Origin of the sequence: Arthrobacter sp. C9C5 (assembly GCF_013359735.1) — a bacterium.
GTDB lineage: Bacteria > Actinomycetota > Actinomycetes > Actinomycetales > Micrococcaceae > Arthrobacter.
Genome location: NZ_JABFMX010000012.1, coordinates 1 through 57671 on the forward strand (window position 1 = coordinate 1; position 57671 = coordinate 57671).

The window sequence follows — 57671 nt, forward strand, 5'->3', positions numbered from 1 at the left end:
CGCGATCGCCCGCCCCACTAAAGGTCCCGGCGTCGGGGGCGAGTTCCTCGTCCACGGCGGCCCGGTCCGCGGCGGACAGGCAGGCGGTCTCGCGGACCAGGAGGGTGGCGCGCCATTCGTTGAGCTGTCCGGTTTCCAGGGCGGCGAGGCTGTGCGGCATTTCGGTGACCAGGGCCTTGGCGAGGCCGAGGAGCCGTCCGCCCTTGGCGGGGGATTCGCGGCGGGCGAGGGCGATCTGCGCGCCGACCCCGGTGCCGAGCTGGTCGGCGGGAGCGCCGGCAAGGGATTGTTCGCGGCGCTGGGAGAGGTCGAAGGCGACGGCGTCCCGGGCCTGGCGGGCGGCCAGGGCTGACTTCAGATCCTCCAGCTCGCGTGTTTCGTCGATGAGTGCCTCTGCACTGGCCGGGGCCGGGATTCCGGCCAGGATCCGCGCAAGGTCCGCGACCGTTACGCCTTCCGTCAGAGCCACGTCGGGCCCTTGCTTGCCGTCCATGGAACCACGCTATCGGGCACCTGTGACAATTAAGGCGGCCACACCAGATCGGCGGCCTGCGGCGGTCGCTCCAGGGTGGGCCGCTCCGACCTGGCCGCCACGACCTGGCCGACCGCCCCGGTAACCGTTCGCCGTCCTTCCCGAGCCTCTCGGGCGCCTATCGGCCGCCGACCAGCACGTTTTGATGGATTTTCCGCCACCCCTGAGCAACAAGTTCCTTCGTCTCGAAGCCGTCCGTGACCAAGGTGGCCGACTTACCGACCTGCCCAGAGATGGAGACGATCTGGCCGGTCGCCCTTGAGCTGCCGCAGCCGCCGATGAAATTGCCCGGCCTGGCGTCGGAAACCGCGACCAAACAGGTCAGCGTGCGGTTCTCGCCCTGCGCGGCGTAATAGCGCACTCCGTCTGCCTCTACGAGCAGTCGGCTATTTTCCAGCTTGGGGATCTCCGTGCTGGCGGCCTCTGCGGGCAGCTGGTCCCTGGCCACCGCATCGCGCTGGAACACCGCGAGTCCTGCCGGGGCTGAGCACCCGCCAAGCATCAACGCGATGCCGATGGCCCCCAACATGGGAAGTACTAGACGATTCATTGCGCTGCCCCCTCAGGCTGTCACTCGTTTGCCCCGAGGCTACCGCAGCGCGGCCGAAGCGCTTGCCAAGCAATGCGCCTCACACCGCCAGGCGTAGGATCTGCCGATGGACATTCGACCAATCGGCCCGGACGCGGCCATCGGCGAATACGACCGACCCGCGGAGTACCGGGTGCGCATTTGGACCCGGCCGGCGGCCGAAGGCTACTCGTGGATGGTCGACGAATGGGATGTCCGCGATGCTCCAAACGTCGTGGCAGCCATTGACTGGGCCGAAGCGGAGGCAGCCGGGCGCCCGATCGAAGTTTTCGTGAAGTGGTCTGAGCATGCCACGCCACGCCACGGCGGCCTAGAGACCGTGCCACGGATGACGCGCGTCTATGGGGCCCCGGGAGACGACAACCCGACTACGGAAACGATCCTTTTCACGCGGTATAGCCGCGTCCAAGCAGGTCCCGCTCAACCCCCAAGTGGCACGGAATCCACTCCCGGGGGTAGCGTCGGACCATGACTCCAGGACGCCCCGTACCGCCGCCCCTCGCCAAGCCGCTTCCCGACCTCAACGTAGCCAACGACGGCGCGGCCAACGACGCCGGCACCAACCGTCCCACGCTCGCCGCCGCCTACGGCGCCACGGCCAGCGACAGCGGCCTCGTCCCGCTGACCGTGGCCCGGCGCGCGCCCAAGGCGGACGACGTCGAGATCGCCGTCGAGTTCTGCGGCCTCTGCCACTCGGACGTGCATGCCACCCGCGGCGAATGGGGAACCCAGAACTACCCCCTTGTTCCGGGGCACGAAATCGTCGGCCGCGTCACCCGCGTGGGCTCCGCCGTCGACGATTTCACCGTCGGTGAGCGCGTCGGCGTTGGCTGTATGGTCGATTCCTGCCGCGAATGCGACAGCTGCCTTGACGGCCTCGAGCAGTACTGCGAGAACGGCATGACCGGAACCTACGGCGCCAAGGATGCCCGCAACGGCGGCGCCATCACCCAGGGCGGCTACTCCACCTCGATCGTCGTGGACCGCAACTATGTCCTGCGGGTCCCGGAGGGCATGGACCCGGCCGCCGCCGCGCCGCTGCTCTGCGCCGGCATCACCACCTACTCCCCGCTGAACCACTTCGAGGTGGAGGAGGGCGACGTCGTCGGCGTCGTCGGGCTCGGCGGCCTCGGCCACATGGCCGTCAAGATCGCGAAGGCCATGGGTGCGGAGGTGACGGTCTTCACGACGTCGGAGCAGAAGTTCGCGGCGGCCCGCGAACTGGGCGCCGATCACGTCATCCTCTCCACGGACCCGGCCGCGATGGAAGCAGCGGACCGCAGCATCGACGTCATCATCGACACCGTCGCCGCGCCGCACGACCTCAACCCGTACTTCCGCACCCTTCGCGTGGACGGGGCGCTCTTCCAGCTGGGCCTGCCCTCGGAAGCCATGCCGCCGGTTAGCCCCGGCGCGCTGATCCGGCGCCGGATCGCCTATGCCGGCTCGCTGATCGGCGGAATCGCCGAGACGCAGGAGATGCTGGACTTCTGCGCCGAGCACGGTGTGGTGTCCGACGTCGAGGTGGTCCGTGCGGACCAGTTGAACGAGGCTTACGACCGCATGGTGGCAGGCGACGTGAAGTACCGATTTGTCCTGGATGCCAGCACCCTGGGGTCCCCGGCGGAAAAGGCTGATGTATGAGCACCCTGTTCACCAAGATCATCGACGGCGAGATCCCGGGCCGCTTCGTCTGGCGCGAGCCGGACGTCGTCGCGTTCCTGACCGTGGGCCCGCTGGCCGACGGGCACACGCTCGTGGTTCCCACCGAGGAAGTGGACCGCTGGACGGATGCCTCGCCGGAGGTGCTGGGCCGCGTGATGGAAGTTGCCCGCAAGATCGGCGCGGTCCAGGTAGACGTGTTCGATGCGGCCCGGGCCGGCCTGATCGTGGCCGGCTACGAAATCAACCACCTGCACGTGCACGTGTGGCCGTCCAACTCCATGGCGGACTTTGATTTCGGTTCGGTGGACCAGCACCCGGACCCGGCCCGGCTGGATGCCAACGCGGAGACGCTGCGCGAGGGTTTGCGGAAGGCCGGCCACGCGGAGCACGTCCCGGAGGCCTAGCGGCCATGAACTGGCGCCGGCGCAGCACTCCCCGGGGGTCTACGCCGGCGCCAGCGCTTTGTTCAGCACGGTCCGGATCCGCTTTTCGGACACCGAATAGGCGGTGCCGAGTTCGACGGCGAAGAGGCTCACCCGCAGTTCCTCGATCATCCAGCGGACCTGGGTTAACTCCGTGCCGATGCGCCGCCCGGGCAGCAGCGCGGAGACGGCGTCGTCGTAGTCGTCCTCGAGGCCCTGGATGACCGCCATGTGCTGCGCGTCGCGCTGGACGTTCCCGGGAAGCTTTTCGAGGCGCTTCTCGATGGCCGCGAGGTAGCGGGGCAGCTGGCTCAGCTGGGCGTAGCCCGTGCGTGCCACGAAACCGGGGAAGACGAGCTGCTCCAACTGGGCCTTGACGTCGTTGAGGGCGCTGATCAGGGCCAGGCTGGTGGTTCCCTTGAGCTGCTTCTCGATTCGCCGTGTGCTGGCGAGGATGCGCTCGACGACGGCGGTCACCGTGAAGACCGTGTCGATCAGTTCGGCCCGGACCTGCTCATACAACGCCTTGAAGGATGCCTCATCCCACGGCAGCGCGGCCGGGGTGAGCTTGTCGATCGCGGCCAGGGCGCAGTCAGCGATCAGGGCCGAAACGGAACCGTGCGGGTTTTGGCTGAAGGTCAGCTTCTCGGTGTTGTTCAGGTGCTCCAGGACATAGCGGTCCGGCGGCGGGACTTTCAGGGCGAGCAGCCGGATGACCCCGCCGCGCATGGCCTGTTCCTGCTCGCCGGAGGTCTGGAAGAGCCGCAGGGCCACGGAGGCGCCCTCGTCGACCAGGGCCGGGTAGCCGGTGACGGTGTGGCCCTTCACGGTGCCCTGGACCTGGCGCTGCACGGTGCCGAAAGTCCATTCCTTCAGCCCGGACAGCTCGGTGAAGCCGGCCGGAGTCGGGTCAAGCTGCGCTTGTGCGGCGGGGGACCCTGAGGATTTGCCGTTCGCCCTGCCGCCGACGGTGGCTGCCATTGTGGCTTTGGGTGCCGTCGTGGATGGCGTGGCCCCGAGGGACTCGGCGATCGCCCGACGGGTGGCCGGTGCTAGCTTTTCCTGGAGCGCCGCGAGGTCCTTGCCCTCGTCCAGCACCTTGCCGCGGGAGTCGACCACGCGGAAGCTGACCCGCAGGTGCGGCGGGACGGCCTCCCAGTTCCACGACCCCGGCGGGATGACCTGGCCGCGGAGCCGGCGCAACACGAGTTCGAGTGAGGGTTCCAGCTCATCCGTCGCGGGATCGAAATCGGTCTCGAGCGCGGCCACGGCCTGGCGGGCGACGTCCGGCGCGGGAACGAAGTTCTTGCGCACCTGCTTGGGCAGGGACTTGATCAGGGCCGTGACCAGCTCCACCCGCTGGCCGGGAATCAGCCAGCGGAACGCGGCGTCGTCCAGCTGGTTCAGGAACAATACGGGGACCTCGGCGGTGACGCCGTCGGACGGGTTCGGCGGGGAGCCGGGAGCCACCGGATGGAACTCGTAGCTCAGCGGCAGTTCGAAGCCCTTGTGCAGCCAGGTCTTCGGGTAGGCAGAGTCGTCGAGCGCGTCGGCGTCCTCGCTGATCAGCAGCGACTGGTCGAAGTCCAGCAGCGTGGGGTCCTGCTGCCGGGCTTCCTTCCACCACTTGTCGAAATGACGTTCGGAAACCACGCCCTTGCCGATCCGCGCGTCATAGAACTCAAACAGGGTCTCGTCGTCGACCAGGATGTCGCGGCGCCGCATCCGTGCCTCAAGCTCTTCGACCTCCTGGAGCAGGGCGCGGTTGCGGTGGAAGAACTTGTGGTGGGTCTGCCAGTCGCCCTCCACCAGGGCGTGCCGGATGAACAGCTCGCGGGACACCTCCGGATCCACCCGCCCGTAGTTGACCCGCCGGTTGGGGATGATCGGCACGCCGTACAGCGTGACCTTCTCATGCGCCATCACCGAACCCATCTTCTTGGACCAGTGCGGTTCGCTGTAGCTGCGCTTGACCAGGTCCGGCGCCACCTGCTCAGCCCAGAGCGGATCGAACTTCGCGGCCACCCGCGCCCAGAGCCGGCTGGTCTCGACCAACTCGGCGGCCATCACAAAGGTGGGGGACTTCTTGAACAGCGCCGAGCCGGGGAAGATCGCAAAGCGGCTGCCGCGCGCGCCGGCGTACTCGCGCTTTCGTTCGTCAAGGATGCCGATGTGGCTCAGCAGCCCCGAGAGGAGGCTGATATGGATGCCCTCGTGGTTGCCCACCGGATCGGTAAGCCGCTTGTTGTCCAGGCTGATGCCCAGCGGCCGGGCCAGCTGGCGCAGCTGGGCGAAGAGGTCCTGCCATTCCCGGACGCGCAGATAGTTGATGAACTCGTTGCGGCACAGCCGGCGGAACGCGGTCGAGGAGAGCTCCTGCTGCTTCTCCTGCAGGTAGTTCCAGAGGTTCAGGAAGCCGGTGAAGTCCGAGTTCTCGTCCCGGAACCGGGCGTGCTTCTCCGCGGCAAGCTGCTGCTTGTCTGTCGGCCGCTCGCGCGGGTCCTGGATGGTCAGCGCGGCGGCCAGGATCATGACCTCGCGGACGCAGCCGCGCTTGCCGGACTCGACAATCATCCGGCCCAGGCGGGGGTCCACCGGCAGCTGGGCAAGCTGCTGCCCGACGGCGGTGAGGCCGCCGCCGCGGCCGCCGCCGTTCCTCCCGGACGCCTGCCGGCGACCGGACCGGCTCCCGGCGTCGTCCGCTGCTTCCGGCTGACGGGCCGTGCTCAGCGCGCCGAGCTCGCGGAGCAGCGTCACGCCGTCGTTGATGGCTCGGGAGTCCGGCGGCTCCACGAACGGGAAGTTCTCCACGTCCTTCGGCCCGCGGGCCACACCCATGGCCGTCATCTGCAGGATGACGGCGGCGAGGTTGGTGCGCAGGATCTCCGGGTCGGTGAACAGCGGCCGGGACTCGAAGTCCTCCTCCGAGTACAGCCGGATGGCGATGCCGTCGGAGACGCGGCCGCAGCGGCCGGAGCGCTGGTTGGCCGAGGCCTGCGAGACCCGCTCGATCGGCAGGCGCTGGACCTTGGTGCGGTGCGAGTAGCGCGAGATGCGTGCGGTTCCGGTGTCGATGACGTACTTGATGCCGGGCACCGTAAGCGAGGTTTCGGCAACGTTGGTGGCCAGCACGATCCGGCGCTTGCTGCCGGGGTGGAACACCTTGTGCTGCTCCTGCAGGCTCAACCGGGCGAAGAGGGGAAGGACCTCGGTGCCGGCCAGCCGCCGGTTCGTCTGGATCCGCGCGTTGAGCGCCTCGGCGGCGTCGCGGATTTCGCGTTCGCCGGAGAAGAAGATCAGGATGTCGCCCGGGGCCTCCAGAGCGAGTTCGTCGACGGCGTCGCACACCGCGTCCAGCGGGTCGCGGTCCTCCTCGAGCTCGTCGTCGGAGGAATTGTCCGCATCATCACCAACTGCGCCGGGGCCGCCGGCGGGCGCCGAAAGCGGCCGGTAGCGGATTTCCACCGGGTAGGTGCGGCCGGACACCTCGATGATGGGGGAGGGCTCCTCCTCGCTGCCGAAGTGCTTGGCGAAGCGCTCCGGATCGATGGTGGCCGAGGTGATGATGATCTTCAGGTCCGGGCGCTGGGGAAGGATCCGCTTGAGGTAGCCGAGGATGAAGTCGATGTTGAGGCTGCGTTCATGTGCCTCGTCGATGATGATCGCGTTGTACTTGCGCAGCAGTTTGTCGCGCTGGATCTCGGCCAGCAGGATGCCGTCGGTCATCAGCTTGACCTTGGTGGAGCGGCTGACCTCGCCAGTGAAGCGGACCTGGAAGCCGACTTCCTGGCCGATCTCGACGCCGAGTTCCTCGGCGATGCGCTCCGCGACCGTGCGGGCGGCGAGCCGGCGCGGCTGGGTGTGGCCGATCAGACCGTTTTCGCCCAGGCCAAGCTCGAGGCACATCTTGGGGATCTGGGTGGTCTTACCGGAACCGGTCTCGCCGGCGATGATGGTCACCTGGTTCGCGGCGATGGCGGCCATCAGGTCCTCGCGGCGCTCGGAGACCGGCAGCTCGGCGGGGTAGGAAATATGCAGTGTCATGGCTGAAAACAGTCTACTGGCCTAGCAGCCGGACATAGGTTTGCCCGGTCCCTGGGCGGGGCCGGGCAGCGGTTGGAGGGGAGCGGGCTAGAAGAACCGCAGCGTGTAGCTGGTGCTGGGGAGGTCGTGGGCCATCCAGTATTCTTCCGAGCGGACGGGCGGGTTGTGGCCCAGGCCGTCTTTGCGCAGAGCCCGGAGGGTGGCGGCGACGGCGGCGAGGATCAGGACGATGAGGGCGATTCCGATGAGTTCCATACCTCCATGGTTCTCCGGTGGGGGGTGCAAAAAAAGTGGCAGAAATGCCCAAAAGACTATAATTTCTGCCACACTAGAGACATGATCAACTCAGTGGCGATGATCGTGGTTCCCAACTTCTCGGTCTTCGAGTTCGGCACCGCCTTCGAGGTGTTCGGCGTCGACAGATCGGACCGCGGCACCGGTGTGCCGGCCTTCGACTTCCGGGTCTGCACGCCGGAGCCCGGCGACGTTCCCATGAAGTCCGGCCTGTCGATGCACGTGCCGCTCGGGCTGGAGGCCGCCGCGGACGCGGACCTGGTCATCATGACCCCGTTCGGCAAGGATGCCGATGTTCCCGAGTCGGTGCTGGAGGCGCTGCGGGCGGCGCACGCGCGGGGAGCCTGGGTCATGTCGATCTGCTCCGGCGCCTTCGCCCTGGCCCGGGCCGGGCTGCTGGACGGGCGCCGCTGCACCACGCACTGGCACTACTCGCAGGAGCTCGCCAGCCGCTACCCGGCCGCGCTGGTTGATGAAAACGTGCTCTATGTCCAGGACGGGCGGATCATCACGAGCGCCGGCACCGCCGCCGGCATCGATGCCAGCCTGCACCTGGTCCGGGTGGAGCTGGGCGCCAACGTGGCCGCGAGCATCGCCCGGGACATGGTGGTTCCGCCGCACCGCGACGGCGGCCAGGCCCAGTTCATCGACCGGCCGATGCCGCGGTGCGGCTCGCAGCCGATGGAGGAGTTGCTGCGGTGGATGGTCCGGAACCTGGACGAGGAGCACTCCGTCAACGAGCTGGCCGCCCGCGTGCACATGTCGCCGCGGACCTTTGCGCGCCGGTTCCGGGCCGAGACCGGCGCGACCCCCGCGGCCTGGCTGAATTCGCAGCGGGTGCTGCGGGCACAGGAGCTGCTCGAGACCACGGATCTGAACATCGACGAGATCGCCCGGGAGGCCGGGTTCGGCCACTCGGTGCTGCTGCGGCACCACTTCGCCAAGGTGCTGGACACCAGCCCGCAGTCCTACCGTCGGACGTTCCGCGGACACCTGGCGGCGGTCTAACCAGGCTGCCCGTCCGGGCGGTCCCGGGTGTCGGCACCGCCCGACGCCGGTTCCGGCTGAGCCGGCGACTCGGCGGCGGCGCGCATGCTGTCCACCAGGGTCCGCCAGGGCCCGACGAGGTCCCGCTCGGGCAGGGTGGCGCGGCGCTGGCCGGCCCGGATCCGGTAGACGAAGCGGTCCGGCTGGGGAATGCCGCCGGCCCCGGCCGCCGCCGGGCCGGGCAGGTCGTCCCAGGGGCAGGCCTCGATCAGTGGCTGCCACTGGTCCCGGTCATCCGGCGTTACCGCCTGCACGCTCCAGACGCGCTCCATCCCGGCAACGCCACCGCTGCGCTGGACGGTTATCTTCACTGGCTTGACTCCACTGGGTGATCCTTAGGCAGGCGCCGGTTACAGCCTCACTTTGACAGTTTCCCATGCACGCCGGACGGCGTCATGCTCGGCCGACTCGGTACCGTACAGCTCCTTGGCGGATGCCGCGGTGGCCTTGGCGAAAGCCCCGAAGGTAGCGGCCGCGGGCAGGGAACCTCCGGTCAGGGTGTCGTACCAGATGCGTCCGGGAGTCTCCCAGGCATTACCGCCCAGGGCCGTCGCGACCAGGTAGAAGGCACGGTTGGGGATGCCCGAGTTCAGGTGCACTCCGCCGTTGTCCGCGCTGGTGTGGACATAGGAGTCCATCGAGTCCGGCTGCGGATCCTTGCCCAGCACATCGTCGTCGTAGGCGGTGCCCGGGGCCTTTATGGAGCGCAGCGCCGTTCCCTGCACCTGGTCGGTGAAGAGCCCCTCGCCGATCAGCCAGCTTGCCTCGGTTGCGGACTGCTGCTTCACGTACTGCTCCACGAGCGCGCCGAAAACGTCCGAGAGCGATTCGTTGAGGGCGCCCGCCTGGTTCCGGTAGGCGAGTCCGGCGGAGTACTGGGTGACGCCGTGCGCGAGCTCGTGGCCGATCACGCTCAGGGAGGCCGTGAAGCGGTTGAAGACCTGGCCGTCGCCGTCGCCGAAGACCATCTGCTTGCCGTCCCAGAACGCGTTGTCGTAGCGCTGGCCGAAGTGCACTGTGGCATCCAGGGGCAGACCGTTGCCGTCAATCGAGTTGCGGCCGAATGCCTCGGCATAGAGCCGGTGCGTGTGGCCCAGGCCGTCGTACGCCTCGTCCGTCGCCGGGTCCCCGGTGACGGGTTCGCCCTCCTTGCGCACCAGCACGCCCGGCAGGTTCTCCGAGGCTTTCGCATCGTACACGGTCCGCTGCGGCGGCCCGGGCGTGAGCTGCCGCAACCCCGGTGGCGCCGCGGGCACCGGCGCCGCGCGGGATGCCTGGAAGCTCTTGACGTGCTGCAGGGCTTCTTTGGCGGCACGGGCTGCGATCAGCAGCCGTGGTTCATGGTGCTGCGCGGCCAGCCGGCGCAACAGGTAGGGAGGGATGATGGAGCAGTACATGTGAGACCCCTTTGCTTCTGCCGATGCGACCAGCCTACGAGGGGCCACCGACATTTGGCAGGGCGGGACGCGTCGCTCTTCGCCCTCGGGGTCCGCTGGATGGTCCGCGTCCGGCTGCCTGTTGGATACGGTAGGCCAATGGCGCAAACGGAGAAGAAAAAGAAGCCCGGTTCGACCCTGCTAACGGTCATCATCGCCTTCGTGGCAAATGTCCTCGTGGCCGCGGCGAAGTCGGTGGCCGCCGTCCTCACCGGATCGGCCTCCATGACCGCCGAGGCGGCCCACTCCTGGGCGGATACCGGAAACCAGGTGTTCCTGTTCTTCGCGGAACGGCGCTCGGCCAGGCCGCGGGACAAGAGCCACCCCATGGGTTACGGACGGGAAGCCTACGTCTGGTCGATGTTTGCGGCGTTCGGGCTGTTCACTGCGGGTGCCGTGGTGTCCATCATGCACGGCATCCAGCAGATCATTGCGCCGGAGCCGGCAGCCGACTTCGCAGTGGCCTACGTGGTCCTGGCCGTCGCTTTCGTCTTCGAGGGAATCTCCTTCATCCAGGCGTTCCGGCAGACCCGGAAGGCGGCGCACGAGCTGGACCGTCACACCCTCGAGCAGGTCCTGATCAGCTCCGATCCCACCCTGCGTGCCGTCTTCGCGGAGGACGCCGCAGCACTCATCGGCCTGGTCGTGGCCTTTGCCGGCGTGTTCCTGCACCAGGTCACGGGCTCGCCGCTGCCGGATGCGATAGGTTCGATCATCGTCGGCGTGCTGCTGGCCGTCGTCGCCGTCGTGCTGATCGACCGCAACCGGCGTTTTCTGGTGGGCCAGGGCGTTACCCCGGACATCGAACAGTCCATGGCCCGCCGGGTGCTGGAGCACCGGGACATCGCCCGGCTCACGTACCTGCACCTGGAGTTTGTCGGCCCGCGCCGGCTGTACCTGGTCGCGGCCGTGGACCTGCAGGGCGACCACCCGGAACACGAAGTGGCGGTGGCCCTGCGCCGGATAGAGCGCGAGCTGGAGGACCACGAAACGGTGGAGGAAGCCGTGCTCACCCTGTCCACTCCGGACGAAGCCGCCCTGAACTTCGACGCCGGGCAAAGCCGAACCGGCGCCTGACCTGCGGCGAAAGCCGGAACCGACTGCTCTTGTCCTGCGCGGGGCCGGCGGCTAGTGTGACCTCGACCGCCGGCAGCGCCGCGGGCGGTCCACCGCCGATCAGGAGGATGCCTTGAAGCTTGATCCGAACACCACCGCCCTTGTGCTCATCGAATACCAGAACGACTTCACCTCCGACGGCGGCGGGCTGCATGACGCCGTCCGGCCGGTCATGGAAAAGACGGACATGCTCGCCAACACGGCCCGTGCCGTAGAGGCAGCCCGCGCGGCCGGCGTCACGGTCATGCACGCGCCCATCACGTTTGCCGAGGGCTACAACGAACTCGGCAAGCATCCGTACGGGATCCTCAAGGGGGTCGTGGACGGCGGCGTCTTCGTGAAGGGAACCTGGGGTGCGGCCATCATCGACGAGCTGGCGCCCGCAGAGGGTGACATCGTGATTGAAGGCAAGCGGGGCCTGGACACCTTTGCCAGCACCAACCTGGACTTCATCCTGCGCAGCAAGGGCATCAGCACCATCGTCCTGGGCGGGTTCCTGACCAACTGCTGTGTCGAATCAACCATGCGCAGCGGCTACGAGAACGGGTACCAGGTCGTGACGCTGAGCGACTGCGTGGCTGCAACATCCGTTGAGGAACATGACAACGCGATCGCGTACGACTACCCGATGTTCTCCACCCCGATGACGGCCGAGGAATTCTCCAGCCGGCTGTCCTGAGCTTCGCCGGTGAACGCAAAAACCCCGCCGTTTCGCTGAAACGGCGGGGTTTTGTTTGGTGCCCTCGATAGGATTCGAACCTACGACCTTCTGCTCCGGAGGCAGACGCTCTATCCCCTGAGCTACGAGGGCAATCAGGGATCCTGCCGTTACCGGCGGGACGTCCTAGAGCTTAGCAGGAAGGTGGGCTCCAAAGGAAAATCGCCCGTCCGGAGCCGCCGGGGGTCATCCCGGGAGCAGGAACGCCCAAGATGACGGCGGCAAAATTCCGCGGGACCGCGGGCCCCCGGTAGGCTGGAACTGTGACCCCAGAAGAACTCTCCCTCGCCATATCCGCCTGCCTGAAGGACGTCGTCGCCGCCGGTGAAATCGCCCTTGCCGCCGCCGACATTCCGGAGTCGGTGCGCGTGGAGCGGCCCAAGAACAGGGACCATGGCGACTGGGCCACCAACATCGCCCTCCAGCTGGCAAAGCCGGCCGGCACCAACCCGCGCCAGCTCGCCGGGCTGCTGAGCGCGCGGCTCGCCTCGATCGAGGGAGTCTCCGCCGTCGACATCGCCGGACCGGGGTTCCTGAACATCACCGTCGACGCTGCCGCCGCCGGTGCCCTCGCCAAGGCCATTGTCGAGGCGGGCCCCGCCTACGGCACCAACACGGCGCTCGCGGGCCGCACGGTCAACATGGAGTTCGTCTCGGCCAACCCCACCGGCCCGCTGCACATCGGCCACACCCGCTGGGCCGCCCTGGGCGACTCGATCGCCCGTGTGCTCCGGGCCTCCGGCGCGGACGTCACCGCGGAGTACTACATCAACGACGCCGGCTCGCAGATGGACGTCTTCGCGCACTCGGTGCTGTCCCGGCTGCACGGCCGCGGCGTTCCGGAGGGCGGCTACCCGGGCGAATACATCGCGGACCTGGGTCACGAGGTCCTGACGCAGCACCCCGGCATCCGCGAGCTCACCGACGTCGCGGCGCTGCCGGTGATCCGCGGCGCCGCCTACAAGGCGCAGCTGCACGACATCCAGCAGACCCTCGCGGAGTTCGGCGTCGAGTTCGACGTCTTCTTCTCCGAGCAGGAACTGCACGACGCCGGCGCCATCGCGGACGCCGTCGCCCGCCTGCGGGAACAAGGCCACGTCTACGACGACGGCGGCGCGGTCTGGCTGCGCACCACGGACTTCGGCGACGACAAGGACCGGGTGATGATCCGCGCGAACGGCGAGCCGACGTACTTCGCCGCCGACGCGGCGTACTACCTGTCCAAGAAGGACCGCGGCTTCACCGAAAAGATCTATCTGCTCGGCGCCGACCACCACGGCTACATCAACCGGCTCAAGGCGATCGCGGCCGCGGCCGGCGACGATCCCGAGGTCAACATCGAGGTCCTGATCGGCCAGCTCGTCTCCGTCAACGGCGCCAAGCTGTCCAAGCGGGCCGGCAACATTATTGAGCTCAAGGACCTGATCTCCTGGCTGGGCAAGGACGCCGTCCGGTACTCGCTGGCGCGCTTCCCGGCCGATTCGCCGCTGACCCTGGACCCGGAACTGCTCAAGAAGCACAGCAACGAGAACCCGGTCTTCTACGTCCAGTACGCGCACGCCCGCTCCCGTGGCGCGGCCCGCAACGCCGTGGCCGCCGGTGTCGAGCGCCGGGTGGAGGGCGAAGATGCCTTCGACGCGTCCCTGCTGGACCATGCGACGGAAAACGAGCTGCTCTCGCACCTGGGCAGCTACCCCTCGATCGTGGCCAAGGCGGCCGAGCTGCGCGAACCGCACCGCGTCGCCCGCCACCTCGAAGTCATCGCCGGCGCCTACCACCGCTGGTACGACGCCTGCCGCGTCGCGCCGCTGGGCGAGGAAGCCATCACCGATCTGAACCGCACCCGGCTGTGGCTCAACGATGCCACCAGCCAGGTGCTCGCCAACGGACTGGAACTGCTGGGCGTTTCGGCGCCGGAACGGATGTGAACGCCATGACCGCGAACCAGAACAACAGCGCTGCAGCCTCCCCGCTCGCCCCGGACTGGCTGGCCGTACCGGAGGACCTCAACGCCCTGCACAAGCCGATGTGGGCCGCCGGGGTTGAGCGCAACGAGGGTGGCGAACTGGCCATTGACGGCGTCACCGTCAGCGAACTGCAGCGGCAGTTCGGCACGCCGCTGTTCGTGATGAGCGAGACCGACTTCCGGGCCCGCGCCCGGGCCTTCCAGGACGCCTTCAACGAGGCCTTCGCGGACATCTGCGGGGGAGTGGATGTCTACTACGCCGGCAAGTCGTTCCTGTGCACCGCCGTCGTCCGCTGGGTCGAGGAGGAAGGGCTCCGGCTGGACACCGCCTCCGGCGGGGAACTCGCCGTGGCGGCCCGTGCCGGCATTCCCGGCGCCGCCGTCGCACTGCACGGCAACAACAAGTCCGACGCCGAGATCCACCGCGCCCTCGATATGGGGCTGGGCCGGATCGTCGTCGACAGCCTCGACGAACTGGAGCGCGTCGCTGCGATCGCGGCGAACCGCGGCGAAACCGCGAAGGTCATGCTGCGGCTGACCCCGGGCGTGCACGCGCACACCCACGAGTTCATCGCCACCGCGCATGAAGACCAGAAGTTCGGCCTCTCGATGGCCGGGGACTCCACCGACCAGGCCGGGCTGTCCGCCGCGGAGGAGGCAGTGGCGGCCGCCGCCGGGCATGGCAGCATCGAACTGCTGGGCCTGCACTGCCACATCGGCTCGCAGATCTTCGAGCCGGACGGCTTCGCCCTCGCCGCGGAGAAGCTGCTCGACTTCCTCGCCGCGATGCAGGCCAAGTATTCGATCGTGCTGCCCGAGCTGGACCTGGGCGGCGGCTACGGCATCGCCTACACCCCGGTGGACACCCCGCGGCCGCCGGCGGAAATCGCCCGGGCGATGGCCGCAGTCGTCCGCGCCAAGGTGGCCGAGCTCGGCATCACCGCACCGCGGATCTCGATCGAGCCCGGCCGGGCGATCGTCGGCACCAGCACCTTCACGCTCTACGAGGTGGGCACCCTGAAGACCGTCCGGGTGGACGCTCCGGCCGCCGCGGGCGGCGAAACGGGCGGAACCGGTGAAACAGCGGCAGAAAACGTTACGTATCCCCGCCGCTATGTGTCGGTGGACGGCGGCATGAGCGACAACGCCCGCCCGGTGCTCTACGACGCGGATTATTCGGCGGTTCTGGCGTCCCGCAGCTCCGACGCGGCTCCGCAGCTGTCCCGAGTAGTGGGCAAACATTGCGAGAGCGGCGACATAGTTGTTAGAGATGTATATCTGCCCGAGGACGTGGCAGCCGGTGATCTGCTCGCTGTACCGGGGACCGGCGCCTACTGCTGGGCCCTGTCAAGCAACTACAACTATCTGGCCCGGCCGGGCGTTGTCGCGGTACGCGATGGATCAGTCCGGCTCATTGTCCGCGGCGAAACCGAACAAGATCTGCTGAACCGCGACATGGGAGTCTGAATGACGGAATTGCGAACCCTGAAAGTGGCCCTGCTGGGCTGTGGCAACGTCGGGGCCCAGGTTGCGCGGATTCTCATTGACGACGCCGACACCCTGGCGTCCCGTACCGGGGCCCGCCTTGAACTGAGCGGCATCGCCGTGCGCAACCTCGAGGCCCGGCGCGACGTCGAGCTGCCCCACGAGCTCTTCACCAACGACGCCGAGGCGCTCGTCAAGGACGCCGACCTGGTTATCGAGCTGATGGGCGGGATCGAGCCGGCACGGAGCCTGATCCTCACCGCCATCCGGCACGGCGCGTCCGTCGTGACCGGGAACAAGGCCCTGCTCGCCCAGGACGGTCCGACCCTCTATGAGGAGGCGGACAAGGCCGGCGTTCAGCTCTCCTACGAGGCCGCCGTCGCCGGGGCCATCCCCATCCTGCGCCCGATCCGGGACAGCCTCTCCGGGGACCGGATCACCCGGGTGCTGGGCATCGTCAACGGCACCACCAACTTCATTCTGGACCAGATGGACACCACGGGCGCGCAGTTCGCCGACGCCCTCGCCGAGGCGCAACGGCTGGGCTACGCCGAAGCGGACCCCACCGCCGACGTCGAGGGCCTTGACGCCGCCGCGAAGGCCGCGATCCTCGCGTCGCTGTCCTTCCACACGCGGTTCGCGCTCGAGGACGTCTACTGCGAGGGCATCAGCTCCGTCACGGCCGCCGACATCGCCGCGGCAAAGGACGCCGGCTTCGTGATCAAGCTGCTGGCGATCGCCGAGAAGCTCACCGATCCCGAGGGCAACGAGGGCGTCTCCGTCCGCGTGCACCCCACGTTGCTGCCCCGCGAACACCCGCTGGCCGCGGTGCACGGCGCGTTCAACGCCGTGTTCATCGAGGCCGAGAACGCCGGCGAGCTGATGTTCTACGGCCAGGGAGCCGGCGGCACCCCGACGGCGTCGGCCGTCCTGGGAGACCTGGTCTCGGCGGCCCGCCGGATCGTGCTGGGCGGTCCGGGACGCACCGAAACCACCACCGGCCACGTTCCGGCGCTGCCGATCGACGCGGCCATCACCAGCTACTACATCGGCCTCGACGTCGCGGACCAGCCCGGCGTCCTGGCCCGGATCGCGCAACTCTTCGCCGAACACGGCGTGTCCATCGAAATCATGCGTCAGACCATCCACCGCGACTCGGCCTCCAAATCGGAGTCCGCGGAACTGCGGATCGTCACGCACCGTGCGAGCGAGGCCGCACTTGCAGCAACCGTCGAGGCCGTCAAGGGCCTGGACGTCATCAATTCCGTCACATCCGTACTGCGGGTAGAAGGGGTCTAAGTGGCTCACCAATGGCGCGGAGTCATCCGCGAATACGCCGAACGCCTGCCGGTCACCGAGGCCACCAAGGTCATCACCCTGGGCGAGGGCGGCACCCCGCTGGTGCACGCGCAGAAGCTCTCCGAGCTCACCGGCTGCACCGTCTACCTCAAGGTCGAGGGCATGAACCCGACCGGATCCTTCAAGGACCGCGGCATGACCATGGCCATGACGGCGGCGGTCGCCTCCGGCGCCAAGGCCGTGGTCTGCGCCTCCACCGGCAACACCTCCGCCTCGGCCGCGGCCTACGCGACGTCGGCCGGGCTGCAGTGCGCCGTGCTGGTGCCCGAGGGCAAAATCTCGATGGGCAAGCTCAGCCAGGCGATCGCGCACGGCGCCACCCTGCTGCAGGTGGACGGCAACTTTGACGACTGCCTGGACATCGCCCGCAAGCTGGGGGAGTCCTACCCGGTGTTCCTGGTCAACTCGGTCAACCCGGCCCGGATCGAGGGCCAGAAGACGGGCGCCTTCGAGGTCGTCGACGCGCTCGGCGACGCCCCGGACTTCCACGTGCTCCCGGTCGGCAACGCCGGCAACATCAGCGCCTACTGGAAGGGCTACAAGGAGTACGCGGCGCCCTACGAATCAGCTACCGCCGGCACCCTGGCCGCCGTCGCCACGAAGACACCGGTGATGTGGGGCTTCCAGGCCGCCGGTGCCGCCCCGTTCGTCGCCGGCCACCCCATCACGGAGCCGGACACCATCGCCACCGCCATCCGGATCGGCAACCCCGCGTCCTGGGACACCGCCGTCGCCGCCCGGGACGAATCCGGCGGCGTGATCGAGGCCGTCACCGATGAGGAAATCCTGTCCGCGCACCGCTGGCTCTCCGCCCGCGAAGGCGTGTTCGTCGAACCCGGCTCCGCCGCCGGCGTCGCCGGCCTGATCAAGAAGCACGCCGCGGGCGAAGTTCCCGCCGGCAAGACGATCGTCATCACAGTCACCGGCCACGGCCTCAAGGACCCGCAGTGGGCCTTGCGCACCGAGGACGGCAGCGAGGTGCAGCCGGTCAAGGTCGCCAACGACGTCGTCACGGTGGCCGCCGAACTGGGACTGGAAGAAAAATAGCCTTGGAAACCACCCTCACCGTCCCGGCCGAATCTCCCGCCGACATTCCGGCGGTCCCGGCCGGGCAAGTGGTCACCGTCCGGGTCCCGGCCACCAGCGCCAACCTCGGCCCCGGCTATGACAGCCTGGGCCTGGCCCTCTCGCTGCACGACACGCTGACGGTGGAAACCCTCGAGAGCGGCGAGCTCGAATTCGAGCTCAGCGGCGAGGGCGCGGACACCCTGCCCCGCGATGCGAGCCACCTGGTGGCCAGGGCCCTCACGGAAGCACTGCACCTGCTGGGCTTCCGCCACGAGGGTCTGCGGATCACCGCGGACAACGTCAACCCGCACGGCCGCGGCCTCGGGTCCTCGGCCGCCGCCGTGGTTGCAGCCGCCACCGCCGCGAACGCCCTCGTCCCGGCGGCATCGCGGCGCAGCAAGGACTGGATCCTGCAGTTCACGTCCCGGCTGGAGGGCCATCCGGACAACGTCGCACCCGCCATTTTCGGCGGACTGGCGCTGTCCTGGCAGGACAGTGACCAGTACAGCAGCACCTGCGCGACGGTCGACGCCGGCATTGTCCCGGTGGTCGCCGTTCCGGACTTCGAGCTCTCCACCGAGGCCGCCCGGGCACTGCTTCCGGCCTCCGTGGGGCACCACGCCGCCGCGATGAACTCGGGCCGTGCCGCCCTGCTGATCCACGCGCTGACGCAGAAGCCTGAATTCCTGCTGCCGGGCACCGAGGACTACCTGCACCAGAGCTACCGGGCACAGGCCATGCGGCCCAGCGCTGAGCTGATCGCTGCGCTGCGGCGGGCCGGCCATGCCGCCGTCGTCTCCGGCGCGGGACCCACCGTGCTGGTCCTGGCGGCAGGGGAAGAAGAAGCGGCCGACGTCGTCGAGTTCATCGGAGCTTTCACCGCCGACAACACGCCGGAGGTCGCCTGGCGTGTGATGAAGCTGGCTGTAGACACTGAGGGTGCTAAAGTGGAAGTGCACCGGCGGTAATCACGCAAGCTTTTTATAAGACCGCGATGTTGGCCAAGTTGCCCTCTCTCATCTTTCACTGCGCAATATTTTCCGGTGCCACCTGCTTTCGGTCTGACGCAGGAAGCTGCAGAATTCCTCTGTACCCCTGAAGTGTCAGCCGGCCGTCCCTCAATTTCGGGGCGTGTCTTGGTGTAGCAGTAACCGGCCCTGCCGGCCGAAATCCAACCGGCAAGGCCGAAATCCCGGCTGCAGATCTGAACTGCAGCCCAGATCAAATCACCGCGTCCAGCTCCTAGCCTGGACGCCGTCGAGGGGGAAGGATCCTTCGTGACCGAAACCACTGAGCTGTCTTCAGCTGTGGAAACATCATCTTCTGCTGCCGCAACGGCAGCACCCGCCAAGAGCAGCGGCCTCGCCGGCCTCAAGCTCGCGCAGCTCCAGGCCCTGGCCAGCCAGCTGGGGATCTCGGGCGGCTCCCGGATGCGCAAGGGCGATCTGGTGACCGCCATTTCCGCCCACCGTGCCGGTACCCCGGTCAGCAAGGCACCCGAACGCGCCGCCGAAAAGGCGAGCGACAACGGCACTGTTGCCCACGCCTCGGCCCCGGCCGTCGCTCCCGCAGCCGCCGGAGCCGAGGCTCCGGCCCAGGAAAACCCGCGGGCCCGGACCCGGGGCCGCAGCCGCCGCGCAGGCAGCGACGGCGTCATCACCACCCCTGCCGCTGAGGCACCCGCCGCCGCGGTAGAGGCTCAGTCCGCCGCTGCGCCGGCGCAGGCACCGTCCGCCCCGGCCGAGCAGGGCGCCGAAGGCAGCGACCGCACCCGCCAGCCGCGGACCCGCAACCGCCGCCGCGGCGAGGCAGCAGCCCAGGCCACCGGCCAGGGCGAAGCCCAGCCGGCAGCAGCCGTGGAAGCCCCGGCCGAGCAGGCCTCCGGCGAACAGCGCCAGGAACGCCAGTCCGAACAGGGCAGCGAGGACGGCCAGCGCCGCGACAACACCCGCGGCCGTGGCAATCGTGAGGACAACACCCGCGACAACACGTCCGGAAACCGCGACAATACCCGCGACAACGACGATTCCGACGGCGGCAGCCGCCGCAACCGCCGTAACCGTCGTGACCGCAACGATCGTAACGACCGCTCCGGCGGCCAGGACAACCGCGACAACAACTCGCGCAACGACCGTTTCCGCGACCGCAACGAACGCCGCCGCGGCCGTTCCCAGGGACCCGACGTCGACGACGTCGAGGTCACCGAGGACGACGTCCTGCTGCCCGTCGCCGGCATCCTGGACGTGCTGGAGAACTATGCGTTCATCCGCACCTCCGGCTACCTGCCGGGTCCGAACGACGTCTACGTCTCGCTCGCCCAGGTCAAGAAGTACAACCTGCGCAAGGGCGACGCCGTCGTCGGCGCCATCCGCGCCCCGCGTGAAGGCGAAGACCGCAGCAACCAGCAGTCGGCCCGCCAGAAGTTCAACGCACTGGTCCGCGTCACCTCGGTCAACGGCAAGACCCCCGAGGAACTCAAGGACCGCGTCGAATTCGCGAAGCTCGTCCCGCTGTATCCCTCCGAGCGCCTGCGCCTCGAAACGGACCCCAAGAAGATCGGCCCCCGCGTCATCGACCTGGTCGCCCCGATCGGCAAGGGCCAGCGTGGCCTGATCGTCTCGCCGCCGAAGGCCGGCAAGACGCTCATCCTGCAGTCCATCGCCAACGCCATCACCACCAACAATCCTGAGGTCCACCTCATGATGGTGCTCGTTGACGAACGCCCCGAAGAAGTCACCGACATGCAGCGCACGGTCAAGGGCGAGGTCATTGCCTCCACCTTCGACCGCCCCGCCGACGACCACACCACCGTGGCCGAACTTTCCATCGAGCGTGCCAAACGCCTCGTGGAAATGGGCATGGACGTTGTGGTCCTGCTGGACTCGATGACGCGACTGGGCCGCGCCTACAACCTGGCCGCACCCGCTTCCGGCCGCATCCTGTCCGGTGGCGTCGACTCCGCTGCGCTGTACCCGCCGAAGCGCTTCTTCGGTGCAGCCCGCAACATCGAAAACGGCGGCTCGCTCACCATCCTGGCCACCGCGCTCGTCGAAACCGGCTCCAAGATGGACGAGGTCATCTTCGAAGAGTTCAAGGGCACCGGCAACATGGAACTGCGTCTGTCCCGCCAGCTCGCGGACAAGCGCATCTTCCCGGCCGTGGACGTCAACGCGTCCGGTACCCGCCGCGAAGAGAACCTGCTGTCCCCCGAGGAAGTCAAGATCATGTGGAAGCTGCGCCGTGTCCTCTCCGGACTCGAAACGCAGCAGAGCCTTGAGCTGCTGACCAACAAGATCCGGGAGACCCAGAGCAACGTCGAGTTCCTCATGCAGGTGCAGAAGACGACGCTTGGTGCGAAGTCCGATAACGACAAGTAGCTGCAATAACCGCTAGATTCTGGCGGTCCCGCGCGCTAACGCCGCACGGATTTTCCGCCCCCGCCCCTCCGCCGGGTGGCGTCCGATCTACGATCGCACGCCACCCGGCTCCGGCAGGCCCGAAGCCACTCCCGGGGCGGAAAATCCGTGCGGCTTCGTCGTTAAGTCGCCAGCCGCGGTCCAGTTTTGTTGTCGTTACTAGACTTGTAGAAGTCGAAAGAGGTTTTGAAATGTTTGAGTCCGTACAGGGGCTGTTGGATGAGCATGCTGCTATCCAGGCCCAGCTTGGGGATCCTGCTGTTTATGCTGACCAGAAGCTGGCCCGGAAGTTGGGGCGGCGGTCGGCGCAGTTGAACGGCATTGTGGAGGCCTACCACCGCTGGGAAAGCATCAGCGATGACCTGGCGGCCGCGAAGGAAATGGCCGGGGAGGATCCGGAGTTCGCCGCGGAGGTGCCCGAGCTTGAGGCTGCCCTGGACACGGCGGCTGCCAAACTGCGCCGCCTGCTCATTCCGCGCGATCCGGACGATGCCCGCAACGTGATCCTTGAGGTCAAGGGCGGCGAAGGCGGCGACGAGGCCGCCCTGTTCGCCGGCGACCTGCTGCGCATGTACACCCGCTACGCGGAATCCCGCGGCTGGAAGACCGAACTCATCTCGGCCACCGAGTCGGACCTGGGCGGCTACAAGGACGTCCAGATGGCCGTCAAGGGCAACTCCAACGACCCGGCCGAGGGCGTCTACGCCCGGCTCAAGTTCGAAGGCGGCGTGCACCGCGTGCAGCGCGTGCCGGTGACCGAGTCCCAGGGCCGTATCCACACCTCGGCGGCCGGCGTGCTGGTGCTCCCGGAAGTGGACGAACCCGAAGAACTCGAAATCAACCAGAACGATCTCAAGATCGACGTTTACCGTTCCTCCGGCCCCGGCGGCCAGTCGGTCAACACCACCGACTCCGCCGTGCGCATCACCCACCTTCCCACCGGGATCGTGGTGGCGATGCAGAACGAGAAGTCCCAGCTGCAGAACCGTGAAGCCGGCATGCGCGTGCTGCGCGCCCGCATCCTGGCCCACCAGCAGGAGCAGATCGACGCCGAGAACTCGGCCCAGCGCAAGTCGCAGATCCGCACCATGGACCGCTCCGAGCGCATCCGCACCTACAACTACCCGGAAAACCGGATCGCCGACCACCGCACCGGCTACAAGGCGTACAACCTGGACCAGGTCATGAACGGCGACCTGGAGCCGGTAATCCAATCCGCCATCGAGATGGACGAACAGGCCCGCCTTGACGCCATCGGCGACTAGTACGGACCCTGCGCGCTGATGACACCTGAGCCCTGATGACTTCTGATTCTGCGCTGAGCCTCGCCGACGCCGTCCGCGAGGCCACGGCCGTGCTTGCCGCCGCCGGCGTGCCGAGCCCGAAAGTGGACGCCGAACTCCTTGCCGGCCACCTGCTTGGCGTCGGCCCGGGCCGGCTCCGCGCCATGGTCCTCGGCGACACGCCGGCGCCGGCAGGCTACGCCGAGCTGGTCGCCGAGCGCGCGCGGCGGATCCCGTTGCAGCACATCACCGGCGTGGCGCACTTCCGCTACCTCGAACTCGCCGTCGGACCCGGCGTATTCATCCCGCGTCCGGAAACGGAATCCGTCGTTCAGCTGGTAATCGACTGGCTGGCAGTCCGGGACGTAGACACGGAACGGCTGCACAGGCGGCCCAAGGTCGTCGACCTCGGAACCGGGTCGGGGGCGATTGCGGGCTCGATCGCGCATGAGGTCCCCGACGCCGAGGTCCACGCCGTGGAGTTCAGCGAGTTCGCGCACGCGTGGGCGGCGAAGAACCTGCTGCCGCTGGGCGTCCACCTGGTGCGCGGCGACCTGCGCGACGCGCTGCCCGAACACAACGGCAGCTTCGACGTCGTCGTGTCCAACCCGCCCTACATCCCCGCCGAAGCGATTCCCAACGAGCCCGAGGTGGCGCTGCATGACCCGCCCGAGGCGCTGTACGGCGGGGGAGCGGACGGCATGGAACTCCCGACGGCGGCTGCGGCCTCCGCGGCCAGGCTGCTGGTGCCGGGGGGCTACTTCGTGATGGAGCACGCCGAGGTGCAGGCCGGCTGGATCGCCGCGATGCTGGAGCGTTCAGGACACTGGTCCGGGGTGAAGACGCACCTGGACCTCAACGGCCGCGAACGCGCCACCAGCGCCGTCCGCAAACCCGAGGCCGTCAGTGATGAAAGGATAGGCCAGTGACGACTAGCTACGATTGCGCGGACGCGGAGCAGCGCGCCGCAGGACTTGAACATGCCCAGCGGGCAATCCGGGAACACAAGTGCGTGGTCCTCCCCACCGACACTGTGTATGGCATCGGCGCCGACGCGTTTTCGCCGCAGGCCGTGACGCTGTTGCTCGCGGCCAAAGGGCGCAGCCGGCAAATGCCGCCGCCCGTACTGATCCCCAGGCTGAACGCCCTGGACGGTCTGGCCACCGATGTGCCGGCCGAGGCCCGCCGCCTCGCCGAGGCGTTCTGGCCCGGGGGACTGACCCTGATCCTGCACGCACAGCCCTCGCTCGACTGGGACCTTGGCGAAACCAAGGGCACGGTGGCCCTCCGCCTCCCCGACGACGACGTAGCCCAGGACCTGCTCACCCTCACCGGACCGCTGGCGGTTTCCTCCGCGAACCGCACCGGCCAGGCCGCCGCGCAGAGCGCCGCAGACGCCGAAGCGCAGCTCGCGGAGTCGGTGGAGGTCTACCTTGAAGCCGGGCACCGGCCGGTCGAAGGCAACGGGGCCGAGCCGTCCACGATCATTGACGCCACGGCCCTGCCGCTGCGCGTGGTCCGCCAGGGCGCCATCAGCCTTGAGCGCCTGCGTGAAGTGGTCCCGGACGTGCTCGGGGCCGGCGAACAGCCGGCCGGGGAAACGGAGCCGGCCGCCGAAGCGGAGCCGGCCGGCGAACAGCCGGCCGCCGAAGCGGAGCCGGCCGCCGTGCCGGCTGACGCCGCGACCGGGGAGACGCCCGGCCACACCGTCCCCACCGCCTCCGACGACCCTCCGAGGAACTAACATGCAGCCCAAAGTCGCCGTCGCGGCCGTAACCTTCGACCGGCACGAGGAACTTGCCCTCCTGCTCAAAGGCCTAGCCGCGCAGACCGCGCCGATCCACTCGATCGCGCTCGTGGACTCCGGCACCGTTCCGGCCACCGACGTCGTCGCCGCCGGGGGAGCGAACATCAACTACCTGCGCTCCGAGGCAAATCTCGGCGGAGCCGGCGGCTTTGCCTACGCGATCCTGGCCGCCATGGCCAGCGGCGCCGAGTGGATCTGGATGATGGACGACGACGGCCACCCCGAGGACGCCAGCTGCCTCGCCGAGCTGCTCAAGACCGCCGAGGAACACCAGCTCGACATTGTCAGCCCGCTCGTCGCCGCCACCGCAGACCCCAACCGGCTGTCCTTCAACTTCCGGATCAACGGCCTGCTGACCAACGACCGCACCAAGCTGGCGCCGATGGGCTATCTTCCGGACATGGTGCACTTCTTCAACGGAGCCCTGATCCGCACCGAGGTCTTCTACAAGATCGGCATTCCGGACGTGAAGTTCTTCATCCGCGGCGACGAGGTCGACTTCCTCTCCCGGGTGAAGAAGGCCGGCTTGAAGTACGGCACGCTGGCCACCGTGGCCGTGCAGCACCCCGCCACCTGGACCGAGATGAAGCCCGTCTTCGGCGGATTCATCACCCCCGTCATCCCGGAAGGCGAGTTCAAACGCTACTGCTACTTCCGCAACCGGGGCTACCTGACTAGGAAATACCGGAACCTGCGCTGGTTCGGAGCGGACATGGTCGGCTTCCCGTATTACTTCCTGAAGACCGGGGACATGAAGGGCCTGGCGCACTGGTTCGGTGCCTATTCCACCGGTTTCCGCGGCAAGGGCTTCGGCTCGCCCGCGCAACTGATGTCCCCCAAGAGCTAGGCTGCCGTGGAGAACCTGTACGCCGTCGTCGTCACTTACAACCGTGCCGACTTCCTGCAGAACCTGCTCGATTCCTTTGCCCGCCTCAGCACCCGCCCGGCGCGGATCATCGTGGTGGACAACGCCAGCAGCGACCACACCGCCGAGGTCGTCTCCCGGGCCAGGACCGCCGGCGGTCCGCCGATTGAGTACGAACGGCTGCCCGAAAACGTCGGCGGCGCGGGCGGCTTCTCCCGCGGCGTCGAACTGGCGCTGGAAACCGGTGCCGAGTGGCTCTGGCTGATGGACGACGACGTCGAGGTCCTCCCCGGAGCGGTGGAGGCGCTGGAGAAGTTCACCCCGGAGTACTCCTGCCTGATCGGCCGCCGCTACGACGCCAACGGCAAACCCTTCTTTTGGCAGCACCACTTCGTCGAGGCGCTCGGCGTCTTCCTTCCCGTCTCACGCAACGTCTTCAAGCATTCCGAGGTCTTCCGCACCAACGTCGGAAACTTCGAGGGCATGCTGATCAAGGGATCCGTGGCCCGGAACATCGGGCTGCCGGATCCACGCTTCTTCATCACCTGGGACGATCTGGTCTACGGCTGGCTCGCCGCGCAGCAGACTCCGGTGGTTTACGTCAATGCCTTCGTCATCAAGAAGGTACGCGCGCAGCGCCAGGTGGACCTGGGCCTGCGCCACCTCAATGACTCCAGCGATCTGAGCCGCCGCTACGTGATGCGCAACCGCGGGCACGTCGCGCAGTACCTGCGGGCCTACGGCAAGTTCAGCAGGCTCGGTTTCGGGGCCGGCACGGCACTGACCTTCCTGAAGGAAATTGCCCGCCTGCTGCTCGTGGAGCGGACCCTGAAAGGGACCGGCGTGCTCTGGCGCGGTTGGCGGGAATCGCGCACTATCCTCGCGGACGGCAGCTGGAAACCCATGCCGCCGCTTAGGCCCGCCGGCTCCGCGGACCCCGGCAGCGGCGCCGAAAGAGATTAGTATCGTTTTAGGCTCCGCCGCTGTCCGACAGTTGTGCGGCGGGGTGTTTCTTGAAACAGGCGCATGGCCGCCGTGGTAGTGGAAGTCGGTTGCAATCTCTGTTGAGTACGAAATCTGAAGCGCGCGGATCTGCCGCAGCACGGGAAGAAAAGCCAGCCCTCTGGATCTGGATCCAGCTGTTCCTCGACTCCATGTCCTGGATCGTGGCGGTCGTCCTGGCGCTGCTGCTGCGCTACGAGATGGGAATCCGCGCGGAACAGTTCCTTGGCGCCTTCTTCATCGCAGCCCTCGCCGTCATAGCCCAGATCGTCGCCGGCTATGCGCTGGCCCTCTACCGGGGCCGGTACCCCTTCGGAAGCTTTCAGGAGGCGAGGGCGCTGGTCTTCGTAACCGTGATTGTGGCTGCCTCGATCACCGGGACCCTGCTGGTGCTGTACGGAACCATCAACATCGGCCGCAGCGTTGGGCTGATCGCTTTCCCCTTCGCCTGCCTCTTCATGGGCGCGGCACGCTACGCCAAGCGGCTCTACGTCGAGGGCAAGACCCGGCCCGGCGACGAGGCGCAGAATACCCTGATCTACGGCGCGGGGTTCCTCGGCAACTCGCTCCTCACCCGGATGCTGCAGGACCCGGATTCCCCGTACTTTCCGGTTGGCCTGATCGATGACGACCCGGCCAAGAAGCACCTGCGGCTCTCCGGAGTCCAGGTCCTCGGCAGGGGAGAGGACCTCCCGGCGATCATCCGCAGGACCCACGCGAGGGTGCTCGTCCTCGCGTTCGCCAACGTCGAAGCCGCCGTCGTCCGCCGCATCTCGGACGCTGTGGCCGGCATGAATATCCGCGTGCTGGTGTTGCCCCCTCTGCGTGACATGCTCGGCGGCGGCGCGCCTGACGGATTCTCGGACTTCCGTGACGTGGCGGTCGAAGACCTGATCGGCCGCCGGCCCGTCGACATCAAAGTCGACGAAATCGCCGGGTATATCAAGGGCAAACGGGTGCTGGTGACCGGAGCGGGCGGGTCAATCGGCTCGGAACTCTGCCGCCAGATTGTCCAGTTCGCCCCGGCGGAACTCATCATGCTCGACCACGACGAGACCGGGCTGCAGCAGACACAGATCTCCATCACCGGCCGGGGGCTGCTGGCTGGCCGCGACACGGTGTTGGCCAACATCCGCGACGGCGAAGCCCTGCAGGACATCTTCGAGGACCGCCGGCCCGAAGTCGTGTTCCACGCCGCCGCCCTGAAGCACGCACCACTGCTGCAGCAGTACCCCGTCGAGGCCTGGAAGACCAACGTCTGCGGCACCCTGAACGTGTTGCGCGCCGCCCGGCACGCCGGCGTCTCACACTTTGTGAACATCTCCACCGACAAGGCTGCCAACCCCACCACCGCCCTGGGCCACTCCAAGCGCGTCGCGGAAAAGCTGACCGCCTGGATGGCCGGCCAGACCGACAGCAAGTTCGTCTCCGTCCGCTTCGGCAACGTGATGGGCAGCCGCGGCTCCATGCTCCCGCTCTTCACTGAGCAGATCCGCGTCGGGGGACCCGTCACGGTCACCGATCCCGAGGTCACCCGCTTCTTCATGACGATTCCCGAAGCCTGCCAGCTGGTGATCCAGGCCGGTGCGATCGGCTCGGGCGGCGACGTCATGATCCTGGACATGGGCGAGCCCGTGAAGATCCTCGACGTCGCCCAGCGGATGATCGCCATGTCCGGCAAGAAGGTCGAGATCATCTACACCGGCCTGAGGCCGGGAGAAAAGCTGCATGAGGAGCTGGTCGGCACCGGCGAACTGGACCAGCGTCCCCTGCACCCGAAGATTTCGCACACCAAGGCCGCCGAGCAGGACCCGGCCAAGCTGGACCTCAACGTCTGGCTGGCCCGCTGCGAGGCCGAACAGGGCATCAACATCGCCGACATCCCCGATGACGAGGCCGATGAAACGGGCCCGATCCGGGTGGCGTCATGATGCCGCTCGCCATGCTGGCCGGAATCACCCTGCTGGCCAGCCTGCTGCTTCCCTTGGCGGTGAAGCCGTGGCTGGTCCGGATGGGCGTCGTCGACATTCCCTCTGCCCGTTCCTCCCACGACAAAGCGACCATCCGCGGGATGGGCGTGGCCGCCGCCGTGGCCACCGCCGTCGGCTATCTGGCCGCGGTGCTGCTGGACGTCGTCACGGTGGACCGTTCGGTCTTTGCCGTGGTGCTGGGGATCATTGCGGCCAGTGCCGCCGTGGGCTGGATCGAGGATCTGCGCGGACTGTCCATCGGGGCACGCGCCGCCGCCCAGCTGGGAATCGGCGCCGCCGGCTCCGCTGCGTTGATCGTCCTGACGTCGCAGTCGTTCTGGTGGCTGCCGCTGGCGGCGGTGGCAATCGCGGCCTACGTCAACATCGCGAACTTCATGGACGGGATCAACGGGATCTCCGGCTTGCACGGCCTCACCGCGGGCGGCGCCTACGCGCTGGCCGGAATGCTGGCCGGACAGCCCTGGCTGACCGCCGGCGGGACGGTGCTGGCGATGGCCTTCCTGGGCTTCCTGCCCTGGAACCTCGGCCGCGGCTCGGTGTTCCTGGGCGACGTCGGCAGCTATCTCCTCGGCGCCTCGATCGCGGCCCTCGCCGTGGCGGGCTTCCTGAGCGGCGTCTACGTCGAATACGTCCTCTCGCCGATCCTGGTCTACGCCGCGGACACCGGCTATACCCTACTGCGCCGGATCAAGGCGGGGGAGCGGTGGTACGCGTCCCACCGCGAGCACGTATACCAGCGGCTCACCGACGTCGGCCTCTCACACCTGCAGGCGGCAGCGGTGGTTACGGTCTGCACCATCGCCGTCATCGTCCTGGGTTTCGTCGCGGCCACGGCTCCGCTGCCCGTCGTCGCCCTCTGCGTGGCCGGCAGCCTGCTGGTGCTCGGACTGTATCTGGTCTCGCCGGACCTGATCCGTCGATTCCGGCACCGTCCCAAGGTCACCCGCATCCCGGTGGCCTAGCCCTGTTCTATCTCGTGTAGAATTCAGGGGCGGCTTGTCGCCGCGTTCCTGCCCTTACCTCCTGCGACGATTGGGATCCCATGAGCTCCAACGCCGAGTCCGGACGCACGTCCGGCAGCGGCTCCGTTGGCGGCTCCGGTCCCACCAGGTCGCTGTGGCTGAAGCTGCTGGCCCTCAGTTCGGCGGCGGCGGGGGCGGCGCTCCTGGTGACCGCGGTCCTGGCCTTCGTCTTCAACGGCGGCTACGGTGCCTTGTCCAGCCTCTTCGGCGGCGCGCTGGTGATGGCGTTCTTCGCGATCAGCCTGGCGATCGGGCATTTCGTCGGCCGGAACAACCCCTCCGGAGCCATCGGCATGTTTGTTGCCACCTACTTCGTGAAGGTGGTGGGCTTCGCCGTGGTGCTGTTTGTCCTCGGGGCGCCGGCGTGGCTGCACGAACGCTGGTTCTTGATCGGCGCCGTCGTGTGCGTGATCGCCTGGCAGGCGGCGGAGATCATCGGGTTCAGCAAGGCCCGGCTGCAAATCTATAGCGACCCTGACTCCCAGGAAGGCGGCACCCATGTCTAGCCGCGACGCCGCAGGCAACAACGACGGTAAGAACGTTCCCAAAAACCAGGCCCGGAGCCCCAAAACCACAGGCGGCGCCCCCGGTGTATCGCAGGACAGCAACGACGGCGGATACAACGCCGGGATAGCCGTCTTTAGCTACATTGTTGGCGGAATCATCGTCTGGAGTTTGATAGGGTGGGGTCTGGATAATCTGTGGGGAACCCGCTGGATTGTGCTCGCAGGCGCCCTGCTTGGAGCTGCGGGAGGGTTCTATCTTTCTCATATGCACGGCCTCACCAGTCACCGGAATTCGGCTGGCGGAGACGGCGCTGCAGGTGGCCCGTCGAAGGACGCGGAACAGTAATGCCAAAAAATTTCACAGGGGGAATGGCTGACAGGAATGTCGCCGCTCCCCGCCCAACGCCCAATGATGGACACTGCAGAGAGGAAACGCGTTGATCGCGCTTGCGCTCCCGGCCCAAGATTCAGGAGAGTTCACTCCTCCTGGAATTGAACAATTGCACCTGCCGGCTATTCTGCCCTGGGGTCAAGCCGAAGGGTTCTCCAAGCAGATGCTGCTGGTGATCCTCTCGGTCGTCATTATCGCCACATTCTTTGTGATTGCTGCGCGTAAGCAGCAGCTCGTTCCCGGCAAGCTGCAGTTCGCAGGCGAGGCAGCCTACGGCTTCGTCCGCAACGGCATCGCCAAGGACATCATCGGCGGCAAAGACTTCATGAAGTACGTCCCGCTGCTCTTCAGCCTGTTCTTCTTCATCCTGGTGAACAACATCTACGGCGCGATCCCCGTGATTCAGCTCCCGAGCTTCTCGCACGTCGGCGGCGCCTACGTGCTCGCGGCGATCGTGTACATCACCTGGATAGCCATCGGCGTCAAGAAGAACGGCCTGAAGTACTTCAAGCTGGCCACCGTGCCGAGCGGCGTACCCATCTACATCCTTCCGATCGTTATTCCGATCGAGATCATCTCCAACTTCCTGGTCCGGCCCGTTACGCACAGCCTCCGTCTGTTCGCCACCATGCTGGCCGGCCACCTAATCGTGATGATCGCCGGTTCCGGCATCGAGTTCCTCGTCATGCAGGAGAACGTCCTGCTCAAGGGCGCCTCCGTGCTGGTCCTGGCCGGCTCGATTGCGATGTACATGCTGGAGGCGCTGATTATGGCGCTGCAGGCGTACGTCTTCACGCTGCTGACCGCGATCTACATCGAAGGCGCACTGCACGCCGACAGCCACTAAGGCACCCACAAACTTCCCCTCGCGGGGATGAAGCAACCCAAACAACCTGCCACACGGGTGGCATCTTGAAAGGAAGAAAAATGGAAGGCTCCATCAACGGCTCCCTCAACCTCATCGGCTACGGCCTCTCCGCCATCGGCGGTGGTATCGGTGTGGGTCTCGTGTTCGCTGCTTACATCAACGGTGTGGCACGTCAGCCGGAAGCACAGCGCGTCCTGCAGCCGATCGCATTCCTCGGCCTTGCGCTGACTGAAGCCCTCGCCATCCTCGGCCTGGTCTTCGCATTCGTTCTCAAGTAAACCTTCAGAACCCAGCGAACATCCAGAACCGAGTAGATAAGGACGGGTGAAATATGAAGCAGCTGATCATCTCAGCCGCCACCGAGGGTGAGACCAACCCCCTCGTTCCCAATATCTGGGAAATGTTTGTCGTCCTCGTGGGCTTTGCTGTCCTCCTGTTCATCGTGACGAAGTACGTCGTCCCGATGTTCGAGAAGAATTTCGCAGAGCGCGCCGAGGCGATTGAAGGCGGCATTGCCAAGGCCGAAAAGGCGCAGGCAGAGGCTTCTGCAGCACTCGAAGAGTACAAGCAGCAGCTCACGGACGCCCGCACCGAGGCCAACCGCATCCGCGAGGAAGCCCGTGCCGAAGGCGCCCAGATCCTGGCGGATCTGAAGGAGAAGGCAGCTGCTGAGTCTGCCCGCATCACCGCCCAGGCACACGCGCAGATCGAATCCGAGCGTCAGGCGGCCGTCGTGTCGCTCCGCGCCGAGGTCGGCACGCTGGCTACCACGCTGGCAGGCCGCATCGTTGGCGAGGCGCTTAGCGATGACGCGCGTTCGGCCCGTGTGGTTGACCGCTTCCTGGCAGATCTGGAGAACCAGAACGCAGGTGCAGCTAAGTAATGGCAGGTGTATCGAGCGAATCGCTGACCGCGGCACTCGTCGCGTTGGAAGCCAAGCTTCCCAACGCGTCGCTGCAGTTGGCTACGGAACTCTTCGGAATCCTGGGAACGGTGGACAGCTCGGCTGGCTTGCGCCGTGCCCTGACTGACCCGTCCCGCAGCGGTGACGAAAAGTCGGCGCTGGTCAAGCAGCTCTTCGGCGGCAAAGTCTCCGCTGATGCTGTGGAGATCGCAAGCGGGCTGGCCAGCTCACGCTGGGCGTCGGCTCGTGACATCGGCGATGCACTCGAGACTCTTGCCGCTTCGGTGGTAATTGCCGTTGCTGAAAACAAGTCGGCCGTCTCTGCCTCGGGAATCAGCGGACTGGAAGCGCTGGAGAACGATCTGTTCTCCTTCAACCAGGCCGTCGATTCCAGCCACGAGGTGCAGCGTGCTCTGTCCGAGCCGCAGGCGAGCCAGGCTGCCAAGGTTGCCCTCGCCGAAAAGCTCGTGCCCCGCGCCAGCGAGGAAGCGAAAGTCCTCATCGGACAGGCAGTTTCGCAGCCCCGCGGCCTCAAGGTCACCAAGCTCGTCAGCCGTTTTGCCGAGCTTGCGGCCAAGCGCCAGCAGCGCTGGATTGCTACGGTCAGCGTCACCCGTCCGCTGACGGAGACCCAGACCAGCCGTCTGCAGGCAGGGCTCAACGCCCTGTACGGCCGTGAGCTCAAGATCAACATGAACGTTGACCCGGCACTGATTGGTGGCCTGCGGATCCAGATCGGCGACGAAGTGGTTGACGCTTCGGTTCTCGCCCGTCTGGGCCAACTCCAGCGTCAGATTGCTTAGTTAGCCGGACAAGCACAACTTACCGACAAGAAACCCCGGTCATCGTGAGCAACGATGATCACGAAAACAGGAGAGCAGGGACTGCAGATGGCCGAATTGACCATCAACGCCGACGACGTCCGTATTGCGTTGAACGAGTTCGCGGCGTCCTACGAACCCGGAAACGCAGAGCGCGTAGAGGTTGGCCGTGTAACGACCGCAGGTGACGGCATCGCCCGTGTTGAGGGCCTTCCCTCGGTCATGGCGAACGAGCTGCTTCGCTTCGAAGACGGCACGCTGGGCCTGGCCCAGAACCTCGACGTCCGCGAAATCGGTGTCATCGTCCTCGGTGACTTCACCGGCATCGAAGAGGGCCAGGAAGTCCACCGCACCGGACAGGTTTTGTCCGTTCCGGTTGGCGACGCCTTCCTCGGCCGCGTGGTTGACCCCCTGGGCCAGCCCATCGACGACCTTGGCGAGATCAAGGCCGAAACCACCCGCGCCCTGGAACTCCAGGCGCCCGGCGTGACCCAGCGCAAGTCGGTCCACGAACCGATGCAGACCGGTCTGAAGGCTATCGACGCCATGATCCCGATCGGCCGCGGCCAGCGTCAGCTGATCATCGGCGACCGCCAGACCGGCAAGTCGGCAATCGCCATCGACACGATCATCAACCAGAAGGCCAACTGGGCTTCCGGCGATGTGAACAAGCAGGTGCGCTGCATTTACGTGGCCATCGGCCAGAAGGCGTCCACGATCGCGGCTGTCCGCCAGACGCTTGAGGACAACGGCGCACTGGAGTACACGACCATCGTGGCTTCCCCCGCGTCCGACCCCGCCGGCTTCAAGTACCTGGCACCGTACGCCGGCTCGGCCATCGGCCAGCACTGGATGTACGGCGGCAAGCACGTCCTGATCGTGTTCGATGACCTGTCCAAGCAGGCCGAGGCCTACCGTGCGGTGTCGCTGCTGCTGCGCCGCCCGCCGGGACGCGAAGCCTACCCGGGCGACGTGTTCTACTTGCACTCCCGTCTGCTTGAGCGTTGTGCCAAGCTCTCCGACGAGCTCGGCGCAGGGTCGATGACCGGCCTGCCGCTGATCGAGACGAAGGCGAACGACGTGTCCGCCTACATCCCGACCAACGTCATCTCCATCACCGATGGCCAGATCTTCCTGCAGTCGGACCTCTTCAACGCCAACCAGCGTCCCGCCGTCGACGTGGGTGTCTCCGTGTCCCGCGTTGGTGGCGCCGCGCAGGTGAAGTCCATGAAGAAGGTCTCCGGTACCTTGAAGCTGGAGCTCGCCCAGTACCGCGACATGCAGGCATTTGCGATGTTCGCGTCGGACCTCGACGCGGCTTCCCGCCAGCAGCTGACCCGCGGCGCCCGCCTGATGGAACTGCTCAAGCAGGGCCAGTACTCGCCGTTCCCGGTCGAGGACCAGGTTGTCTCCATCTGGGCCGGCACCAACGGCTACCTCGACGACGTTCCGGTTGAAGACATCAACCGCTTCGAGACCGAGTTCCTGGAGCACCTCAAGCACAAGTCCTCCATCCTGACGACGCTGGCCCAGACCAACGTCATGGACGATGACACGGCAGAGGCGCTGAAGACCGCGATCGTGGACTTCAAGAAGGGCTTCTTCGGCGAGGGCGACAGCCTCCTGGTCGGTGCGGGGCATGAGGAGTACGCCCCGATCGACGAGGACAAGGTCGACCAGGAAAAAATCGTCAAGCAGAAGCGCTAGTTTCGCTGGCAGGGACTGCCGGAACCCCAGCGGGTTCCGGCAGTCCCGGCCATCGGGATCTTAGGAAAGGATAAGTATGGGAGCCCAGATCCGGGTCTACCGCCAGAAGATCAGCTCGACGACGTCGATGCGCAAGATCTTCAAGGCGATGGAACTGATCGCTACCTCGCGCATCGGCAAGGCCCGCGCACGCGTAGCGGCTTCACTGCCTTACGCAAACGCGATCACGCGTGCCGTTTCTGCTGTCGCAAGCCAGAGCGAAATCGACCACCCGCTGGTTACCGAGCCGGAGCAGATCCGCCGCGCCGCCGTTCTGGTCATCACCTCCGACCGCGGCCTTGCAGGGTCCTACTCGGCAACCGTGCTCAAGCAGGCCGAAGGCCTCACCGAGCTGCTCCACGAGGAAGGCAAGGAAGTCAAGACGTACGTCATGGGCCGCAAGGCACAGGCATACTTCGACTTCCGTAACCGCCCCTACGAGCGGGTGTGGACCGGCAACACGGACGCACCGCAGTTCGAGACGGCGCGGGAAGTCGGCGAAGCACTGCTGGCAGACTTCGCAACGGCCTACGAAGAGGGCGGTGTCGACGAGATCCACGTCGTTTACACCCGCTTCAAGTCCATGGTGACGCAGGAGCCGACGGTTATCCGCCTGCTCCCGCTTGAGGTCGTCGAAGAGCAGGCCGCCTCCGAGTCGGAGCTCCTGCCGCTTTACGAATTCGAGCCGGAAGCTGAGCAGGTTCTCGATGCCCTGCTGCCGCGCTACATCGAGTCTCGTATCTTCGCCGCAATGTTGCAGGCAGCAGCTTCCGAGCTCGCAGCCCGTCAGCGGGCGATGAAATCCGCCGGCGACAACGCCACGGAGCTCATCAAGAAGTACACGCGTCTGCGCAACACTGCCCGCCAGGCTGAGATTACGCAGGAGCTTTCCGAAATCGTGGCAGGTGCCGACGCGTTGAACGCGTCCTAGCCCGCCCGGTCCGGACCCAGCTTTACCTGCACCAAAGAACAAACTTAACCGCCCACGCCATCTACTGAGTGAAGTGAGAGAGATGACTGCCACTGCTACCGAACACGTAGCCGCAACGTCCGGTGCCACCGGCCGTATTGCACGTGTTATTGGCCCGGTTGTCGACGTCGAATTCCCGGCTGACGCAATCCCCTCGATTTACAACGCACTCACCACGGAGATTACTCTCAACGGTGAGACCAAGACCATCACCTTCGAAGTTGCGCTGCACCTCGGCGACAACCTCATCCGCGCCATCTCCCTGCAGGCAACCGACGGCCTGGTCCGCGGCACCAACGTGGTTGACACCGGTGCCCCGATCTCCGTCCCCGTCGGCGACGGCGTCAAGGGCCACATCTTCAACGTGCTGGGCCAGCCCCTGGACGTGACCGAGTCCGAGCTGCAGATCAGCGAACGCTGGCCGATCCACCGCAAGGCACCCGCCTTCGCGACCCTCGAGGGCTCCACCGAGATGCTGGAAACCGGCATCAAGGTGATCGACCTTCTCACCCCGTACATCAAGGGTGGCAAGATCGGCCTGTTCGGCGGTGCCGGCGTCGGCAAGACCGTGCTGATCCAGGAAATGATCACCCGTGTTGCCCGCAACTTCGGTGGCACCTCGGTGTTCGCCGGTGTTGGCGAGCGTACCCGTGAAGGCAACGACCTCTGGGTCGAAATGGAAGAGGCCGGCGTCCTCAAGGACACCGCGCTTGTCTTCGGCCAGATGGATGAGCCGCCGGGAACGCGTCTGCGCGTGGCCCTGTCCGCGCTGACCATGGCGGAGTACTTCCGCGATGTGCAGAACCAGGACGTGCTGCTCTTCATCGACAACATCTTCCGCTTCACCCAGGCAGGTTCCGAGGTTTCCACCCTCCTCGGCCGCATGCCTTCGGCCGTGGGCTACCAGCCCAACCTGGCTGACGAGATGGGCCTGCTCCAGGAGCGCATCACGTCCACCAAGGGCCACTCCATCACCTCGATGCAGGCCATCTACGTTCCCGCAGATGACTACACCGACCCGGCTCCGGCCACGACCTTCGCACACCTCGACGCGACCACGGAACTTTCCCGTGAAATCGCTTCCCGTGGTCTGTACCCGGCCGTTGACCCGCTGACGTCGACCTCGCGCATCCTGGATCCGCAGTACATCGGACACGACCACTACAACACGGCCGTCCGGGTCAAGCAGATCCTGCAGAAGAACAAGGAACTCCAGGACATCATCGCCATCCTCGGTGTCGATGAGCTCTCCGAAGAGGACAAGATCGTCGTGTCGCGTGCACGCCGTATCCAGCAGTTCCTCTCGCAGAACACCTACACGGCAAAGCAGTTCACCGGCGTCGAAGGCTCCACCGTGTCCATCAAGGACACCGTTGAAGGCTTCACGGCGATTTGCGACGGCGACCTCGACCACATCGCAGAGCAGGCGTTCTTCAACGTCGGCGGCCTGGACGACGTCGAGCGCCAGTGGGCCAAGATCCAGGAACAGACCAAGTAATATGGCTGAGCTTGAGGTTGAGATTGTCGCAGCGGACCACTTCGTGTGGTCCGGAGCGGCCAAGATGGTCAAGGCCCGCACCAGCGATGGTGAAATCGGAATCCTGCCCGGCCACTCGCCCCTGCTGGCGATTCTGGCCGAAGGTGAACTGGCGATTGAGCCTGTGTCCGGTGACCGCATTGCTGTAGTTGTCGACGGCGGGTTCTTCTCCGTCGACAACAACAGGGTCGTCATTGTTGCTGACAACGCCCAAATGGGCGACGCGGCTACTGCGGGGATCCGCTAGCCCGACCTTGATGAACGTTACTGGTTTTCCGTTCATCGTCCTGGCAACCGTGTTTGCGTTGCTGGTCTTTGCACTGTGCCTTTCCGGGGTGCGCCGCTTCAATCTGCGGCGCGCCCTGGGCACGGTGGACGCCTCCATCTGCGTGGCTGGAAACAGCTGGCAGATGGGGGTTTGTCGTTATCAGGACAACGACCTGGAATGGTTCCGGCTTGCCTCGCTGAGCGTGCGGCCGAAACACACCTTCCGGCGCAGCTCCCTCGAGCTGCTGGGGCGCCGCGAGCCCACCGAAGCCGAACTCGTCAAGGTGCAGCCGGAAACCGTGATCGTCGAACTGCGCTACGAGGGCAGGGACGTGCTGCTCGCGATGAGATTTGATGCCTACACCGGCCTCTCCTCGTGGCTTGAGGCCGGACCGGTCATCGGCGTCGGCACCTGGCGCTAGCCCCGGTGGGTTTCGCCGAGGGCATCCGGATCGACGACGGCCCGGTCCTATGGGCCGCGTGCGCTGCCGGACTTGTTGGGATGCTGTACCTGATCCGGCCGCACGGCGGCTGGAAGCGCGCGCCGGCACTCCGGGCCCGGGCCGTGCCGCTTGCCGCCCTCGTACTTTCCCTCGCGCTTGTGCTCGGCGTTCACTGGTTCCTTGTTTACCCCATCGCTTTCTTCCCGGACGTGCTCCCGCCCGAGGTCCTCGCATGGTCCGTCCCGGCCGTCACCGCGTTGCTGCTGGCGCTCCACCGCAGCTGGACCGTGTGGCGGTCCCTTCCACGGCCCGCCCGCCGCCGCGGGTTCGCCGTGACGGCGGCCGCGGCCGCGTTTGCCGGCGTGCTCGCGCTTTCCGCGATCCAGATCAACGCCTACTTCGGGCTGAACCACACCGTCGGTGACCTGGCAGGCGCTGCCGTCGCACGGATCCCTGGCCTTGAAGAGGGACTCAAGCGCCAGCCGGGGGAGCGCGCCCCCGTCAGCCTGGCCCGGTGGACGCCGTCGGGAGCCCTGCCGGCGGCGGGACTGATCCGCACGGCCACAATCCCCGGCGCCGTGTCCGGCTTCCGCAGCCGGGATGCCTACGTGTACCTGCCGCCCGCCTACCAGGCCTCACCGCGGCCGGCGCTTCCCGTGCTCGTGCTCTTCTCCGGCCAGCCCGGAAGCCCTGCCGACTGGGTTACCGGCGGCGCCCTGCGGAGCCGGATGGATCGCTTCGCGGCAGCCCACCACGGAGTGGCCCCCGTGGTGGTCGTGGTCGATCCCAACGGCACCCCCAACGGCAATACCCTCTGTATGGACAGCCGCATCGCGCGGGCCGACACCTTCCTGGCCCGGGACGTGCCCGCCTGGATCGACGGGACCCTCGACGTGGACCCCGATCCGCGGCAGTGGGCGGCCGGAGGGTTCTCCTTCGGCGCCACCTGTGCAATCCAAATGGCGACCCGGCACCCTGACGTCTACAGCGCGGCACTGGCGTTTTCGAGCGAGCAGGAGCCCGCCCTCGCCAAGGAACGGCACAAGACCATCGAGGCGTCCTTCGGCGGCGACACCGCGGCCTTCGAACGGCAGACGCCGCTGCACCTCATGCAGCACCGCCGCTTTGACGGCAACGCCCTCTACTTCGGAGCCGGCGAGCGGGATCCCCAGTTCATCGAGTACATGCACGTCCTGGCCGGCGCCGCCCGCTCAGCCGGGTTCTCCGTCGACGAGCAGGTGATTCCACGCACGGGCCATTCCTGGACAGTCGCCGCCATGGGACTGTCCGCCGGCCTCGACTTCATGGCCCCGCGATGGGGGATCAAGAAGTGAGGAACGGCATCCGCCGGAAGGGCATTCGCCGGATCGGGCGGCACCTGCAGAGGATTCCTTTCTCGCTGGCTTTTCTGGCGGCGTTCCTTGGAATCGGCGCAGCTACCGGCAGTTTCCTGACCGGCCCCCCTGTACCCCTGCTTGAGGTGGCCTCGGTAAGCGCCCCCGGGTTGCAGGGCGGACTGTGGTGGACCATGTTCAGCTCGCTGTTCTTCGCGACCAACCCGCTGGCCTACCTCGCGGCATCGCTGATGGTCCTGGGGCTGCTGGGCCTCGCCGAACGGCAGCTCGGAACCCTGCGCACCGCCGTATTTTTCTTTGCCGGGCAGTTCGCCGCCGTGACGCTGTTCCTGCTCATTACCCAGCTCGCTCTCTTTGCCGGCGACGGCTGGCTCGGCCCCATGGCCGGGGACCGGCTGATCGGCCCGTACGCGGCCATCCTCGCCGTCACACTCGCGGCCGGCGCCCTCCTGCCCGCGCTGTGGCAGCGGCGGCTGCGGACCGCCGTCGTATCCGGGTCCCTGTTACTCGTGCTGTATGTGGGGCACGCGGAAACGGTGGTGGGCTTGTCCGGCGCCCTGTCCGGACTCATGGCCGGCTGGTGGATCCAGGGAGACAAGGGGACACTCCACCGCCACCGCTCGACCGGCCGGGAGACCCGCAACCTCCTGGCGCTGACGGTGGCGATCTTCGCCGTGGGCCCCATCATCACGGCCGCGGTGCGAAGCCCCACCGGGCCGCTGGCCCTGCTGCGGGACGTGGTGCTGAATCCGCTGCCCACGCTGAACCAGCTGGAGCAGAACTGCGGAGGCGGCGTCGACATCACCTGCCTGAGCGCCGGGCGGGAAGGGTACGCCGGACCCCTCGGCCTGGCCCTGGCCGTGGTGCCGGTGGTGCTGCTGCTGATTTGCGCCGACGGCATGCGGCACGGACGGCGGCTGGCACTGCGGATTGCGATCCTGGTGCAGCTGGGCGTCACCGCCCTGGCAGCCGTTTACCTGGCCCTGTTTGCCCGGATTCCGCACTATCCCGGCCGGCCGCACACGGCCGTGATGGGTTCCGGCTTTGTCCACGTCCTGCCGCTCGTGGCCGTGCCGCTCGGCTTGGTGCTGCTGCTTTTCGCCAACCGGCGCCTGTTCCGGGTGGAAACCACGCGGCGGGCCCGCCGAATCCTTGCGCTGACGGTGGCGGGGACCTTCTTGGTGCTCGCCGGGGGCTATGGCACGGCATGGCTTGCCTCGGGCGGGTTGGAGCGCGACGGCGGCTGGCTGGGACTCGCCGCGGAGCTCGCCCGGCAGTACCTGCCGCTGCCCATTCCCGGCATCTACAACCGCGTGTTCCAGAACCGCAACGCGGCCGAGGCTTTCCTGTTCGCCTCCTCCGGCATCATCTTCTGGGTCGTGGCGCTGGCCGGGGTCTGGCTGGTGCTGCTGCGCCGCCACCACGGCACGGATGCTGGAGCCGAGGACCGGGAAAGGGCCCGTGGCCTGATCCGCCAGGGCGGCGACTCGCTGTCCTGGATGGCGCTCTGGGCACCCAACACTTACTGGTTCGCTCCCGAGGGCCGCGGGGGAGTGGCTTACCAGCAGCACGGCAACGTCGCGCTGACGGTGGCGGGACCCTTCGGCCCGGCATCGCACCGCGAGGAGACTGCCGCGCTGTTCCTGGCCTACTGCACCGAGCACGCGCTGATCCCGTGCTTCTATTCCTGCACGGACGAGCTGTGGCCCATGCTTCAGGGCCGCGGCTTCCGCCGGGTTGCCGTGGCGCTGGAGACCCGGCTGGCGGTCCGCGAACTGGAGTTCAAGGGCAAGGAATGGCAAAACGTCCGGACGGCGCTGAACCGGGCGGCGAAGACCGGCGTCCGTGCCGTCTGGGGCCGTTACCGGGAATTCTCCCCTTCGCTGCGGGCACAGTTGAGCGAGGTCTCAGAAGAGTGGGCGGCCGGCAAGTCGGTCCCGGAAATGGGATTCACGCTGGGCAGCCTAGACGAGCTCGAAGACGAAGAAGTGCTCTGCTGCCTTGCCGTGGACGCCGCGGACCGCGTGCACGGCGTCACCAGCTGGCTGCCGGTCTACGACGGCGGACGGGTGGTGAGCTGGACGCTGGACGTCATGCGCCGCCGCGGTGACGCATTCCCCGGCGTGATGGAGTTCCTGATCGCCTCGGCCGTACTGAAGCTGCGTGATTCGGTGGAAGTGATCTCGCTCTCCGGCTCTCCGCTCGCCAGGGAGGAAGCGCGGGGAGACGGCGACGGAGGGCCGCGCGACAGCGAGGGGCTCGCCGGAATTCTGGACGTGGTGGGCCGGGCGCTGGAACCAGCTTACGGATTCCGTTCCCTGGCCACGTTCAAATCGCGGTTCAAGCCGGATTACCGCACGCTCTACCTGTACTACCAGGATCCGTTGCAGCTGCCGGCGATGGGGCGCGCTTTGAGCCGCGCTTACCTTCCTGACCTTTCAGTCCGCCAGAGTGCGCGCCTGCTCCGCACGCTGGTGCGCTAATTCACGGCCGGTGCCATTATCCGCCTGCCGTTAAGGGGAATCCCGGCAAACAATGCGGCTGCCTGAGGGGTTTAAACGCAAAGAAATGATCCCCGGCACTAATGCCGGGGATCATTCATGCAGCGGTACTGCCGGAAGCAGTATTGCCGAAAGAGACTAGACCAGCGTGACGCCGGTAGCCTGGGGGCCCTTGGCGCCCTGGCCGATCTCGAACTGAACGCGCTGGTTCTCGTCGAGGGTCTTGAAGCCGCCGGTCTGGATCTCGGAGTAGTGAACGAAGACATCGCCATCGGAGTCATCCGGGGTGATGAAGCCGAAGCCCTTTTCAGCGTTAAACCACTTGACGGTTCCCTGTGCCATTTAATTCTCCTCATTGTGGATCTTGAAGAAGTCCGGCGCACTTTGCCCCGGGCTTGGTCACTCTGCGAGAAGAACCTTGGCTTCCGCCCGGATTGACCGGGCCTTGGCGGCAGGAGCTTCACGCTCGCAACATGTCTTGCGAGCATGAAAAACACCTACACAAAGACTGGTACAAGAATTTCATGCCGCCTGCGTCAGGTCAACGGGCGCGGCTCATAATTCCAGAAATTTTATGTAAAGAGTTCATGAACGAGATCGCGGCCGCGGAAAGCGTTCGGAACTGCCGGGAGCGCCGAAAGACACATTAGGAAAGCGGTGCCAGCCATTCCCCGCAGCGCATTACGCGGTAAAGGCCGAGTCCGGAATTGACGACGACGGCGTCGGCCCGCAGCCCGCGGCGCAGGGAGCCCACTTCGGCGCCGAGCCCGAGGACCGCGGCGGGGACCGCAGTGGCCGAGCGGACGGCGTCGGGCAGCGGCACACCGGCGGCGACGGTGCGGCGGACGACCTCGAGCAGGGTGGCGGTGCCGCCGGCGAGGGAACCGCCGGCATCGAGGCGGGCGACGCCTGCCGAGACGGTGACGGCGGAGCGGCCGAGGCTGTACGCGCCGTCGGGCAGGCCCGCGGCGGCCATCGAATCGGTCACCAGTGCGATGTTGGCGGCGCCGGCCAGCTGGAACACCGTGGCGACGACGGCCGGGTCCAGGTGCGTGCCGTCGGCGATCAGCTCAAGCACCGCCTCGCCGGACGCGGCGCTGCGCAGGCACGCGGCGACGGGGCCCGGGGCCCGGTGATGCAGGGGCGGCATGCCGTTGAACAGGTGGGTCACCGTGGGCCGCGTGCCGCGCCCGGACGACTCCGCCCGCAGTGCCTCCCCGGCCGAGCGCAGCGCCGCCGCGGCGGTGGCGTCGTCACAGTCGGTATGGCCCAGCGAGGGCACCACGCCGTGCCCGGCCAGCAACGGGACGAGTCCGTCCGCCCCGGAAAGCTCGGGGGCGAAGCTCATCGTGGCGAGGGTGCCGCGTGCGGCGGCCACCAGCTCGGCGAGGAGTCCCGGATGGGGATCGCGCAGGAAGTCCGCGTCCTGCGCACCGCACCGCGCCGCGGCGAGGAAGGGGCCCTCCAGATGGATGCCGGCCAGCAGGCCTTCCTCGCTCAGTCCGGCGAGCAGGGCGATTCCGTGCAGCAGCGACTCCCGGGAGGCGGTCACGAGGCTGGCGAGCAGGGTGGTGGTCCCGGAACGGTGCAGGAAGTCGATGGCACGCCGCGCCGGGATCTCCCCGCCGCCGGGGAAGTCGCCGCCGTACGCGCCGTGGCAGTGCAGGTCCACCAGTCCCGGAAGGATCAGGGCGCCGGGCGGCAGCTCCGGGGCCGGCGCGTCACGGAACCCGGCGGCCTCGGGGTTGAATCCGGCGGCGGGGCCGGCGTACGCGATCCGTCCGCCCGCCACGGCCATGACGGCGTCGTGCTGCACGGCACCGTCGCTGACCAGGGTGCCGTACAGCAGGTGCCGCCCGGCCTGGGTGAGGTTCATGCTCAGAGTCTAGGGCGGGTCCGCCGGGATGGCCCTAGAAGAGCCGGGACTCGCTGTCGTCGACGCCGCGCATGGCGTCGTAGTCCAGGGTGACGCAATCGATGCCGCGGTCGTTCGCCAGCACCTTGGCCTGCGGCTTGATCTGCTGGGCGGCAAAGATGCCGCGCACCGGCGCCAGCAGCGGATCGCGGTTCAGCAGCTCAAGGTAGCGGGTGAGCTGCTCGACGCCGTCGATGTCGCCGCGGCGCTTGAGTTCGATCGCCACAGTGGCGCCGTTGGCGTCGCGGGCCAGGATGTCCACCGGGCCGATCGCGGTGAAGTACTCGCGGCGGATCAGCGAGAAGCCGGCGCCGAGGGTCTCGATCTGCTCCGCGAGCAGCCGCTGGAGGTCCGCCTCGACCCCGTCCTTGATCAGTCCGGGGTCCTGGCCCAGCTCATGCGAGGTGTCATGCAGCTGTTCGTGGATGTTGATGATGAGCCGGTCATCGGTCTTCGCGGACTGCACGGTCCACTGCTCGATGACGCCTACTTCGACGTCGACCTCGTCCGGCGTGGAGACGCGCAGGCTCGCCGGGGGACTCATCCAGTTCAGCGGCTTGTAGGATCCGCCGTCCGAGTGGACCAGGACCGAACCGTCGGCTTTGACCAACAGGAGCCGGGTGGCGAGCGGAAGATGGGCTTTGAGCCGGCCGACATAATCAACGGAGCAACGGGCTATGACTAAACGCACCCGGTCAACACTACCGCCTGATGCGGTGCTCCCGGGAGCCGTGGCGGCCTCGTGGTGGTGGGGGAGCAGCCGGGCTGGGGCAGAATGGAGTCATGCCCCGTTCCAACCGACCCCGCCGAGCCGCGTCCGGCCACTCTTCCGCAGGAAAAGGGGTAGGGAAAGGGACAGGGAAAGGCGGAGGGAAGGGTGCCGGGAAAGGCGCCGGCCCCGCGCCGGAACTGGACCTGGAGCGCGCCCGGACCGGGATCGCGCGGCGGGAGAGCGCCCCCGACGGCGAATGGATGGTCCGCTCGATCTCCGCCAGCCGGGCCGGAAAGACGTACATCTGCCCCGGATGCTTCACCGCCGTGCCGCCGGGCACCGCGCACCTCGTCGTCTGGTCGGAGGACCACATCTTTGGCGCGGCCGCCGGCCTGGCCGAGCGCCGGCACTGGCACTCGAACTGCTGGACCTCGCGCAGCTACCGGTACCGCTGAGCGCCTTCGCCGGGGCCAACTGGGACGGCCAACCCTGCCCGGTTTCGCTAAGCTGGAGGGCATGACTTTCGACCCGGCGTCCTACGTGTTCAGCCAGCCCACCGCGCCCACCGCCATCCGTGCCTCGACCGTGCTGCCGGCGCACCGCGAAAACGTGGAACTTCGCACCGCGGACGGTCACCGGCTGGTCGGCGAACTGGCGCTTCCCGAGTCCGGGGAGATCAAGGCAACCCTCATCACGCTGCACCCGTTGCCGACCCACGGCGGCTTCATGGACTCGCACGTTTACCGCAAGGCGTCCTACCGCCTCCCGGCCCTCGCCGGCATCGCGGTGCTGCGGTTCAACACGCGCGGGACCTCCTCGCCGCGGGGAACCAGCCAGGGTTCCTTCGAGGAAGGCATCGGCGAACGGCTCGACGTGGAGGCGGCGGTGCGCTTCGCCGTCGAGCGCGGACTGCCCAACCGCTGGCTGGTCGGCTGGTCCTTCGGCACCGAACTCGCGCTGATGTACGGCGCCACCGAGCCCGTGGCCTCCGAAATCGAGGGCGCCATCCTGCTCTCGCCCCCGCTGCACCGCGCCACGGACGTCCACCTCAAGGAATGGGCCGCCTCCGGCAAGCCGCTGAAGGTCCTGGTCCCGGAGCACGACGACTACCTGCAGCCGGTGGCCGCCGCTGAGCGCTTCAGCCCGGTGCCGCACGCCGACGTCGTGGGCGTCGACGGCGCCAAGCACCTGTGGGTGGGCGAGAAGTACGCCGGCCGGGTGCTCAACGAGATCGTGGCCGAGGTGCTCCCGGGCGGCAGCAGCAGTGCCCTGCCCGAGGAGTGGGCCGGCCCGGTGGCCACCGCCCACTCCTGAGCCGGGAACCGCTAGTGCTTGTCCTGGCGCACGATGAAGATTTCCTTGACCAGCAGCATGATCGCCGCGGCCGTGGGGATGGCGATCAGGGCACCGAGCACGCCGAGCACACTGCCGCCGGCGATCACCGAGATCACGGCGACCGCGCCGGGCACTGCGACTGCCTTCTGCATGATGCGCGGTGAGATGAAGTACGCCTCGAACTGCAGGTAGGCGAAGTAGCAGATCGCGAAGACCACGGCCGTCTGCCAGCCCGCGGTGAGGGCGATCAAGGTGACCAGCACGCCGGCGATCATGCCGCCGACCAGGGGGATGAAGGCGAGCAGGGCCACGACGAACGCGAGCAGCAAGGCGAACGGCACCCCCACGATCGACATCACGATGAAGGCGAAGGTGGCGTTCAGCAGCGCCACGCAGACCTGGCCGATGACGTAGTTGCCGACCGAGCCGGTGATCTCCTCGGATAGCGCCTCGACCCGGGCGCGGCGGGAGCGCGGGGCGAGCCGGTAGCCCCACTTCTTCATGGCCGGCATGGCGGAGAGGAAGTAGAGGCTGAGGACCAGGACGATCAGGGCGCCGAACAGGCCGTTCGCCACGGTGGAGCCGAACCCGACGACGCCGCCGAAGATCCCGCTCATGGCCTCCGGGTTGTTGACGAACTTCTCGAGTTCCTGGCTGATCCGGTCGCGCACGCCAAACTGGCTGTCCACCGTGCGGAAGAAGTCGGAGTCTATGAAGTCCTGGATCCAGTGCGGCGCTTCCTGGACGACCTGGGTCACCTGCTGGACGATCGTGGGGATCAAAGTGGCGAAGAAACCGGTGACGGCCAGCGCCAGCACGGCGACGGAGACCAGGATTCCCGCCGGCCGCGGCACCTTTTTGCCTTCCAGCCAGCGCACCACGGGATCCAGGCCGAGGGCAATGAACAGCGCGGTGACAATCCAGAGCAGCAGCTGGGTGGTGTTGGAACCGATCCAATAAACCAGGAGGGCAGCGCCCACGCCGACAGTTCCCATGAAGCCGACGTACAGCGGGTGCTGGGACGACATCCGCGGGCCGGGATCGCCGAACTTTGCGGTGCTCTCGCTGTCCGGGGCGGACGGGGCTTCCTCATCCTGTTCGGGCGGCATCTCGAAACGCAGGCGAGGCTGGGCGCCCGGCAGCGGCTGTCGCAGGCGGCGCGCCATCGAAATCAAGAAGCCCGCCGCGGCTGCGCGCGGGGTCGAGAGCTGCGGGGCCGGCTCGTGCGGTCCGCGTGGCTGGCTGCCGGATTCCTGGCTTGCGGGGTGTCCTACGGGGGACGCATCCGTGGGTTCAGTCACTGCGTTGAAGGCCCTTTTTCTCCGAAAATTCCCTGCAAAACCGCGGTTGCGGGCCGGGTGTGATGATCACCGCAAACACTATCAGCAGCCTTGCCAGCTGGCGGCTCAGCAGCGACCGACGACGCCGATGAGGGGCTTGACAAGGACCCCGATCTGACTCTCAGGTAACAAAACGGTTACTCTTAAAGCTACGTGTCCGCTGATGATAGGTAATATTTTGCGTTTCAAGACTGCAGTTGCACTTGTGCTGCTCGGCCTCCTGACACTGCTGGCCGGGATCGGCCAGAAGACGGTTTGGGCTCCGGCCGAGACCGTCACCGCCACCGCACCCACGGGCGGCACAGCTGCCCCGTTGACCGTCTTCGACGAGAAACTGCGCACCCTGCACGGCGGCACGGTGAAGATCCAGGTCAAGGGGGAGGGCAACTTCATGCTCGCCGCCGGCCGCCCGGACGATGTCGATGCGTGGGTGGGGAAGACCGCCCACAACACCGTGTCCGGTGTCTCGGACGACGGCAAGTCGCTGCAGCTTGACCACGCCGACGGCGACGCGAAGGCGCCGTCCCCGGCAGGCTCCGACCTGTGGGTCACCACGGAGAATGCCAATGGCGAACTGGACTACTCCTGGACGGCGCCGGCGGACGGCGACTGGGCCCTGCTGCTCGCCTCGGACGGCTCCAAGGCCGCCCCCTCGTCGATCTCGATGACGTTCCCGAATGACACGTCCACTCCCTGGGCCGTTCCGTTCATGGTGCTGGGCGGCCTGCTGATCCTCGCCGGCGCGGCCTTGCTGTTAATCAAGCGGGAGAACGAGAGCAACACCGACGACGGCGGTGCCGCCGGTGGCTCCGGCGGGGGCACTCCGAAGGGCAGCTTGTTTGCCCAGCGCGCGCGGGCCAAGGCCAAGGCCAAGGTCGCTGCCCCCAACGCCGGCGGTGCCCCGGGCGCCGCTCCGGCCCGCGACGGCAGTGTTGAACGCGTTGTTGCCCCGTCGGCCTTTCGCCGCCGCTCCGGTGCGGCGGTAGCGTTGCTGACCGCCGCCGCGGTAGCGGGCACGGGCGTCGCGGCGCAGGCCAGCCAGGCTCCCTCGCCGTCGCCGAGCAGTTCCTCGTCCTCGGCTGCCGGCCAGGCCGCCGATGCTCCGGTCCTGCTGGACGCGCAGTTCCGCCGCATCCTTGAGCAGGTCGCCAGCGCCGTCGACGCCGGCGACGCGGCCAAGGACGCCGCCAAGCTTGCGCCCCGCGTAGGGGCGACCGAACTCGAGGTGCGCAAGCAGAACTACAAGATCCGTTCCCGGGTGGGCAGCTATGAGCCTCGGATGCCGGTGCGCTCCACGAAGCTCCTCACCACGGTGGTCAGCAATAAGCGCAGCTGGCCGCGCTCCGTCATGGCTGTGACGCAGGGTGACGGCAACGTGGTCCCGCAGCTGCTGACCCTCGTGCAGGCTGCCCCGCGGGAGAACTACAAGCTGGTTGCGGCCACTCCGCTGCAGCCGGGCACCACCTTCCCGGGTATCAACCGCGGGGGCACCGAGACCTTGGCTGCCTCGGACAAGTCCGGGCTGCTGTACAGCGGCCAGGAAGCGCTGTCCGGGCTGGCCGACCGGCTGACCAAGGCCGACTCCAGCTTCAAGGACAAGCTCACGGAAGGGCAGTCCTCGCCGTACATTGCTGACACCCTGGCGTACCAGAAGGACGTGGTGAAGTCGGGCACAAACGGCAAGTTCAGCTTCAGCCACAAGGTTGTTCCTGAGGACACCGTGGTGTTCCGCACCGCCGACGGCGGCGCCCTGGTCCTGGGCCGGCTGGACTTCGCCTTCGACGGGACGCCGAAGAACTCCGGCGACAAGCTGACGATCGGTAACGACGCCGCGGCCCTGGCCGGAGGCAAGGAGACGAGCACCGGGATGGTCCTGAGCTTCGCCGAAGCCGTGGCCGTCTATGTCCCGCCGACCGGTTCGAAGGACCCGATGAAACTGGTTGCCGCCACCCGCGGCCTGATCGGGGCAAAAATCAAGTAGCCTCCAGCAGGACACAGCCCGGCTGACGCCCTGGCCGGAAGCTCACGGCAACGACCGGGCCGCAATCGCGGCCCGGTCGTTGCTGCGTGCGGCGTAGTGGATAGAGTGGAGCTATGACTTCGCCAGCTTCCCGCCCGGTCCCTCCAGCTGCCGCCAACCCGCTCAACCTGCGCGGCGCCGTCGACCTCTCCTCGCTGAAGCAGCGCCCCGCGCCGCCGGCGGGCGCCGGGGCGGGACGGCCGCCGGCCCCCGGAGCAGGCGCGGCCGGCGCGGGCGCTGGTGCACCCGACGGTGGCTCCGCCGGGACTCCACTGCGGGTGGACGTCACCGAGGCCAACTTCCAGGAGCTCGTGGACCTCTCCGCCCAGGTTCCGGTGGTGATTGCGCTATGGGCCAACTACTCGCCCGGGTCCGCGCAGCTCGTGGATGCGCTGGAACAGATCGTCGAAAGCTACGAGGGACGGCTGGTTCTTGGCGCCGCCGACATCGATGCATTCCCCCAACTCGCGCAGGCCTTCCAGGTGCAGGCCGTTCCGACCGCCGTCGCCGTGGTCAAGGGCCAGCCCGTGCCGCTGTTCCAGGGCGGCGCCGAGGAGCAGCAGGTGCGCAGCCTCTTTGACGAACTCCTCAAGGTGGCGGCGGCCAATGGCGTGACCGGCCGGATCGGCGCCGGCGGCCCCGGCGCGGCCGAGCCCGAGGCTCCGCCGCTGCCGCCCCTGCACCAGAAGGCGTTCGACGCCATCGAAGCCGGCGACTATGACGGCGCTGCCGCGGCTTACCGGCAGGCGCTGACCGAGATGCCCGCCGACGCCGAGGCCAAGGCCGGCCTGGCGCAGGTAGAGCTCATGGGCCGCCTGCAGGCACTGTCGGCCGCAGAAACGGACGCACTCCGCGGCCGTGCCGCCGAGGAGCCGGACAGCCTGGAGGCCCAGCTCGCCGTTGCCGACCTGGACATTGCCGGCGGCCACGTCGAGGACGGCCTGGGACGAATCGTGACGTTCATCGGCCGGAACTTCGGCCCGGAACGGGAAACCGCCCGGGTGCGCCTGCTTGAGCTTTTCGACGTGGTGGGGACCTCCGACCCGCGTGTTGCCAAGGCCCGGCAGAACCTCGCGCGGGTGCTGTTCTAGTGGGCTCGGCGCTGTTCACCCCGCTGGAGCTGCGCTCGCTGCGGCTGGAGCACCGCGGCTGGGTCTCCCCGATGTGCCAGTACAGCTGCGAACCTGAGACCGGTGAGGGCGTGCCCAATGACTGGCACCTGATGCACCTCGGCTCCTTCGCCACCGGCGGAGCAGCCCTGATCCTGACCGAGGCGGCCGCCGTCAACGCGGCCGGGCGGATCAGCCCCCGGGACGCCGGCCTCTACAACGACGCCCAGGCCGAGGCATGGCAGCGGATTGTCTCCTTCGTCCACCGCCACGGCTCCGCCAACGCCAAGATCGGCACGCAGCTGGCGCATGCCGGACGCAAGGCGTCCTCCTACTGGCCGTTCTCCGGCAAGACCGGCACAGTGCCCGCCTCCGAGGGCGGCTGGAGCACCCTGGGCCCGGGCACCGGCGCCTTCGACGGCTATGCCCCGCCGTCGGCCATGACAGAGCAAGAGATCGACGGCGTGATCGCCGACTTCACCGCCGCCGCGGTCCGGGCTGTCGGCGCCGGCTTCGACACGATCGAGATCCACGGCGCCCACGGCTACCTGCTGCACCAGTTCCAGAGCCCGCTGGTCAACGACCGGACCGACAGCTGGGGCGGGGACGAGGCCGGGCGCAACCGGCTGACCCTGGCCGTGATCGACGCCGTCCGGGACGTCATCCCGGACTCGATGCCGCTGCTGCTGCGGATCTCCGCCTCCGACTGGGCCGAGGGCGGCATCGACGCCGAAGCCTCGGTGCGGTTGGCCCGCGCAGCCGGCGAACACGGGGTGGACCTCGTGGACGTTTCCAGCGGCGGGGCCGTGGCGCACCAGTCGATTCCGGTCGGCCCCGGCTACCAGACCGGATTCAGCGCCCGGATCCGTCGCGAAGCCGGTGTACGGACCGGCACTGTGGGGTTGCTGACCTCGGCAGGACAGGCCGAGCACGCAGTCGCCACGGGGCAGGCCGATGGCGTGTTCATCGCCCGTGCCGCGCTGCGGGACCCGCACTGGTGGCTGCGTGCCGCGTTCGAACTGGGCCACGAGCTGGCCTGGCCGCCGCAGTACGAACGCGCCATCCCGCGGCACACGTTTTAGGCGGCCGCGGCGGTTAGTCTAACGTCATGACTTTCGAACGCCCGCACCCGCGACCCCCAGTCCCGGCGCTGGCCCTGCGCGGGCTGGCCAAACGCTTCGGCACCAAGATCGCCGTCGACGGCATCAGCCTCGACGTTCCGACCGGCTCCTTCTACGGCATCGTCGGCCCCAACGGCGCCGGCAAGACCACGACGCTGTCGATGGCCACCGGGCTGCTGCGGCCGGATTTCGGCACCGCCCTGGTCCACGGCGTTGATGTCTGGCAGCGTCCGCTGGAGGCCAAGAAGCTGATGGGAGTGCTGCCGGACGGTGTCCGGCTCTTCGACCGGCTGACTGGCGAGCAGTTGGTGAGCTACGCGGGCCTGTTGCGCGGCATGGACCGTGAGGTGGTGGCGTCGCGGGTGGCGGAGCTGCTCGCTGCCCTGGACCTCAGCCAGGACGCCGGCACGCTGGTGGTGGACTACTCCGCCGGCATGACCAAGAAGATCGCCCTGGCCTCGGCGCTGATCCACGCGCCCCGGCTGCTGGTGTTGGACGAGCCGTTCGAATCGGTGGACCCGGTCTCCGCCGCCAACATCCGTGACATTCTGGACCGCTACGTCGCGTCCGGGGGCACGGTGATCGTCTCCAGCCACGTCATGGACCTCGTGCAGCGGATGTGCGACCACGTCGCCGTCGTGGCAGCCGGCCGGGTGCTGGCCGCCGGCAGCGTCGACGAGGTGCGCGCCGGCGAGTCGCTGGAGGACCGCTTTGTCCAGCTGGTGGGCGGCCGCAGCCACACGGAAGGGCTGGAATGGTTGCGCACCTTCTGAGGCTCAAGCTCACCCTGCTGCGCAACAGCCTCCGGCGCAGCCCCTGGCAGTTGGTGGGCCTCGGCATCGGGGCGCTGTACGCCCTGGGGATTGTGGGGCTCGGTGTCGCCGGGCTGCTGCTCCTGCGCCAGGCCGACGTCGCGACGGCCCAGACGGTGGTGGTGCTGGGCGGCGCGGCCGCGGTCCTGGGCTGGGCGGTCATCCCGATTGTGGCGTCGGCGGCGGACATGACGCTGGACCCGGCCCGGTTCACGACCTTTGCGGTGCCGATGCCGCAACTGCTGGCAGGCCTCGCGCTGGCCGGGCTGATCGGCATTCCGGGGGCGGCGACGACGCTCGTTGCGCTGGCCACCGTGGGCACCTGGTCCCGTGGCTTCCTTGCCGCGGCCGGTGCCCTGGCCGGCGCGGTCCTCGGCGTGCTCACCTGCGTCGTGCTCTCCAGGGTGGTCACGGCCGGCACGGTGAGCCTGGCCAGCTCCCGGCGCTTCAAGGACGTCAGCGCGGTGGCGTTCCTGATCCCGCTGGTGTTGATGGGGCCAATTGTTGCCGGCGTCGCCCGCGGGATCGCCGGCAACGCCGGGTTCGTGGCTGAGCTTGCGCGGTTCCTCGAATGGACGCCCGCCGGGGCCGCGTGGGCCCTCGGCGGAGAGCTTGCCGCCGGCCACTATGGGCCGGCCGCGCTCAAGCTGCTCATCGCCGCCGCCACCCTGGCGGCCCTTGCCCTGTGCTGGAAGCTCCTGCTGCAGCGCGCGCTCGTCACACCGCCCTACGCCGGCACCGCAAAGAAGAAAGCGGCCGGGCTGGGGCTGTTCGCCCTGGTTCCGGCCACCCCCACGGGAGCGATCGTTGCGCGCTCGCTGAGCTACTGGCTGCGCGATCCACGCTACGCCGGCGCCCTGGTGGTGGTGCCGCTGCTGCCGGTGCTGCTCTTCTTCCAGGCCAGCCAGACCGGGTTCTACGGGATCCTGCTGTTCGTCGGTCCGCTGACCGCCTTCCTGCTCGCCTGGTCCATCGCATCGGACGTCTCCTACGACAGCACGGCCTTTGCCCTGCACGTCTCCGCCGGCGTGCGCGGCCTGCACGACAGGCTCGGAAGAGCCGTGGCGTGCCTGGTCTTCGCTTTGCCAGTGGTGCTGGTCTTCAGCGTCCTCCCGATGTTCTTTACCGGCGACTGGACGCTGTTGCCCGGCATCCTCGGCCTGGCCCTGGGCGTGCTGTTCACCGGGCTGGGTCTGTCCTCCGTGGTCTCGGCGCGCTACACCGTGCCCGTGCCGCTGCCCGGCGACAGCCCGTTCAAGAAGCCGCCGGGCAACGTGGCACAGACCCTGGCCGTGCAGTTCGGCGGCATGGCGGTCCTGCTGCTGCTGGTGAGCCCGGAGCTGGTGCTGGTGGCGCTGCAGCTCGCGGGCGGCAGCGCGGTGGCGGGTTGGATCTGTCTGGTCCTCGGGCCGGTGCTGGGCTTGGCCCTGTTCATCGCCGGGGTGCGGCTGGGCGGCAAATGGTTCGATTCGCGCACCCCGGAACTGCTGGCGCAGCTGGCCGTCAACCGCTGACCGGGTCTGACGGCCCGGGCCGTGGGTGCCGGAGTGGGATAGCCTGCCGTCATGGAGGTCGTCATTCTTCCCGGCGGCAGGCCGATTGCCGCCCTCGCCGCCGACGCGATCGAGACCCTGCTGCGGCGCAAGCCCGATGCCGTCCTGGGCCTGGCCACCGGATCGTCGCCGCTGCCGGTGTACGAGGAGCTCGCGCAGCGGCATGAGCGCGGCGGCCTCGACTTCGGCCGTGCCCGCGCCTTCATCCTGGACGAATACGTCGGGCTCCCGGCGGGGCACCCCGAGTCCTACCGCGAAGTCATCCGGCGCGAATTCACCGGCCGCGTGAACATCAGCCCGGACAACGTCCGCGGACCAGAGGGGGAGGCCGACGACATTCCCGCGGCCTGCCGGGCGTACGAGGACGCGATCCGGGCCGCCGGGGGAGTGGACCTCCAGCTCCTCGGGGTGGGTACGGACGGACACATCGGCTTTAACGAACCGGGGTCCTCGCTCGCGTCCCGGACCCGGATCAAAACCCTGGTTGAGCAGACGCGGCGGGATAACGCCCGCTTTTTCGGGAGCCTGGCCGAGGTGCCGCACCACGTCCTCACCCAGGGACTCGGGACCATCCTGGACGCCCGGCACGTGATCCTCCTCGCCACCGGGGCGCAGAAGGCACAGACCGTCCGCGACTTCGCCGAGGGACCAGTGGCCGCCATCTGTCCGGCGTCTGTCCTTCAGCTGCATCCCCACGTCACCGTCCTCCTGGACGAGGCGGCGGCCTCCTCGCTCCGACTCGCCGATTACTACCGGCACAGCTACGACGGCAAGCCGCGCTGGCAGGGTCTGTAACAACGGCGACGGCGTGCCCGGAGGGGCGCCGAGCGCCACCGGAGGGCCCCCGGCGCGCCGGCATTCCGTCCGACGCCGGAAGCCGCCGTCGCGATTCCGTCCGTACCAGCGGCTAAGATGGATGTCATGACCAGCATGACGGATCCCATGACGAGTGCCCTGGAAAACGACCTGGAAAACGACCCGATGCGTGAGCTCTCCGGAGCCGGGACGTCGACGGCTACGATTGAGCGCGAGGAACTGCGCCAGGAAGTGGAGCCGGGCGACCGGGAGCGCTTCTCGCACTACGTGCGCAAGGAAAAGATCATGGAATCCGCCCTGTCGGGTGAACCCGTCATTGCCCTTTGCGGCAAGGTGTGGACGCCCGGCCGCGATCCGAAGAAGTTCCCGGTCTGCCCGGAGTGCAAAGAGGTCTATGAGGGCCTCCGCCCGGGCGGCGACGGCGGAGACTCCGGGAAATAAGGCCTTCGACATAGGCCACCCGCAGCGGGCTGGATCCGTTGCGGCTGCCGGCGCCGTGCCGGCACTGCCGCCCCGCGCTGCGGGATCCGCCGCGCTCCTGCTGTCCGGTTCATCCGAAAAAGATTGGTGTTTTTGTGCTTAATTGGGTTTCTCCGGAACCGGCTGCCGTGCGCGGAGGGGAGGACTCCTAAGTGACAGAGACACTCTTTGGCGGACCCGTGCTGCCCCCCGCATATCCCGAGCGGGCCGCGTGGGGTACCGCCCCGAAGCTGCGTGCCTGGCAGCAGGAAGCCCTGGACAGCTATTTCAGCAGCCACCCCAAGGACTTCCTGGCGGTCGCCACCCCCGGCGCAGGCAAGACCACCTTCGCGTTGCGCGTGGCCTCGATGCTGATCGAGGCCGGCGTGGTGAACCGGGTGACCATCGTGGCCCCGACAGACCACCTCAAGCGCCAGTGGGCCGATGCCGCCGCGAAGGTGGGCATCGCGATCGACCCGAACTTCAAGAACGCCGACGGCCAGCACGGCCGCGGCTTCATCGGCGTCGCGGTCACCTACGCCCAGGTGGCCAGCAAGCCGATGCTGCACCGGGCCAAGACCGAGGCGGCGCGCACGCTGGTGATCCTCGACGAAATCCACCACGGCGGCGAAGCGCTGTCCTGGGGCGACGGTCTGCGCGAGGCCTTCGATCCCGCGGCCCGGCGCCTGTCCCTGACGGGTACTCCGTTCCGTTCGGACACCTCGCCGATCCCGTTCGTCGAGTACGCCGAGGACCGCGACGGCATCCGTCGCTCCAAGGCCGACTACACCTACGGCTACGGCAAGGCCCTCCGCGACCACGTGGTCCGCCCGGTGATGTTCATGGCCTACTCCGGCCAGATGCGCTGGCGGACCAGCGCCGGGGACGAGATGGCGGCCTCCCTCGGCGAAGCCGCGGTCACCAAGGACATCACGTCCCAGGCCTGGCGGACGGCATTGAACCCGGCCGGCGAGTGGATCCCGGCCGTGCTGGCCGGGGCGGACAAGCGCCTCAGTGAGGTGCGGCGTACCGTGCCCGACGCCGGCGGCCTGGTGATTGCCACCGACCACGACGACGCGCGGGCCTACGCCGGCCAGTTGAAGAAGATCACCGGCGAATCACCCACCGTCATCCTCTCCGACGACGCGAAGGCCTCCAGCAAGATCGAGGAGTTCTCGGCCGGCGACAAGCGCTGGATGGTTGCGGTCCGCATGGTCTCCGAAGGCGTGGACGTCCCGCGGCTTTCGGTCGGCGTCTACGCGACCTCGACGTCGACCCCGTTGTTCTTCGCCCAGGCCGTGGGCCGCTTCGTTCGTGCCCGCAAGCGCGGCGAGACGGCGTCGGTGTTCCTGCCCTCGGTGCCGCAGCTGATGGCGCTGGCTAACTCCATGGAAGCCGAGCGGGACCACGCCCTGGACCGCCCGGAGAAGGAAGACGCCGACGGGCTGTTCAACCCCGAGGATTCGCTGATGGACGAGGCGAACCGCGAGGAGAAAGCCTCCGACACCCTGATGAAGGGCAAGTTCGAGGCGCTCGACTCGCAGGCCTCCTTCGACCGGGTGCTGTTCGACGGCGGCGAGTTCGGGACCGGCGGCGAGGTGGGCTCGGAGGATGAGCTGGACTTCCTCGGGATTCCCGGCCTGCTCGACGCCGAACAGGTCGGCACCCTGCTGCGCCAGCGCCAGCACGAACAGCTCAACCGCAAGAACAAGCGCGCCCCGCAGGGGGACGCTTCGCGGGCCGGAACCGTCGAAGCGGCGCCGGCCGTGCCGGACCACCGGATGCTGATGGACCTGCGCACGGAGCTGGCCAAGAACGTCGCGGCCTGGTCCGCACGGACCGGGACCCCGCACGGCGTCATCCACACCAAGCTGCGGACCGTGTGCGGCGGCCCGGCCGTGGCCCAGGCCAACGAAGAGCAGCTGCAAACCCGGCTCCGGAAGCTCCAGGACTGGTTCATCGGCCGGAAATAGGCGGCTGCCGGCGGCCGCCGCACCGGCCAAGAAGACCGGATGCAAAAAGGGACCGGCGTGACCGGTCCCTTTTTTGATGCATTATTGTTGGCGTGCCGCCGCTGCTACCGGGTCCCGCCGCAGGTCTGCGAGAGCTTCTGGCCCGCCGCGGTGTACTGGGCCTTCAGTTCTTCCAGCTTGGCCGTGTCCGGTTCCTTCTTGGCGGACTCGTCGAGGTAGTCCAGAATCGACTGCAGCGGCGCCTGCAGCTCCTCGGAGGCGGTCGCCTCGATGGGGCGGATCTGGTTGGCCAGACGCGTCATGCCGAACTTGTCCGAGCTGGAGGTCGGCGAGGAGGTGATCGCCTTAACGCGGGAGCAGGTTTCCTCGCTGGTCATCTTCGGGGCCGAGCAGGCGGCTGCGCCAAGCAGGGTCCCGGCAGCGATCAGGACGGTCAGGGTCTTCTTCATGGTGTACTCCGGGAATTTGCGGGTCCGACGTTACTGGCAAGGATTCCGAGTCTACTGTGCGGCTCGAGGCGGCGACGAGCTCAGGCGATGTCGACGCCGCCGAACTCCATCTCCGCAAAGGCGTCGTCGAGATCCTCGGCGATCCCCACCGTGAGCCCGCGCAGCACGGTGACGGAGTAGCCGGCCTGGACGGCGTCCAGGGCGGTGGCCTTCACACAGTGGTCGGTGGCGATGCCCACGACCACCACCTCCTCGACGTCGTGGCTCTGCAGCCAGTCGTCCAGGCCGATGGCATCCTCGCCAGCGGCGAAATCGCTGCTGGCTGCGGCACCGGCGGCGCCGCCTATCGGCAGCGAACCGGGCGCACGGTCGCCGGTGGGGACGGCGTCATCCGGGGCCAGCAGCCCCTCGAAGCCGGAGTAGGCCGCGGTGAACTGTCCCTTGCGGAAGTAGGCCTGGATGTATTCGGTGTCCAGGTCCGGGTGCAGCTCCGCGCCGCGGGTGCCGGCGACACAGTGCGGCGGCCAGCTGTCGACAAAGTCGGGCTGCTCCGAGAAGTGCGCGCCCGGCTCGATGTGCCAGTCCTGGGTGGCCACGACGTGGTCGAACTGCCCGTGGTGG

52 protein-coding genes, 1 tRNA gene and 1 pseudogene (1 of these 54 running past the window's edge) are annotated in these 57671 nt (G+C 67.7%); 41 read left to right on the top strand and 13 right to left on the bottom strand.

The window, feature by feature from the left end; genetic code table 11:
- Nucleotides 1–493, bottom strand: a pseudogene (locus tag HNO80_RS10700) (HNH endonuclease); the annotation flags it as partial.
- Between the two features lie 157 nt (nt 494–650).
- A complete protein-coding gene (locus HNO80_RS10705; protein ID WP_217500814.1) occupies nt 651–1061 on the bottom strand; it encodes a hypothetical protein in 411 nt (136 codons plus the stop codon).
- A gap of 528 nt (nt 1062–1589) precedes the next feature.
- On the opposite strand from HNO80_RS10705, the gene HNO80_RS10710 reads away from it, so the two are divergent.
- Nucleotides 1590–2765, top strand: coding sequence for an NAD(P)-dependent alcohol dehydrogenase (locus tag HNO80_RS10710; RefSeq protein WP_175322848.1), 1176 nt, complete (start codon nt 1590–1592; stop codon nt 2763–2765).
- A complete protein-coding gene (locus tag HNO80_RS10715) occupies nt 2762–3190 on the top strand; it encodes an HIT family protein (RefSeq protein ID WP_175322849.1) in 429 nt (142 codons plus the stop codon). The genes HNO80_RS10710 and HNO80_RS10715 overlap by 4 nt, the downstream gene beginning before the upstream one ends.
- Before the next feature lie 39 nt (nt 3191–3229).
- On the opposite strand, the gene hrpA is transcribed toward HNO80_RS10715, so the two are convergent.
- Together hrpA and HNO80_RS10725 are read right to left on the bottom strand one after the other, a co-directional pair.
- Nucleotides 3230–7252 carry an ATP-dependent RNA helicase HrpA gene (gene hrpA / locus HNO80_RS10720; protein WP_175322850.1) on the bottom strand — a complete coding sequence of 1341 codons (4023 nt, stop codon included), beginning with the start codon at nt 7250–7252 and terminating at the stop codon, nt 3230–3232.
- 87 nt (nt 7253–7339) lie between these two features.
- Nucleotides 7340–7507, bottom strand: a complete 168-nt coding sequence (locus HNO80_RS10725; RefSeq protein WP_175322851.1) for a hypothetical protein — start codon at nt 7505–7507, stop codon at nt 7340–7342.
- Between the two features lie 81 nt (nt 7508–7588).
- On the opposite strand from HNO80_RS10725, the gene HNO80_RS10730 reads away from it, so the two are divergent.
- A complete protein-coding gene (locus HNO80_RS10730; protein WP_175322852.1) occupies nt 7589–8554 on the top strand; it encodes a GlxA family transcriptional regulator in 966 nt (321 codons plus the stop codon).
- Here HNO80_RS10730 and HNO80_RS10735 read toward each other — a convergent pair.
- Both HNO80_RS10735 and HNO80_RS10740 read right to left on the bottom strand, forming a co-directional pair.
- Nucleotides 8551–8904 (bottom strand): protealysin inhibitor emfourin, encoded by a 354-nt coding sequence (locus HNO80_RS10735; protein WP_175322853.1) that lies wholly within the window; start codon nt 8902–8904, stop codon nt 8551–8553. The two genes, HNO80_RS10730 and HNO80_RS10735, sit on opposite strands and share 4 nt — an antisense overlap.
- Nucleotides 8905–8943: 39 nt before the next feature.
- Nucleotides 8944–9990 (bottom strand): M4 family metallopeptidase, encoded by a 1047-nt coding sequence (locus HNO80_RS10740; RefSeq protein WP_175322854.1) that lies wholly within the window; start codon nt 9988–9990, stop codon nt 8944–8946.
- A 138-nt stretch (nt 9991–10128) separates the two neighbouring features.
- On the opposite strand from HNO80_RS10740, the gene HNO80_RS10745 reads away from it, so the two are divergent.
- On the top strand, nt 10129–11106 hold the full coding sequence (locus HNO80_RS10745) for a cation diffusion facilitator family transporter (RefSeq protein ID WP_175322855.1): 978 nt from the start codon (nt 10129–10131) through the stop codon (nt 11104–11106).
- Nucleotides 11107–11218: 112 nt separating this feature from the next.
- Nucleotides 11219–11824 carry a cysteine hydrolase family protein gene (locus tag HNO80_RS10750; RefSeq protein ID WP_175322856.1) on the top strand — a complete coding sequence of 202 codons (606 nt, stop codon included), beginning with the start codon at nt 11219–11221 and terminating at the stop codon, nt 11822–11824.
- 56 nt (nt 11825–11880) lie between these two features.
- Here the strand turns inward: HNO80_RS10750 and HNO80_RS10755 are convergent.
- Nucleotides 11881–11956: transfer RNA gene (locus tag HNO80_RS10755), tRNA-Arg, on the bottom strand.
- A gap of 170 nt (nt 11957–12126) precedes the next feature.
- Here HNO80_RS10755 and argS point away from each other — a divergent pair.
- The 26 genes from argS to HNO80_RS10885 all read left to right on the top strand — a co-directional run bounded on the left by argS (nt 12127) and on the right by HNO80_RS10885 (nt 41418).
- Nucleotides 12127–13791 (top strand): arginine--tRNA ligase, encoded by a 1665-nt coding sequence (argS, locus tag HNO80_RS10760; RefSeq protein WP_175322857.1) that lies wholly within the window; start codon nt 12127–12129, stop codon nt 13789–13791.
- A 5-nt stretch (nt 13792–13796) separates the two neighbouring features.
- Nucleotides 13797–15296 (top strand): diaminopimelate decarboxylase, encoded by a 1500-nt coding sequence (lysA, locus tag HNO80_RS10765; protein WP_175322858.1) that lies wholly within the window; start codon nt 13797–13799, stop codon nt 15294–15296.
- Entirely contained in the window at nt 15297–16613 is a 1317-nt protein-coding gene (locus HNO80_RS10770; protein ID WP_175322859.1) for a homoserine dehydrogenase, read from the top strand. It begins immediately after the preceding gene.
- Nucleotides 16614–17720 carry a threonine synthase gene (gene thrC / locus HNO80_RS10775; protein WP_175322860.1) on the top strand — a complete coding sequence of 369 codons (1107 nt, stop codon included), beginning with the start codon at nt 16614–16616 and terminating at the stop codon, nt 17718–17720.
- 2 nt (nt 17721–17722) lie between these two features.
- The gene (gene thrB, locus HNO80_RS10780; protein ID WP_175322861.1) at nt 17723–18709 is read left to right on the top strand and encodes a homoserine kinase; all 987 of its coding nucleotides are present in this window, start codon (nt 17723–17725) and stop codon (nt 18707–18709) included.
- Between the two features lie 309 nt (nt 18710–19018).
- Nucleotides 19019–21118 carry a transcription termination factor Rho gene (rho, locus tag HNO80_RS10785; protein ID WP_175322862.1) on the top strand — a complete coding sequence of 700 codons (2100 nt, stop codon included), beginning with the start codon at nt 19019–19021 and terminating at the stop codon, nt 21116–21118.
- Between the two features lie 230 nt (nt 21119–21348).
- Entirely contained in the window at nt 21349–22422 is a 1074-nt protein-coding gene (gene prfA / locus HNO80_RS10790) for a peptide chain release factor 1 (protein ID WP_175322863.1), read from the top strand.
- 35 nt (nt 22423–22457) lie between these two features.
- Nucleotides 22458–23369 (top strand): peptide chain release factor N(5)-glutamine methyltransferase, encoded by a 912-nt coding sequence (gene prmC / locus HNO80_RS10795; RefSeq protein WP_175322864.1) that lies wholly within the window; start codon nt 22458–22460, stop codon nt 23367–23369.
- Complete coding sequence (locus HNO80_RS10800; protein ID WP_175322865.1) at nt 23366–24184, top strand: L-threonylcarbamoyladenylate synthase; 819 nt, start codon at nt 23366–23368, stop codon at nt 24182–24184. The genes prmC and HNO80_RS10800 overlap by 4 nt, the downstream gene beginning before the upstream one ends.
- A 1-nt stretch (nt 24185) precedes the next feature.
- Nucleotides 24186–25094, top strand: coding sequence for a glycosyltransferase (locus tag HNO80_RS10805; protein WP_175322866.1), 909 nt, complete (start codon nt 24186–24188; stop codon nt 25092–25094).
- Nucleotides 25095–25100: 6 nt separating this feature from the next.
- Complete coding sequence (locus tag HNO80_RS10810; protein WP_175322867.1) at nt 25101–26075, top strand: glycosyltransferase; 975 nt, start codon at nt 25101–25103, stop codon at nt 26073–26075.
- A gap of 101 nt (nt 26076–26176) precedes the next feature.
- The gene (locus HNO80_RS10815) at nt 26177–28045 is read left to right on the top strand and encodes a polysaccharide biosynthesis protein (RefSeq protein WP_175322868.1); all 1869 of its coding nucleotides are present in this window, start codon (nt 26177–26179) and stop codon (nt 28043–28045) included.
- Complete coding sequence (locus HNO80_RS10820) at nt 28042–29067, top strand: MraY family glycosyltransferase (protein WP_175322869.1); 1026 nt, start codon at nt 28042–28044, stop codon at nt 29065–29067. The genes HNO80_RS10815 and HNO80_RS10820 overlap by 4 nt, the downstream gene beginning before the upstream one ends.
- 80 nt (nt 29068–29147) lie before the next feature.
- Nucleotides 29148–29633 carry a Cg1360 family ATP-synthase-associated protein gene (locus tag HNO80_RS10825; RefSeq protein WP_175322870.1) on the top strand — a complete coding sequence of 162 codons (486 nt, stop codon included), beginning with the start codon at nt 29148–29150 and terminating at the stop codon, nt 29631–29633.
- Complete coding sequence (locus HNO80_RS10830) at nt 29626–29979, top strand: hypothetical protein (RefSeq protein ID WP_175322871.1); 354 nt, start codon at nt 29626–29628, stop codon at nt 29977–29979. The genes HNO80_RS10825 and HNO80_RS10830 overlap by 8 nt, the downstream gene beginning before the upstream one ends.
- Nucleotides 29980–30070: 91 nt before the next feature.
- Nucleotides 30071–30871, top strand: a complete 801-nt coding sequence (gene atpB, locus HNO80_RS10835) for a F0F1 ATP synthase subunit A (RefSeq protein ID WP_175322872.1) — start codon at nt 30071–30073, stop codon at nt 30869–30871.
- 80 nt (nt 30872–30951) lie between these two features.
- On the top strand, nt 30952–31170 hold the full coding sequence (gene atpE, locus HNO80_RS10840; protein ID WP_003804776.1) for an ATP synthase F0 subunit C: 219 nt from the start codon (nt 30952–30954) through the stop codon (nt 31168–31170).
- A 53-nt stretch (nt 31171–31223) separates the two neighbouring features.
- On the top strand, nt 31224–31775 hold the full coding sequence (locus HNO80_RS10845; RefSeq protein WP_175322873.1) for a F0F1 ATP synthase subunit B: 552 nt from the start codon (nt 31224–31226) through the stop codon (nt 31773–31775).
- The gene (locus HNO80_RS10850) at nt 31775–32599 is read left to right on the top strand and encodes a F0F1 ATP synthase subunit delta (protein ID WP_175322874.1); all 825 of its coding nucleotides are present in this window, start codon (nt 31775–31777) and stop codon (nt 32597–32599) included. Before HNO80_RS10845 ends, HNO80_RS10850 begins: the two co-directional genes overlap by 1 nt.
- Before the next feature lie 87 nt (nt 32600–32686).
- Complete coding sequence (atpA, locus tag HNO80_RS10855; protein ID WP_175322875.1) at nt 32687–34324, top strand: F0F1 ATP synthase subunit alpha; 1638 nt, start codon at nt 32687–32689, stop codon at nt 34322–34324.
- Nucleotides 34325–34400: 76 nt separating this feature from the next.
- On the top strand, nt 34401–35294 hold the full coding sequence (locus HNO80_RS10860) for a F0F1 ATP synthase subunit gamma (RefSeq protein WP_175322876.1): 894 nt from the start codon (nt 34401–34403) through the stop codon (nt 35292–35294).
- Between the two features lie 82 nt (nt 35295–35376).
- Nucleotides 35377–36831 (top strand): F0F1 ATP synthase subunit beta, encoded by a 1455-nt coding sequence (gene atpD / locus HNO80_RS10865; RefSeq protein WP_138768903.1) that lies wholly within the window; start codon nt 35377–35379, stop codon nt 36829–36831.
- 1 nt (nt 36832) lies between these two features.
- Nucleotides 36833–37117: a F0F1 ATP synthase subunit epsilon gene (locus HNO80_RS10870; RefSeq protein ID WP_104172348.1), complete on the top strand. Its 285-nt coding sequence runs from the start codon at nt 36833–36835 to the stop codon at nt 37115–37117.
- A 10-nt stretch (nt 37118–37127) separates the two neighbouring features.
- Complete coding sequence (locus HNO80_RS10875; protein ID WP_175322877.1) at nt 37128–37559, top strand: DUF2550 domain-containing protein; 432 nt, start codon at nt 37128–37130, stop codon at nt 37557–37559.
- Nucleotides 37560–37564: 5 nt separating this feature from the next.
- Entirely contained in the window at nt 37565–38914 is a 1350-nt protein-coding gene (locus HNO80_RS10880; RefSeq protein WP_349627335.1) for an alpha/beta hydrolase, read from the top strand.
- Nucleotides 38911–41418 carry a bifunctional lysylphosphatidylglycerol flippase/synthetase MprF gene (locus tag HNO80_RS10885; protein WP_502707841.1) on the top strand — a complete coding sequence of 836 codons (2508 nt, stop codon included), beginning with the start codon at nt 38911–38913 and terminating at the stop codon, nt 41416–41418. The genes HNO80_RS10880 and HNO80_RS10885 overlap by 4 nt, the downstream gene beginning before the upstream one ends.
- Before the next feature lie 156 nt (nt 41419–41574).
- Here HNO80_RS10885 and HNO80_RS10890 read toward each other — a convergent pair whose 3' ends face one another.
- The 3 genes from HNO80_RS10890 to nucS form a co-directional block, all read right to left on the bottom strand.
- Nucleotides 41575–41778 (bottom strand): cold-shock protein, encoded by a 204-nt coding sequence (locus HNO80_RS10890; protein WP_011692441.1) that lies wholly within the window; start codon nt 41776–41778, stop codon nt 41575–41577.
- A 304-nt stretch (nt 41779–42082) separates the two neighbouring features.
- The gene (locus HNO80_RS10895) at nt 42083–43312 is read right to left on the bottom strand and encodes an N-acetylglucosamine-6-phosphate deacetylase (protein WP_175322879.1); all 1230 of its coding nucleotides are present in this window, start codon (nt 43310–43312) and stop codon (nt 42083–42085) included.
- Between the two features lie 34 nt (nt 43313–43346).
- Nucleotides 43347–44042 carry an endonuclease NucS gene (gene nucS / locus HNO80_RS10900; RefSeq protein ID WP_175322880.1) on the bottom strand — a complete coding sequence of 232 codons (696 nt, stop codon included), beginning with the start codon at nt 44040–44042 and terminating at the stop codon, nt 43347–43349.
- A gap of 92 nt (nt 44043–44134) precedes the next feature.
- Between nucS and HNO80_RS10905 the strand changes: the two genes are divergently transcribed.
- A complete protein-coding gene (locus HNO80_RS10905; protein WP_175322881.1) occupies nt 44135–44518 on the top strand; it encodes an Rv1322 family protein in 384 nt (127 codons plus the stop codon).
- A gap of 61 nt (nt 44519–44579) precedes the next feature.
- Entirely contained in the window at nt 44580–45377 is a 798-nt protein-coding gene (locus tag HNO80_RS10910) for an alpha/beta hydrolase (RefSeq protein WP_175322882.1), read from the top strand.
- 11 nt (nt 45378–45388) lie between these two features.
- On the opposite strand, the gene HNO80_RS10915 is transcribed toward HNO80_RS10910, so the two are convergent.
- Nucleotides 45389–46699 carry an AI-2E family transporter gene (locus HNO80_RS10915; protein ID WP_502707842.1) on the bottom strand — a complete coding sequence of 437 codons (1311 nt, stop codon included), beginning with the start codon at nt 46697–46699 and terminating at the stop codon, nt 45389–45391.
- Nucleotides 46700–46901: 202 nt separating this feature from the next.
- Between HNO80_RS10915 and HNO80_RS10920 the strand changes: the two genes are divergently transcribed.
- From HNO80_RS10920 to HNO80_RS10955, 8 genes are all read left to right on the top strand, one after another.
- Complete coding sequence (locus HNO80_RS10920) at nt 46902–48719, top strand: DUF8094 domain-containing protein (protein WP_175322883.1); 1818 nt, start codon at nt 46902–46904, stop codon at nt 48717–48719.
- A gap of 113 nt (nt 48720–48832) precedes the next feature.
- The gene (locus tag HNO80_RS10925) at nt 48833–49849 is read left to right on the top strand and encodes a tetratricopeptide repeat protein (RefSeq protein ID WP_175322884.1); all 1017 of its coding nucleotides are present in this window, start codon (nt 48833–48835) and stop codon (nt 49847–49849) included.
- The gene (locus tag HNO80_RS10930; protein WP_175322885.1) at nt 49849–50949 is read left to right on the top strand and encodes an NADH:flavin oxidoreductase/NADH oxidase; all 1101 of its coding nucleotides are present in this window, start codon (nt 49849–49851) and stop codon (nt 50947–50949) included. The genes HNO80_RS10925 and HNO80_RS10930 overlap by 1 nt, the downstream gene beginning before the upstream one ends.
- Nucleotides 50950–50975: 26 nt before the next feature.
- Entirely contained in the window at nt 50976–51761 is a 786-nt protein-coding gene (locus HNO80_RS10935; RefSeq protein ID WP_175322886.1) for an ABC transporter ATP-binding protein, read from the top strand.
- Nucleotides 51743–53314 carry a transporter gene (locus HNO80_RS10940; protein ID WP_175322887.1) on the top strand — a complete coding sequence of 524 codons (1572 nt, stop codon included), beginning with the start codon at nt 51743–51745 and terminating at the stop codon, nt 53312–53314. The genes HNO80_RS10935 and HNO80_RS10940 overlap by 19 nt, the downstream gene beginning before the upstream one ends.
- Nucleotides 53315–53365: 51 nt before the next feature.
- Complete coding sequence (gene nagB / locus HNO80_RS10945) at nt 53366–54148, top strand: glucosamine-6-phosphate deaminase (RefSeq protein WP_175322888.1); 783 nt, start codon at nt 53366–53368, stop codon at nt 54146–54148.
- A gap of 126 nt (nt 54149–54274) precedes the next feature.
- On the top strand, nt 54275–54610 hold the full coding sequence (locus HNO80_RS10950; RefSeq protein ID WP_502707843.1) for a DUF3039 domain-containing protein: 336 nt from the start codon (nt 54275–54277) through the stop codon (nt 54608–54610).
- 191 nt (nt 54611–54801) lie between these two features.
- The gene (locus tag HNO80_RS10955) at nt 54802–56601 is read left to right on the top strand and encodes a DEAD/DEAH box helicase (protein ID WP_175322890.1); all 1800 of its coding nucleotides are present in this window, start codon (nt 54802–54804) and stop codon (nt 56599–56601) included.
- A 104-nt stretch (nt 56602–56705) separates the two neighbouring features.
- On the opposite strand, the gene HNO80_RS10960 is transcribed toward HNO80_RS10955, so the two are convergent.
- On the bottom strand, nt 56706–57050 hold the full coding sequence (locus HNO80_RS10960; protein ID WP_175322891.1) for a hypothetical protein: 345 nt from the start codon (nt 57048–57050) through the stop codon (nt 56706–56708).
- Between the two features lie 80 nt (nt 57051–57130).
- Nucleotides 57131–57671: the 3' portion of an isochorismatase family protein gene (locus HNO80_RS10965; RefSeq protein ID WP_175322892.1), read on the bottom strand. The gene runs 113 nt beyond the window's last position; the window shows 541 of its 654 coding nt (coding positions 114–654); the start codon falls outside the window, past its right edge; it ends in the stop codon at nt 57131–57133.

Bases quoted from the DNA above. Each gene is read 5' to 3' on its own strand.
- HNO80_RS10745 (WP_175322855.1), top strand. From the start codon at position 10,129: ATGGCGCAAACGGAGAAGAAAAAGAAGCCCGGTTCGACCCTGCTAACG.
- HNO80_RS10860 (WP_175322876.1), top strand. From the start codon at position 34,401: ATGGGAGCCCAGATCCGGGTCTACCGCCAGAAGATCAGCTCGACGACG.
- HNO80_RS10715 (WP_175322849.1), top strand. From the start codon at position 2,762: ATGAGCACCCTGTTCACCAAGATCATCGACGGCGAGATCCCGGGCCGC.
- HNO80_RS10845 (WP_175322873.1), top strand. From the start codon at position 31,224: ATGAAGCAGCTGATCATCTCAGCCGCCACCGAGGGTGAGACCAACCCC.
- HNO80_RS10875 (WP_175322877.1), top strand. From the start codon at position 37,128: ATGAACGTTACTGGTTTTCCGTTCATCGTCCTGGCAACCGTGTTTGCG.
- HNO80_RS10940 (WP_175322887.1), top strand. From the start codon at position 51,743: ATGGTTGCGCACCTTCTGAGGCTCAAGCTCACCCTGCTGCGCAACAGC.
- lysA (WP_175322858.1), top strand. From the start codon at position 13,797: ATGACCGCGAACCAGAACAACAGCGCTGCAGCCTCCCCGCTCGCCCCG.
- nagB (WP_175322888.1), top strand. From the start codon at position 53,366: ATGGAGGTCGTCATTCTTCCCGGCGGCAGGCCGATTGCCGCCCTCGCC.
- HNO80_RS10895 (WP_175322879.1), bottom strand. From the start codon at position 43,312: ATGAACCTCACCCAGGCCGGGCGGCACCTGCTGTACGGCACCCTGGTC.
- HNO80_RS10710 (WP_175322848.1), top strand. From the start codon at position 1,590: ATGACTCCAGGACGCCCCGTACCGCCGCCCCTCGCCAAGCCGCTTCCC.
- HNO80_RS10770 (WP_175322859.1), top strand. From the start codon at position 15,297: ATGACGGAATTGCGAACCCTGAAAGTGGCCCTGCTGGGCTGTGGCAAC.
- HNO80_RS10890 (WP_011692441.1), bottom strand. From the start codon at position 41,778: ATGGCACAGGGAACCGTCAAGTGGTTTAACGCTGAAAAGGGCTTCGGC.
- prmC (WP_175322864.1), top strand. From the start codon at position 22,458: ATGACTTCTGATTCTGCGCTGAGCCTCGCCGACGCCGTCCGCGAGGCC.
- HNO80_RS10960 (WP_175322891.1), bottom strand. From the start codon at position 57,050: ATGAAGAAGACCCTGACCGTCCTGATCGCTGCCGGGACCCTGCTTGGC.
- HNO80_RS10920 (WP_175322883.1), top strand. From the start codon at position 46,902: ATGATAGGTAATATTTTGCGTTTCAAGACTGCAGTTGCACTTGTGCTG.
- HNO80_RS10730 (WP_175322852.1), top strand. From the start codon at position 7,589: ATGATCAACTCAGTGGCGATGATCGTGGTTCCCAACTTCTCGGTCTTC.
- HNO80_RS10740 (WP_175322854.1), bottom strand. From the start codon at position 9,990: ATGTACTGCTCCATCATCCCTCCCTACCTGTTGCGCCGGCTGGCCGCG.
- HNO80_RS10805 (WP_175322866.1), top strand. From the start codon at position 24,186: ATGCAGCCCAAAGTCGCCGTCGCGGCCGTAACCTTCGACCGGCACGAG.
- HNO80_RS10870 (WP_104172348.1), top strand. From the start codon at position 36,833: ATGGCTGAGCTTGAGGTTGAGATTGTCGCAGCGGACCACTTCGTGTGG.
- HNO80_RS10910 (WP_175322882.1), top strand. From the start codon at position 44,580: ATGACTTTCGACCCGGCGTCCTACGTGTTCAGCCAGCCCACCGCGCCC.
- HNO80_RS10935 (WP_175322886.1), top strand. From the start codon at position 50,976: ATGACTTTCGAACGCCCGCACCCGCGACCCCCAGTCCCGGCGCTGGCC.
- HNO80_RS10950 (WP_502707843.1), top strand. From the start codon at position 54,275: ATGACCAGCATGACGGATCCCATGACGAGTGCCCTGGAAAACGACCTG.
- atpD (WP_138768903.1), top strand. From the start codon at position 35,377: ATGACTGCCACTGCTACCGAACACGTAGCCGCAACGTCCGGTGCCACC.
- atpE (WP_003804776.1), top strand. From the start codon at position 30,952: ATGGAAGGCTCCATCAACGGCTCCCTCAACCTCATCGGCTACGGCCTC.
- HNO80_RS10830 (WP_175322871.1), top strand. From the start codon at position 29,626: ATGTCTAGCCGCGACGCCGCAGGCAACAACGACGGTAAGAACGTTCCC.
- HNO80_RS10825 (WP_175322870.1), top strand. From the start codon at position 29,148: ATGAGCTCCAACGCCGAGTCCGGACGCACGTCCGGCAGCGGCTCCGTT.
- HNO80_RS10725 (WP_175322851.1), bottom strand. From the start codon at position 7,507: ATGGAACTCATCGGAATCGCCCTCATCGTCCTGATCCTCGCCGCCGTC.
- atpA (WP_175322875.1), top strand. From the start codon at position 32,687: ATGGCCGAATTGACCATCAACGCCGACGACGTCCGTATTGCGTTGAAC.
- prfA (WP_175322863.1), top strand. From the start codon at position 21,349: ATGTTTGAGTCCGTACAGGGGCTGTTGGATGAGCATGCTGCTATCCAG.
- hrpA (WP_175322850.1), bottom strand. From the start codon at position 7,252: ATGACACTGCATATTTCCTACCCCGCCGAGCTGCCGGTCTCCGAGCGC.
- HNO80_RS10925 (WP_175322884.1), top strand. From the start codon at position 48,833: ATGACTTCGCCAGCTTCCCGCCCGGTCCCTCCAGCTGCCGCCAACCCG.
- HNO80_RS10705 (WP_217500814.1), bottom strand. From the start codon at position 1,061: ATGTTGGGGGCCATCGGCATCGCGTTGATGCTTGGCGGGTGCTCAGCC.
- HNO80_RS10905 (WP_175322881.1), top strand. From the start codon at position 44,135: ATGCCCCGTTCCAACCGACCCCGCCGAGCCGCGTCCGGCCACTCTTCC.
- HNO80_RS10820 (WP_175322869.1), top strand. From the start codon at position 28,042: ATGATGCCGCTCGCCATGCTGGCCGGAATCACCCTGCTGGCCAGCCTG.
- HNO80_RS10850 (WP_175322874.1), top strand. From the start codon at position 31,775: ATGGCAGGTGTATCGAGCGAATCGCTGACCGCGGCACTCGTCGCGTTG.